Source organism: Achromobacter denitrificans NBRC 15125, from assembly GCF_001571365.1.
Classification (GTDB): Bacteria; Pseudomonadota; Gammaproteobacteria; order Burkholderiales; family Burkholderiaceae_B; genus Achromobacter; species Achromobacter denitrificans.
In genome coordinates this window covers 1-55,024 of the sequence record NZ_BCTQ01000010.1, presented here as the reverse complement: position 1 = coordinate 55,024, position 55,024 = coordinate 1, and the positions used below count along the sequence as shown (strand labels likewise).

Annotated in this window: 53 protein-coding genes and 1 pseudogene (1 of these 54 cut by a window edge); 20 read left to right on the top strand and 34 right to left on the bottom strand. The window is 68.6% G+C overall.

Going from position 1 to position 55,024, the window contains the following annotated elements:
- Together fdxH and fdnG are read right to left on the bottom strand one after the other, a co-directional pair.
- Positions 1-511 carry the 5' portion of a formate dehydrogenase subunit beta gene (gene fdxH, locus ADE01S_RS10705; protein ID WP_062681678.1) on the bottom strand. 389 nt of this gene lie to the left of the window's left edge, so only the first 511 of its 900 coding nucleotides appear in the window; the start codon lies at positions 509-511; the stop codon falls past the left edge of the window.
- A gap of 10 nt (positions 512-521) precedes the next feature.
- Positions 522-3,590 carry a formate dehydrogenase-N subunit alpha gene (gene fdnG / locus ADE01S_RS10700; RefSeq protein ID WP_147300302.1) on the bottom strand — a complete coding sequence of 1,023 codons (3,069 nt, stop codon included), beginning with the start codon at positions 3,588-3,590 and terminating at the stop codon, positions 522-524.
- A 319-nt stretch (positions 3,591-3,909) separates the two neighbouring features.
- Between fdnG and ADE01S_RS10690 the strand changes: the two genes are divergently transcribed.
- Together ADE01S_RS10690 and ADE01S_RS10685 are read left to right on the top strand one after the other, a co-directional pair.
- A complete protein-coding gene (locus ADE01S_RS10690; RefSeq protein WP_062681676.1) occupies positions 3,910-5,361 on the top strand; it encodes a DUF1254 domain-containing protein in 1,452 nt (483 codons plus the stop codon).
- 50 nt (positions 5,362-5,411) lie between these two features.
- Positions 5,412-5,921, top strand: coding sequence for an acyl-CoA thioesterase (locus ADE01S_RS10685; protein ID WP_062681675.1), 510 nt, complete (start codon positions 5,412-5,414; stop codon positions 5,919-5,921).
- A 22-nt stretch (positions 5,922-5,943) separates the two neighbouring features.
- On the opposite strand, the gene ADE01S_RS10680 is transcribed toward ADE01S_RS10685, so the two are convergent.
- Positions 5,944-6,909 (bottom strand): GlxA family transcriptional regulator, encoded by a 966-nt coding sequence (locus ADE01S_RS10680; protein ID WP_062681674.1) that lies wholly within the window; start codon positions 6,907-6,909, stop codon positions 5,944-5,946.
- Positions 6,910-7,029: 120 nt separating this feature from the next.
- Between ADE01S_RS10680 and ADE01S_RS10675 the strand changes: the two genes are divergently transcribed.
- Positions 7,030-7,671, top strand: coding sequence for an HD domain-containing protein (locus tag ADE01S_RS10675; protein WP_062681673.1), 642 nt, complete (start codon positions 7,030-7,032; stop codon positions 7,669-7,671).
- Between the two features lie 43 nt (positions 7,672-7,714).
- Here the strand turns inward: ADE01S_RS10675 and ADE01S_RS10670 are convergent, their stop codons facing one another.
- The 6 genes from ADE01S_RS10670 to ADE01S_RS10645 all read right to left on the bottom strand — a co-directional run bounded on the left by ADE01S_RS10670 (position 7,715) and on the right by ADE01S_RS10645 (position 13,378).
- Positions 7,715-8,722, bottom strand: coding sequence for a sterol desaturase family protein (locus ADE01S_RS10670; protein WP_062681672.1), 1,008 nt, complete (start codon positions 8,720-8,722; stop codon positions 7,715-7,717).
- A gap of 2 nt (positions 8,723-8,724) precedes the next feature.
- The gene (locus tag ADE01S_RS10665) at positions 8,725-9,579 is read right to left on the bottom strand and encodes a polysaccharide deacetylase family protein (protein WP_242663473.1); all 855 of its coding nucleotides are present in this window, start codon (positions 9,577-9,579) and stop codon (positions 8,725-8,727) included.
- Positions 9,563-10,543: a YVTN family beta-propeller repeat protein gene (locus ADE01S_RS10660; RefSeq protein ID WP_062681670.1), complete on the bottom strand. Its 981-nt coding sequence runs from the start codon at positions 10,541-10,543 to the stop codon at positions 9,563-9,565. The genes ADE01S_RS10665 and ADE01S_RS10660 overlap by 17 nt, the downstream gene beginning before the upstream one ends.
- Positions 10,544-10,716: 173 nt before the next feature.
- Positions 10,717-11,583 carry a DUF2950 family protein gene (locus tag ADE01S_RS10655; protein WP_062681669.1) on the bottom strand — a complete coding sequence of 289 codons (867 nt, stop codon included), beginning with the start codon at positions 11,581-11,583 and terminating at the stop codon, positions 10,717-10,719.
- A gap of 5 nt (positions 11,584-11,588) precedes the next feature.
- On the bottom strand, positions 11,589-13,037 hold the full coding sequence (locus ADE01S_RS10650) for a DUF3300 domain-containing protein (RefSeq protein ID WP_062681668.1): 1,449 nt from the start codon (positions 13,035-13,037) through the stop codon (positions 11,589-11,591).
- 125 nt (positions 13,038-13,162) lie between these two features.
- Positions 13,163-13,378 carry a TOBE domain-containing protein gene (locus ADE01S_RS10645; protein WP_006227327.1) on the bottom strand — a complete coding sequence of 72 codons (216 nt, stop codon included), beginning with the start codon at positions 13,376-13,378 and terminating at the stop codon, positions 13,163-13,165.
- Positions 13,379-13,603: 225 nt separating this feature from the next.
- Between ADE01S_RS10645 and ADE01S_RS10640 the strand changes: the two genes are divergently transcribed.
- Positions 13,604-14,041, top strand: a complete 438-nt coding sequence (locus tag ADE01S_RS10640; RefSeq protein ID WP_062681667.1) for a universal stress protein — start codon at positions 13,604-13,606, stop codon at positions 14,039-14,041.
- 28 nt (positions 14,042-14,069) lie between these two features.
- On the opposite strand, the gene ADE01S_RS10635 is transcribed toward ADE01S_RS10640, so the two are convergent.
- From ADE01S_RS10635 to ADE01S_RS10620, 4 genes are all read right to left on the bottom strand, one after another.
- Positions 14,070-15,080, bottom strand: a complete 1,011-nt coding sequence (locus tag ADE01S_RS10635; protein ID WP_062681666.1) for a 2Fe-2S iron-sulfur cluster-binding protein — start codon at positions 15,078-15,080, stop codon at positions 14,070-14,072.
- 13 nt (positions 15,081-15,093) lie between these two features.
- Positions 15,094-15,573, bottom strand: coding sequence for a GlcG/HbpS family heme-binding protein (locus tag ADE01S_RS10630; RefSeq protein WP_062681665.1), 480 nt, complete (start codon positions 15,571-15,573; stop codon positions 15,094-15,096).
- Positions 15,574-15,615: 42 nt separating this feature from the next.
- Positions 15,616-17,076: an aldehyde dehydrogenase family protein gene (locus ADE01S_RS10625; protein ID WP_062681664.1), complete on the bottom strand. Its 1,461-nt coding sequence runs from the start codon at positions 17,074-17,076 to the stop codon at positions 15,616-15,618.
- A 172-nt stretch (positions 17,077-17,248) separates the two neighbouring features.
- Positions 17,249-18,781 carry a hypothetical protein gene (locus ADE01S_RS10620; RefSeq protein ID WP_062681663.1) on the bottom strand — a complete coding sequence of 511 codons (1,533 nt, stop codon included), beginning with the start codon at positions 18,779-18,781 and terminating at the stop codon, positions 17,249-17,251.
- Between the two features lie 228 nt (positions 18,782-19,009).
- On the opposite strand from ADE01S_RS10620, the gene ADE01S_RS10615 reads away from it, so the two are divergent.
- Entirely contained in the window at positions 19,010-19,753 is a 744-nt protein-coding gene (locus ADE01S_RS10615; RefSeq protein WP_082775756.1) for a sulfite exporter TauE/SafE family protein, read from the top strand.
- A gap of 79 nt (positions 19,754-19,832) precedes the next feature.
- Positions 19,833-20,552: a GntR family transcriptional regulator gene (locus tag ADE01S_RS10610; RefSeq protein ID WP_062681662.1), complete on the top strand. Its 720-nt coding sequence runs from the start codon at positions 19,833-19,835 to the stop codon at positions 20,550-20,552.
- Between the two features lie 13 nt (positions 20,553-20,565).
- On the opposite strand, the gene ADE01S_RS10605 is transcribed toward ADE01S_RS10610, so the two are convergent.
- The 4 genes from ADE01S_RS10605 to ADE01S_RS10590 form a co-directional block, all read right to left on the bottom strand.
- Complete coding sequence (locus ADE01S_RS10605) at positions 20,566-20,916, bottom strand: 2Fe-2S iron-sulfur cluster-binding protein (RefSeq protein WP_062681661.1); 351 nt, start codon at positions 20,914-20,916, stop codon at positions 20,566-20,568.
- Positions 20,913-21,239, bottom strand: coding sequence for a hypothetical protein (locus ADE01S_RS10600; RefSeq protein ID WP_062681660.1), 327 nt, complete (start codon positions 21,237-21,239; stop codon positions 20,913-20,915). Before ADE01S_RS10600 ends, ADE01S_RS10605 begins: the two co-directional genes overlap by 4 nt.
- A gap of 5 nt (positions 21,240-21,244) precedes the next feature.
- Positions 21,245-21,544, bottom strand: a complete 300-nt coding sequence (locus tag ADE01S_RS10595; protein WP_062681659.1) for a 2Fe-2S iron-sulfur cluster-binding protein — start codon at positions 21,542-21,544, stop codon at positions 21,245-21,247.
- 119 nt (positions 21,545-21,663) lie between these two features.
- Complete coding sequence (locus ADE01S_RS10590; RefSeq protein WP_062681658.1) at positions 21,664-22,395, bottom strand: iron-containing redox enzyme family protein; 732 nt, start codon at positions 22,393-22,395, stop codon at positions 21,664-21,666.
- A 228-nt stretch (positions 22,396-22,623) separates the two neighbouring features.
- Here ADE01S_RS10590 and ADE01S_RS10585 point away from each other — a divergent pair, with 228 nt between their 5' ends.
- Positions 22,624-22,839 carry a hypothetical protein gene (locus tag ADE01S_RS10585; RefSeq protein WP_062681657.1) on the top strand — a complete coding sequence of 72 codons (216 nt, stop codon included), beginning with the start codon at positions 22,624-22,626 and terminating at the stop codon, positions 22,837-22,839.
- 36 nt (positions 22,840-22,875) lie between these two features.
- On the opposite strand, the gene ADE01S_RS10580 is transcribed toward ADE01S_RS10585, so the two are convergent.
- Complete coding sequence (locus ADE01S_RS10580) at positions 22,876-23,271, bottom strand: DUF2809 domain-containing protein (protein ID WP_062681782.1); 396 nt, start codon at positions 23,269-23,271, stop codon at positions 22,876-22,878.
- Between the two features lie 126 nt (positions 23,272-23,397).
- Between ADE01S_RS10580 and sorA the strand changes: the two genes are divergently transcribed.
- From sorA to ADE01S_RS10565, 3 genes are all read left to right on the top strand, one after another.
- Positions 23,398-24,633, top strand: coding sequence for a SorA family sulfite dehydrogenase catalytic subunit (sorA, locus tag ADE01S_RS10575; RefSeq protein ID WP_062681656.1), 1,236 nt, complete (start codon positions 23,398-23,400; stop codon positions 24,631-24,633).
- A 10-nt stretch (positions 24,634-24,643) separates the two neighbouring features.
- On the top strand, positions 24,644-24,982 hold the full coding sequence (gene sorB, locus ADE01S_RS10570) for a SorB family sulfite dehydrogenase c-type cytochrome subunit (protein WP_062681655.1): 339 nt from the start codon (positions 24,644-24,646) through the stop codon (positions 24,980-24,982).
- Positions 24,983-25,145: 163 nt separating this feature from the next.
- Positions 25,146-26,837, top strand: coding sequence for an MFS transporter (locus ADE01S_RS10565; protein ID WP_062681654.1), 1,692 nt, complete (start codon positions 25,146-25,148; stop codon positions 26,835-26,837).
- A gap of 7 nt (positions 26,838-26,844) precedes the next feature.
- On the opposite strand, the gene ADE01S_RS10560 is transcribed toward ADE01S_RS10565, so the two are convergent.
- Genes ADE01S_RS10560 through ADE01S_RS10550 form a run of 3 tightly spaced genes read right to left on the bottom strand, consistent with a single transcriptional unit; the run spans position 26,845 to position 29,786 of the window.
- Positions 26,845-27,576 carry a phosphoribosyltransferase gene (locus ADE01S_RS10560; protein WP_062681653.1) on the bottom strand — a complete coding sequence of 244 codons (732 nt, stop codon included), beginning with the start codon at positions 27,574-27,576 and terminating at the stop codon, positions 26,845-26,847.
- On the bottom strand, positions 27,573-28,781 hold the full coding sequence (locus ADE01S_RS10555) for a M20 aminoacylase family protein (RefSeq protein ID WP_062681652.1): 1,209 nt from the start codon (positions 28,779-28,781) through the stop codon (positions 27,573-27,575). Before ADE01S_RS10555 ends, ADE01S_RS10560 begins: the two co-directional genes overlap by 4 nt.
- Before the next feature lie 21 nt (positions 28,782-28,802).
- Complete coding sequence (locus ADE01S_RS10550) at positions 28,803-29,786, bottom strand: Bug family tripartite tricarboxylate transporter substrate binding protein (protein WP_062681651.1); 984 nt, start codon at positions 29,784-29,786, stop codon at positions 28,803-28,805.
- Positions 29,787-29,916: 130 nt separating this feature from the next.
- On the opposite strand from ADE01S_RS10550, the gene ADE01S_RS10545 reads away from it, so the two are divergent.
- On the top strand, positions 29,917-30,858 hold the full coding sequence (locus ADE01S_RS10545; RefSeq protein WP_062681650.1) for a LysR family transcriptional regulator: 942 nt from the start codon (positions 29,917-29,919) through the stop codon (positions 30,856-30,858).
- 97 nt (positions 30,859-30,955) lie between these two features.
- Positions 30,956-32,410: an MFS transporter gene (locus tag ADE01S_RS10540; RefSeq protein ID WP_062681649.1), complete on the top strand. Its 1,455-nt coding sequence runs from the start codon at positions 30,956-30,958 to the stop codon at positions 32,408-32,410.
- Here ADE01S_RS10540 and ADE01S_RS10535 read toward each other — a convergent pair.
- The 8 genes from ADE01S_RS10535 to hutC form a co-directional block, all read right to left on the bottom strand.
- Positions 32,395-33,165, bottom strand: coding sequence for a carbon-nitrogen hydrolase family protein (locus tag ADE01S_RS10535; protein ID WP_242663459.1), 771 nt, complete (start codon positions 33,163-33,165; stop codon positions 32,395-32,397). The genes ADE01S_RS10540 and ADE01S_RS10535 overlap by 16 nt on opposite strands.
- Before the next feature lie 112 nt (positions 33,166-33,277).
- Entirely contained in the window at positions 33,278-34,828 is a 1,551-nt protein-coding gene (locus ADE01S_RS10530; RefSeq protein ID WP_075873435.1) for a tetratricopeptide repeat protein, read from the bottom strand.
- Positions 34,829-34,916: 88 nt separating this feature from the next.
- Entirely contained in the window at positions 34,917-36,131 is a 1,215-nt protein-coding gene (hutI, locus tag ADE01S_RS10525; RefSeq protein WP_062681646.1) for an imidazolonepropionase, read from the bottom strand.
- Between the two features lie 13 nt (positions 36,132-36,144).
- Positions 36,145-37,674 (bottom strand): histidine ammonia-lyase, encoded by a 1,530-nt coding sequence (hutH, locus tag ADE01S_RS10520; RefSeq protein WP_062681645.1) that lies wholly within the window; start codon positions 37,672-37,674, stop codon positions 36,145-36,147.
- 10 nt (positions 37,675-37,684) lie between these two features.
- Positions 37,685-39,106, bottom strand: coding sequence for a purine-cytosine permease family protein (locus ADE01S_RS10515; RefSeq protein ID WP_062681644.1), 1,422 nt, complete (start codon positions 39,104-39,106; stop codon positions 37,685-37,687).
- Between the two features lie 69 nt (positions 39,107-39,175).
- Positions 39,176-40,855: a urocanate hydratase gene (gene hutU, locus ADE01S_RS10510; RefSeq protein ID WP_062681643.1), complete on the bottom strand. Its 1,680-nt coding sequence runs from the start codon at positions 40,853-40,855 to the stop codon at positions 39,176-39,178.
- A 171-nt stretch (positions 40,856-41,026) separates the two neighbouring features.
- Positions 41,027-41,629, bottom strand: a complete 603-nt coding sequence (locus ADE01S_RS10505; protein ID WP_062681642.1) for a HutD/Ves family protein — start codon at positions 41,627-41,629, stop codon at positions 41,027-41,029.
- Positions 41,626-42,369, bottom strand: a complete 744-nt coding sequence (gene hutC / locus ADE01S_RS10500; RefSeq protein ID WP_172600272.1) for a histidine utilization transcriptional repressor HutC — start codon at positions 42,367-42,369, stop codon at positions 41,626-41,628. The genes ADE01S_RS10505 and hutC overlap by 4 nt, the downstream gene beginning before the upstream one ends.
- A 136-nt stretch (positions 42,370-42,505) precedes the next feature.
- Here hutC and ADE01S_RS10495 point away from each other — a divergent pair, with 136 nt between their 5' ends.
- Together ADE01S_RS10495 and ADE01S_RS10490 are read left to right on the top strand one after the other, a co-directional pair.
- Positions 42,506-42,796, top strand: coding sequence for a metal-sensing transcriptional repressor (locus tag ADE01S_RS10495; protein ID WP_062681640.1), 291 nt, complete (start codon positions 42,506-42,508; stop codon positions 42,794-42,796).
- Between the two features lie 28 nt (positions 42,797-42,824).
- The gene (locus ADE01S_RS10490) at positions 42,825-43,934 is read left to right on the top strand and encodes an S-(hydroxymethyl)glutathione dehydrogenase/class III alcohol dehydrogenase (protein ID WP_062681639.1); all 1,110 of its coding nucleotides are present in this window, start codon (positions 42,825-42,827) and stop codon (positions 43,932-43,934) included.
- 82 nt (positions 43,935-44,016) lie between these two features.
- Here ADE01S_RS10490 and ADE01S_RS10485 read toward each other — a convergent pair whose 3' ends face one another.
- Both ADE01S_RS10485 and ADE01S_RS10480 read right to left on the bottom strand, forming a co-directional pair.
- Positions 44,017-45,162, bottom strand: a complete 1,146-nt coding sequence (locus ADE01S_RS10485; protein WP_062681638.1) for a glycosyltransferase family 4 protein — start codon at positions 45,160-45,162, stop codon at positions 44,017-44,019.
- Entirely contained in the window at positions 45,159-46,118 is a 960-nt protein-coding gene (locus ADE01S_RS10480; RefSeq protein ID WP_242663460.1) for a WaaZ-like lipopolysaccharide core biosynthesis protein, read from the bottom strand. Before ADE01S_RS10480 ends, ADE01S_RS10485 begins: the two co-directional genes overlap by 4 nt.
- A gap of 436 nt (positions 46,119-46,554) precedes the next feature.
- Here ADE01S_RS10480 and panB point away from each other — a divergent pair, with 436 nt between their 5' ends.
- The 3 genes from panB to ADE01S_RS10465 all read left to right on the top strand — a co-directional run bounded on the left by panB (position 46,555) and on the right by ADE01S_RS10465 (position 48,936).
- Entirely contained in the window at positions 46,555-47,406 is an 852-nt protein-coding gene (gene panB / locus ADE01S_RS10475; RefSeq protein WP_062681636.1) for a 3-methyl-2-oxobutanoate hydroxymethyltransferase, read from the top strand.
- Positions 47,407-47,481: 75 nt separating this feature from the next.
- Entirely contained in the window at positions 47,482-48,591 is a 1,110-nt protein-coding gene (locus tag ADE01S_RS10470) for a YcjF family protein (protein WP_062681635.1), read from the top strand.
- Between the two features lie 132 nt (positions 48,592-48,723).
- The gene (locus ADE01S_RS10465; RefSeq protein ID WP_062681634.1) at positions 48,724-48,936 is read left to right on the top strand and encodes a DUF1059 domain-containing protein; all 213 of its coding nucleotides are present in this window, start codon (positions 48,724-48,726) and stop codon (positions 48,934-48,936) included.
- A gap of 27 nt (positions 48,937-48,963) precedes the next feature.
- Here the strand turns inward: ADE01S_RS10465 and ADE01S_RS10460 are convergent, their stop codons facing one another.
- Both ADE01S_RS10460 and ocd read right to left on the bottom strand, forming a co-directional pair.
- Positions 48,964-50,847, bottom strand: coding sequence for a hypothetical protein (locus ADE01S_RS10460; RefSeq protein ID WP_062681633.1), 1,884 nt, complete (start codon positions 50,845-50,847; stop codon positions 48,964-48,966).
- A 72-nt stretch (positions 50,848-50,919) separates the two neighbouring features.
- Entirely contained in the window at positions 50,920-51,969 is a 1,050-nt protein-coding gene (gene ocd, locus ADE01S_RS10455; protein ID WP_062681632.1) for an ornithine cyclodeaminase, read from the bottom strand.
- 124 nt (positions 51,970-52,093) lie between these two features.
- Between ocd and ADE01S_RS10450 the strand changes: the two genes are divergently transcribed.
- The 3 genes from ADE01S_RS10450 to lhpI all read left to right on the top strand — a co-directional run bounded on the left by ADE01S_RS10450 (position 52,094) and on the right by lhpI (position 54,799).
- Complete coding sequence (locus ADE01S_RS10450; RefSeq protein WP_062681631.1) at positions 52,094-52,519, top strand: Lrp/AsnC family transcriptional regulator; 426 nt, start codon at positions 52,094-52,096, stop codon at positions 52,517-52,519.
- Positions 52,520-52,804: 285 nt separating this feature from the next.
- The gene (locus tag ADE01S_RS10445; protein ID WP_172600290.1) at positions 52,805-53,743 is read left to right on the top strand and encodes an N-carbamoyl-D-amino-acid hydrolase; all 939 of its coding nucleotides are present in this window, start codon (positions 52,805-52,807) and stop codon (positions 53,741-53,743) included.
- Between the two features lie 108 nt (positions 53,744-53,851).
- The gene (gene lhpI / locus ADE01S_RS10440) at positions 53,852-54,799 is read left to right on the top strand and encodes a bifunctional Delta(1)-pyrroline-2-carboxylate/Delta(1)-piperideine-2-carboxylate reductase (RefSeq protein WP_062681629.1); all 948 of its coding nucleotides are present in this window, start codon (positions 53,852-53,854) and stop codon (positions 54,797-54,799) included.
- Between the two features lie 3 nt (positions 54,800-54,802).
- On the opposite strand, the pseudogene ADE01S_RS31785 reads toward lhpI, so the two are convergent.
- Positions 54,803-55,024, bottom strand: a pseudogene (locus tag ADE01S_RS31785) (hypothetical protein); the annotation flags it as partial.

Sequence of the window (55,024 nt, the reverse complement as noted above, 5' to 3'; positions counted from 1 at the left end):
GGCCGACGGCCACGCGGTCGGAACACAGGGTGCACTTGTACGCCTTGTGATCCTTCTTGGAAATGCGCGGCACGTTGAACGGACAGCCGGTGATGCAGTAGCCGCAACCGATGCAGTTTTCCTCGTGGAAATCCACGATGCCGTTGGTGTACTGGATGATGGCGCCCGGCGAGGGACAGGCCTTCAGGCAGCCCGGATCCTCGCAGTGCATGCAGCCGTCCTTGCGGATCAGCCACTCCAGGTCGCCCTGCGGATTCTCGTATTCGGAGAAGCGCATGACGGTCCAGGAATGCTCGGTCAGGTCGGCCGGGTTGTCGTAGACGCCCACGTTGACGCCGATCTCGTCGCGCAGGTCGTTCCATTCCATGCACGCGCTCTGGCAGGCCTTGCAGCCGATGCACTTGGAAACGTCGATCAGCTTGGCCACGGAACCCGTGATGGGCTCGCGGATGCCGGGAGGCGGCGTGGTGGTGGCGGAGCGCCGCTTGATGTCTAGGGATTGCATGGACATGTCGGTCTCCTTAGGCCTTCTCGACCTGCACCAGGAACGACTTGAATTCCGGCGTCTGGGAATTCCCGTCGCCCACGAACGGCGTCAGGGTGTTGGTGAGGAAGCCGGGCTTGGCCAGGCCCACGAAGCCCCAGTGGATGGGGATGCCCACGTGGTGCACGGTCTTGCCCTCGACGGTCAGCGCGCGCAGGCGCTTGGTGACCAGCGCCACCGCCTTGATGTAGCCGCGGTTGGACGACACCTTCACCTTCGTGCCGTTGGCGATGCCCAGTTCCTTGGCCAGCGCCTCGCCGATTTCCACGAACTGCTCGGGCTGCAGGATGGAATTGATGCGGACGTGCTTGGTCCAGTAGTGGAAGTGCTCCGTCAGGCGATAGGTGGTGGCAACGTACGGGAACTTGTCCACCGTGCCCATCGCGACCAGGTCGTCCTTGAAGACGCGCGCGGCCGGGTTGCTGGTGACGCCCTTGGCCTTGGGATACAGGGGGTTGTAGCCCAGCGGCGTTTCGAAGGGTTCGTAGTGCTCGGGGAACGGCCCTTCGGCCATGCCCGCCCGCGCGAAGAAGCGCGCCACGCCTTCGGGGTTCATGATGAACGGCCCCATGCCGCCGTCGGGGTTCTCGTCGCCCTTGAAGTCGGGGATGTCGGCGCCGGTCCAGAACTTGCCGTTCCACGAAATCAGGCTACGGCGCGGATTGAAGGGCTTGCCCGACGGATCGCAGGAAGCGCGGTTGTACAGGATGCGGCGGTTGGCCGGCCACGCCCAGGCCCAGTTCAGGGTCTGGCCGATGCCGGTCGGATCGCTGTTGTCGCGCCGCGCCATCAGATTGCCGCCGGGGCCCCAGGCGCCGGCGAAGATCCAACAGCCGCTGATGGTGGAACCGTCGTCGCGCAGTTCCGCGAAACCGGCCAATTGCTCGCCGGCCTTGCGCGTCACCTTGGACGGATCCTTGGGGTCGGTCAGTTCCACCAGTGCGCGGCCCGTGTATTCCTTGGCCAGTTCCTCCGCGGTGGGATTCTGCGGATTGGCATAGGGCCACGACAGGTTGACGATGGGATCGGGATACTTGCCGCCTTCATCCTGGTACATCTTGCGCAGGCGCGTGAAGATCAGCGCCATGATCTCGATGTCGCTCTTGGCCTCGCCCGGAGGCTCGGCGCCCTTCCAGTGCCATTGCAGCCAGCGGCCGGAGTTCACCAGCGTGCCGTCCTCTTCGGCGAAACAGGTGGTCGGCAGGCGGAAGACCTCGGTCATGATCTTGGACGAATCCACGTCGTTGGCTTCGCCCGCGTTGCGCCAGAACTCCGAGGTCTCGGTGACCAGCGGATCCATGATGACCAGGTACTTCAGCTTGGCGAAGCCGGCGTTCAGCTTGGCCTTGTTGGGCGCCGCCGCCAGGGGGTTGAAACCCTGGGCGAGGTAGCCGTTCATCTTGCCCTGGTTCATCAGCTCGTAGACCTGCAGCATGTCGTAGAGCTTGTCCAGCTTGGGCAGGTAGTCGAACGCCCAGTTGTTCTCGGCCGTGGCGGACTTGCCCCACCAGGCCTTCATCAGGCTCACGTGGAACTTGCTGTAGTTCTGCCAGTAGCTCAGCTGGTTGGGCCGCAGAGGCTTCTGCGTGCGCGACTCGATGTACTTGCCGTAGTCCTGCTCGGGCTCGTTGGGCAAGGTCATGTAGCCGGGCAGCAGGTTCGACATCAGGCCCAGGTCGGTCAGGCCCTGGATGTTCGAGTGCCCGCGCAGCGCGTTCATGCCGCCGCCGGCGATGCCGATGTTGCCCAGCAGCAGCTGCACCATCGCGCCCGTGCGGATGATCTGCGACCCGATGGAGTGCTGCGTCCAGCCCAGCGCGTAGAGAATGGTCGCGGCGCGGTCCTTGGTGGCCGTGCTGGCCAGCATCTCGCAGACCTTCAGGAACTTGTCCTTGGGCGTGCCGCAGACGCGCTCGACCATGTCCTCGGTGTAGCGCGAGTAGTGCTTCTTCAGCAGCTGGTAGACCGTGCGGGGGTGCGCCAGCGTGGGGTCGGTCTTGACGTAGCCGTCCTCGCCGCGCTCGTAGTCCCAGCTCGCCTTGTCGTACGTCCGCTTCTCGGCGTCGTAGCCCGAATACAGGCCCGCGTCGAACGCGAAATCCTCGCGCACGATGAAGGAGAAGTCCGTGTAGTTGCGCACGTACTCGTGCTGGATCTGGTCCTTGTCCAGCAGGTACTTGATGACGCCACCCAGGAAGATGATGTCGGTGCCGGTTCGTATGGGCGCGTAGAAGTCCGCCACGGATGCCGAGCGCGTGAAGCGCGGATCCACGACGATCAGCTTCGCCTTGTTATGGGCTTTCGCTTCCGTGACCCATTTGAACCCGCAAGGGTGGGCCTCGGCGGCATTGCCGCCCATGATCAGTACTACGTCCGCGTTCTTGATGTCGACCCAATGGTTCGTCATCGCTCCACGGCCAAACGTCGGGGCAAGACCTGCCACCGTCGGGCCATGTCAGACACGGGCTTGGTTGTCGAACGCCAGTATCCCCATGCTGCGCACGGTCTTGTGCGTGATGTAGCCGACCTCGTTGCTGCTTGCGGAGGCGGCCAGCATGCCGGTGGTCAGCCACCGGTTGACGGTCTTTCCGTCCGCGGTCTTCTCGACGAAGTTCGCGTCGCGGTCGGCCTTCATGAGCTTGGTGATGCGCGTCAGGGCGTCGTCCCACGACATCCGCACCCACTTGTCCGAGCCCGGCGCCCGGTATTCCGGGTACTTCAGGCGATTGGGACTGTGGATGAAGTCGATCAGGGCCGCGCCCTTGGGACAGAGCGTTCCGCGGTTGACGGGGTGATCGGGGTCTCCCTCGATGTGCATGATGCTGGCGCGGGCGTTCTTGGAGCCGTCGCCCAGCCCGTACATCAGCAAGCCACAGGCAACCGAACAGTAGGGACAGGTGTTGCGCGTTTCAGTCATGCGCGCAAGTTTGTACTGGCGAACTTCGGCCATGGCCGTGCCGGGGGCTGCCCCCAGCAAAGCCAGGCTGGAGCCAGCCAGCGTCGCACCGGTCACCTTGAAGAACTGGCGGCGATTCATGTTGACCATGAAGCACTCCTCTCCTGGTGAATGAAGAAAGCCGCGAGCCTGCCGAAGCGAAAAAGCCCTACGGCCTCCAAGGACATGGATTCGAGTATAGGCCTTGCGCGGCGGACGCGCCATGCCCATCCGGCCCCCTGACATATCGTCCGTATGGCTGGAATTTGGCGGCGAATTCTCGTTATTTCGCAGATTTTGAAGCCCTGCCGGGCTGCTACGATGGCCGGCAGCCTCGGGAAGCCGGTCGCGCCGCGATTCCGGGGACGCCGCGGCAACGGCGCCGCCGCCCGATTTCCCCCGTTTTTTCCGTTAGCCCGTAGGAGCGCCGATGCGCCGCCTTGCCGCCCTGGCCCTGTCTTTCGCCGCCCTGCTGGCGCCCGCCGCCCCCGGCGCGGCGCCCGCCACCCCGACTCCGGCCGCCGCCGCCACCGAGGCGGCCCGCCAGGCGGCCATGGAGGGCTACCTCTATTTCTATCCCCTGGTGACGATGGACCTGATCCGCCGCCAGGCCACCCATCCGTCCCGCGGCGCGCAAGGCGCGCCGGCCAATGCCTTCCTGCACGCGCGGGCCTTGCCCGCGCCGGGGGCCGCCATCCCCTGGGCCAACCCCGACATGCTGCGCAGCCTCGCCTGGCTGGACCTGACGGCCGGGCCGGTGGTGCTGTCCACGCCCGACGCGCAGGGCCGGCTGTACGCGCTGACGCTGTTGGACATGTGGACGGACGCCTTCGCCGCGCTGGGCAAGCGCAGCACCGGCACGGCCAAGGGCAATACCGCCATCGTGCCGCCCGGCTGGACGGGCCCCCTGCCTTCGGGCATGACGCGGATCGACGCGCCCACCCCCTACGTGTGGGCCAGGAACCTGATACTTGCCAACGGCCCGGCCGACTACCCCGCAGTCCATGCATTACAGGACGGTTTCACCCTGACGCCGCTTGCGCAATGGAATCTGCCGGCGCAGGCGCAAGGGGTGCGCGCCGATCCGTCCCTGGACCTCGCCACGCCGGTGCGCGTACAGGTGGAGTCCATGCCGACGGACGCCTTCTTCACCTACGCGGCCGAGCTGCTGCGCAAGAACCCGCCGCACCCGACGGACCAGCCGGTGCTGGCGCAGTTGCGCCGCGTCGGCCTGATCGCCGGCCGGCCGTTCGATTTCGACAAGCTGGACCACCCCGCCAAGCAGGGCATGCGCCAGGGAGTGCGGGCCGCGCGCGAGCGCATGGCGGCCGCGGCCGGCGCCACCGTGCGCGGGGTCAATGGCTGGCAGCGGGAAACGGCCAGCATCGGCGTGTACGGCAGCGCCTACCTGCGGCGCGCGCTCGCCGCCCAGGCGCAGCCGGGCGCGGGCCTGCCCGAAGACCTCGCCGTGCTGCTGCTCGCCACCGACGGCGCGGGCGAGCCGCTCGACGGGGCGCAGGGTTATCTGCTGCGCTTCGAAAGCGGCCAGCTTCCCCCAGCCGGCGCGCTGTGGTCGCTTGCGGCCTATGACGGGGACGGCATGCCCGCCGCCAATCCCATCGGCCGCCATGCGCTCGGCAGCCGCGATCCGCTGCGCTACAACGCCGACGGTTCGCTGGACCTGCGCGTGAGCCACGCGGCGCCTGCGCCCGAGGAACAGTCCAACTGGCTGCCGCTGCCGCCCGCCGGTCCGGTGAGCGTGCTGCTGCGCGCCTACGCGCCGCAGCCGGCGCTGCTGGACGGTTTGTGGACGCCGCCGGCCGCCTTGCGCGACGCGCCGCCGGAAGAAGCCCCGGAGAACGCCGAAAAGACGGAGCCATGACGTCCGGCTCCCGCTACCATAGGCGTTTTATCCGAGATTGAACGCCCGCCATGGACGACGCCTTTAGCCACCAACTGTCGATGACCATCCTGATGACGCCTGACATGGCGAATTTTTCAGGAAACGTGCACGGCGGAACCATCCTCAAGTACCTGGACCAGGTGGCCTACGCCTGTGCCAGCCGCTATGCCGGCCAGTATGTCGTGACCCTGTCCGTGGACCAGGTCGTTTTCCGCGAGCCCATCCACGTGGGCGAGATGGTGACCTTCCTGGCGGCCGTGAACTATACGGGCCGCACCTCTATGGAAATCGGGATCAAGGTCGTCACCGAAGACATCCGCAAGAAACTGGTGCGCCACACCAACAGCTGCTATTTCACGATGGTGGCGGTGGACGACCAGGGCGCCCCCACCGCGGTGCCGCCGCTGGAACCGCGCAACCTGGAAGAAAAGCAGCGCATGGAAGCGGCCAAGCTGCGCCGCGAACTGCGCCAGGAAATGGAACGCCGCCACGGCGAGATCAAGCGCGAAACCACGCACGACAGCCAGCCCCGCGGCTGACCCGCGGGCAGGCGGCCCGCCTTCAGGCCGGGCCGCCGCCATGATGCCGCCGGTACATGGCCGGCGACACCCCCACGTGCTTGACGAAGGCCCGCCGCAAGGTATCCGCATTCGCGAATCCGCACTGCGCCGCGACCTGCTTGGGCGTGGCCGCCCCGCCCTCCAGCAGGGCCCGCGCGGCCGCAATGCGCGTCATCTCCACCCAGGCCGCCGGCGTCACGCCGACCTCCGCATGGAACAACCGCGCAAAGTGCCGCGGGCTCAGGCCCGCATGCCTGGCGAGGGCCTCCACCGATAGGGGCAGCTGCGGGTGCGCCGCCACCCAGCGCTGCACCTCCTGCAGCACCGACCGGCCGACCGGCCCCGCCTGCCCCTGGCGGCTGAACTGCAACTGCCCGCCGGGGCGCTTGAAGAACATCACCAGCTGCGACGCCACCTTCACCGCCACCTCACGCCCCAGGTCTTCTTCCACCAGGGACAGCGCCAGGTCCAGCCCGGCCGTCACGCCCGCGGCGGTGCGCAGCTTGCCGTCGCGCACGTGCAGCGCGTCTTCCTCGACCTCCACGCGCGGATAGGCCCGCCGCAACTCGCCGGCCGCGCTCCAGTGCGTCGTCACCCGCCGCCCGTCCAGCAGGCCGGCGGCGGCCAGCATGAAGGCGCCGGTGCAGACCGACCCGTAGCGTTTGGCATCCCTGGCGGTGGCGCGGAGCCATCGCAGCGCCGGCTCGCTGAGCACGGCGCCCGAGGCATGCGGCGTGCCGGCGACCAGCAGGGTGTTCAGACGCGGCAGCGCGTCGCCCACCACGGCGTCGGGCAGCAGGCGCACGCCCGAGGAACTGCGCACCGGGCCGGGTTCGTACGCCACTAGGCGCAGCGCGTAGTACGGCCGCCCCAACTCGGCATTGGCCTGGGCGAAGACATCGAGCGGACCCGATACGTCCAGCATCTGCACGCCCGGCAGGGCCAGCACGGCTATGGTTTTGGTCATGGCAGCGGATCGCGGTATTTGGCAGGAATCGGCGTATTACGCCTATTGAGGCCATTGTAGTCCGGCCGCAGAATGGACCGAATACCCCGACCGCATCCCCTTTACCCCGGAGGCCCCGCCATGAACTTCACCCTCGACGACGTCAAGATCCCCGACAGCCAGCTGGCGCGCGACATCACCGAAATGGTGCGCGACACCGAATCGCCGCTGCTGTTCCACCATTCAAGCCGCGTCTACTACTTCGGCGCGCTGGCCGGCAAACAGCGCGGCCTGAAATTCGACCCCGAGCTGCTTTACTGCGGCTGCATGTTCCACGACATGGGGCTGACCCGGCAGCACAGCAGCAACTGCTGCCGCTTCGAAGTGGACGGCGCCAACGCGGCGCGGGATTTCCTGCAAAGCCGAGGCATCGCGCCCCGGGACGTCGAGCTCGTCTGGACGGCAATCGCGTTGCACACCACGCCGGGCATTCCCGAGTTCATGGATCCCGTGGTGGCGCTGGTGACGGCGGGCGTGGAGATGGACGTGCTGGGCCTGACCTACGGCGAATACAGCGACGCGCAGCGCGAGGCCGTGGTGGCGGCCCACCCGCGCGGGCCGCGCTTCAAGGAGGAAATCATCCAGGCCTTCTACGACGGCATCAAGCACAAGCCGCAGACGACCTTCGGCAACGTCAAGGCCGACGTGATCGCCGACAAGGAGCCGGCCTTCCGGCCCGGCAATTTCTGCAGCGTCATCCGCAATTCCCGCTGGGCGGGATGAGCCGCGCAAGAAAGGCCGGGGCTGCCGCCCCGCCCTTCGCGCGTCAGGCGCGCTCGGCGGCCGGCGGCGGATCGGCCGGCACGGGCGCGGGCTCGCGGTCGCGGCCCGTCAGGCGCTTGAGCCCCAGCCACTGCTGCGACCAGAAGCCGCGGCCGTAATCCCGCCCGCCGGCTTCGGGCTGCTGGTCATGGATGCCGGTGGGCCCGTAGCCGACGCCGAAGCGCGCGGTGCGGAACAGCACGTCCCAGATGGGGAACAGCGCGCCGAAGTTGTAGCCGCCCGCCGGCCCGGGCGACGAGGCGTCGTAGGCGATGGAGTGGTGGTGGCGATGGAAGCGCGGGCTGACCAGCAGGCGTTCGCCCACCGCGCCGAAATGCAGGCGCAGGTTGGCATGCGACAGGCTTTGCGCCAGCTGGGTGATGGCGACCACCATCACGAACTGCGCCGGCGGCACGCCCACCAGCTGCGACACGAACACCACCAGCACGTCGCGCAGCATGTCGTCCAGCAGGTGGTTGCGGTCATCGCTCCAGATCGTCATCTGGCGCTGGCTGTGGTGCACGGCATGCAGCGCCCAGAGCCAGCCGAAACGGTGTTGGGCCCGGTGGTAGAAATAATCCACCGCATCGAACAACAGCAGGTAGATGATCAGGCTGACCCAGGCCTTGTCCGTCACGCCGGGCCAGTACTGGTCCAGCTGGAAGCCGGCGTAGCCCCACACGTGCAGCTGGCCGAACACGCTGTCCCACAGCGGATCGATGGTGAAGAACAGCGCCAGCCGGAACGCGCCGAGCCGGTGGATCAGTGTGTACAGGACGTCCACGCCGATCTGGCGGCGGTCGGTGACGGGCTCGACCGGGCGCAGGCGCTGCAGCGGGCCGAACACCAGCACCAGCACCGCGATCTGCAACAGGCCGACCAGCAGCCACATCGTGGCGTCATAGCCGTCTTCGATGAAGTTGCTCAGGCCCAGATGAAACAGCGCGGGCTGAATCGCCGTCTCGAAGAGCCACTGCTGGCATGCTCCGAAAAATTGACTAAGCGTATCCATGATCAATGATGCGTGGCGATCCAGTCGCGATAGGACGGATGGGTGTTCAAGGTAGCGAAACAATAGCCCTTGCGCTGCAAACCTTCAATCAAGGGCTCCAGCACGGCCGGCGCCCAGGGATCCTGGCGCGACCAGATGCCCAGGTGGGCCAGCAGGATGTCGCCGGGCTTGATGGTGCGCAGCGCCTGGTCGAGCAGGCGGGCATTGGGGTATTTGTCGCTGGGCAGTTCGTCGCCCAGGAAGCCGGCGGGCGCCCAGCCCACCTGTTCGAAGCCGCAAGCCTTGGCGGCCTGCAGCAGCGCGGGCGAGGTCTTGCCGCCCGGCGCGCGATACAGGGGCAGCATGTCCTTGCCCGTCATCTGATGGAATCGGGTGACGGAGCGCTTGATCTCGGCGCAATACTGCTCGGCCGTCCATTCGGCGCGCTTGCCCGCGTCCGGCCCGGCGCTGGGCTTGACCCGGAACTTGCCGCCGGGCAGGTCGCCCTGCCAGTAGACGTGGTCGTAGGTATGCGAGCCGAAGGCATGGCCTTCCGCCGCGCGCGCCTTCCACCACGGCGCCCATGCGTCGTCCAGGCTGGAGCCGCCGGTCAGCGTGCGCTCGTTGGCCAGGAAGAACGTGACCTTGACCTGATGGCGGGCCAGCACTTCGGCCACCAGCGGAGCCACGCCCATGTGGCCGGTATCGAACGTCAGGTACACCGGCTTGTCGCAGACGGCCTGCCCGGCCGCGCCGACCGCGGGTGCGGCCAGCGCCAGGCACGCCGCCAAGGCGACTCCGCGAACCGCCGCCGGGGCTCTGCTTGCCGCCCCTGGGGTTGCCCGCGAGGCCCGGGGGCCGTTATCTCGTTGGCGCATGGTTCAGCGTCCAGACGCCGTGGGGCGACTTGCCCACCGTCACCTGGTTGGCGACCTTCTTCTGCTCCAGGTCCACCACGGTCAGCTTGCGCGCCCAGCGCGACGTGACCAGCAGCGTCTTGCCATCGGCCAGCACGTCCATGCAGTCGGGGCCGCCGGGCACCGCGAAGGTGTCGGTCACGGCCAGCGTCTGCATGTCGATGCGGCTGATGGAATTGGCCGTGCGGTTGCTCACGAACAGATGGCGCTGGTCGCCCTGCGCGCGGAAGGCGTGCGCGCCGGCGGCGGTCTTGATGCGCGTCACCAGCTTGGCCGGGCCGTTGCTGACGTCATAGGCTTCGACGTAGGAGTCGCCCGTCAGGGCGACCAGCAGCGTCTTCTGGTCGGGCGTCAGGAACACGTCGGCCGGCGTCTTGCCTACCGGCACCGTCCATTTCGGCGTCTGCGTGGCCAGGTCGATGGCGATCAGCTGATCGCTGTCCTGCAGCGTCACGTAGGCCGTGGTGCTGTTCTTGTCGATCATGATGTGGCTGGGCGTCTTGCCCGCCTGGATGCGCTTGACCAGCGTCAGGTCGAAGCCCTTTTCCAGCGGCTTCCAGGCGTAGATGTCGATGTGGTCCAGGCGGTTGGCCGCGGTCACGAACCACTTCATGTCGGGCGAGAACTGAAGCTGGTAGGGATCGACGATGCCCGTGAGCGTGCGCTGGACCTCGCCCGTCTTGGGGTCCATCAGCGTGATCGAATCGCCGGTGGCATTGGCCACCATGAGCGACTTCTCGTCGGGCGTGAGATACAGGTGATGCGGCTCCTTGCCCGTGGGCACGCGCCGCAATTCCTTGTAGGTGACCGGATCGATGATGCTGACGTTGGCGTCCAGGGAGTTCAGGACGAAGATCGGGGCCGAAGCCGCCGCTGCGCTAAGCGCCATCCCTACGCCGAACAAGGCGTAGCGGACAAAATGCATGGGGTTCAATTTCTAGGTCCGGCAAAGGGAAAACGGGCAGGGTCCCGGTGCTCGCCATTGTAGGCAAAGCGACCTGACAAAAGCGCGTCGGCCCACCGTTACGCGACAAACGCACACGCCTGTTGCGACCCAGCAACAGGCGTGTTCCGTCCCTGCCTTTCAAACCGGAAAAATCATTTGGCGCCAACGGGTTGCGCGTCCGCGTCGACCCAGTGTCCGGCACGGATATCGCGCTCGCGCAAGGCCGCCGCGCGCGTCGCGGTGGCGGGTCCGAGATCGGCCTCCAGCACACGCCCTTCGGGCCCCACGACGAACGATCCGATGCCGGTCTGGCCGTAGCGGGCGGGCCAGGCGACGATGCGGTACGAATTGTCTCCGGCGCCCGGGATCACCTTGTAGCGATAGCCGTAATAGGCGTCGTCCTGCGGCACGTCCGGCCCCATGGTCAGGGCATCGGGCCCGAAGGCCTGCTGGGGCGCGCCCGGCAGCTCGGGCCAGTACAGGCCGTCGCGCTCGCCGGGGCGGCTGACCAGGCGGGTCGCGTAGCGCCCCTGGCCCACGCCGTCCTTGTAGCGAGCCTGGGCTGCCTGCAGCTGCTGCAGGGTTTCGATGGCGGTGAGTTCGTTGCGGCCGATGGCGCGGCGGCGGATTTCCGCCGTGCCCGCCGCCGGGTCGAACCGCCATCCATGCCCGGCGCGCACGATGGGCACCGGCAGGGTCCAGCCGGAATCGCCGACCGCCAGCCAGGAACGGCCGCCGTCGGCGACGATCTCGTGCTTGCGCGACCAGGCCGCCAGGAACCGGTAGATATCTTCCTGTGCCACGCCGCCGGGCACGATCTGCTGATGGTTCGGCCCCAGCACCTTGGCCAGGCCGTCGAGGTCGCCGGTGGCCATGGCATCGACGAAAGCGTCCGCGGCCGCCTGCGGACTCGGGTACAGGCTTTGGGCCGCCGCGGGCGCCGACAGGCCGAGCGCCAGCGCCGACGCGGCGCACAGCGCGCGCAAACGGGCAAAAGTCATGAAAGCGTTGTTTTCCATGGTGCTTATCTCCGGCCGCCGAAATGTCCGCCACCGCCACCACCGCGTCCTCCGCCGTGTCCGCCGCCGCCGCGCTGGACGCCGCCTCCGCCGCCGCGGCTCATCTCGCCGCGGTGGCTCTGCTGCCGCATGCGCTCGCCGTTGCCGGCATCGCTCAGCGCATTGGTGCTATTGGATGCGCGGCCCCGGTCGCGCGCGGCGGATTCGTCGGCGCGTTGGCGCTGGGCGGCCGCCTGTCGGTCCTGCGTGGACATGCCCGCGCGGTCGTGCTGCGCCGCCCCGGCGCCGCCCTGCGGCCGCTCGCGCGCGCCCTGGCCGCCTTGAGGGCCCTGGCCCTGTCCGCGTCCTCCGGCGGCTTCGCCCCGGCCCGCGCCGCCCTGGCCGCGCCCGCCGGCCGCCTCGCCTCGGCCGGCCGCGCCCTGGCCTCGTCCGGCGCCTTGCTGGCCATGGCCGGGAATCGCCTGGCCGGTGCGTCCTTCGAACGATTGCGCCGCGCGGCTGCGGGCGGCATCGCGGGAACTCGGCGCCGCGCCCGGCGCGCGCCCGGCCTGGCCCTGGCGCTGCTGGGCGCGATTCTGCACGCCGGCCTGGCGCTGGCTGTCGAAACGCTGGCGGCTGCCCTGATCGGCATACGGCGTGTTGCCGCGGTTGGCCGGATTGTGCTGCCAGCCGACCTTGTTGTTATTGACGTTGTTCCGGTCGATGCGCTGGTTGACGTTGATGTTGTTGTAGCGGTTGACGTCGATATCGACGTCGCCATGCCCCCAGTCGAAGCCGCCCCACATGGAGTTGACGGCGGCGACGCCCAGGCCGAAGCCGATGCCGGCCACCAGCGACGTGGCGAACACCGAGCCCGGCGGCGGCGGATAGTAATAGGGAGGATAGGACGGGTACGCCCAGGCGCCGTAGACCACGGTGGGGTTGTAGCTGGGCACGTAGACCACCTGCGGGTCGGCCGGTTCGATCACCACGACCGTCTTGTCGTTGGTGGTGTTGGACGTGACCTTCTGCTGCGGCGTGCTCTTCAGGTTGCCGGCCTTCTGGGCCTGGACGCGCAACCGCTGGACCGAATCCATGACCGCGTCGGGCTGGGCGAGGAAGGCGTCGCCCACGGATTTCACCCAATCGGGCTGCCTGCCCATCATGTCCATGACAGAGGGGAAGGCCACCAGGGATTTGACGCTGGGGTCCCAGGCCTCGCCCTCGACCGCCTTGACGGCCTGGTCGCCGGATTCGGAAGTGTGCGCGGCCGACCATTTCGCGGCCGCCGCCACGTCCTCGGGATACGTGGCCCCCATGAGTATCTGTGACAGCAGCGAATCCGGATAAAGCGCCACCGGCGCCATCAGCTGATCCAGTTGCGCGTTGTCCAGCTTGGTCTGCGCCGCGGCGGGAAGGCAGGCCGCCAACCCCAGGCATAACCAGCCGATGAACCACCGTTGCAGTCGACGCATTTTCCGTTCTCCGTGAATCGCAAAGCATGACGCCACAAGCCAGGAGGGAACTGCCGGATATCGCGCTGACAATATATGCCTAACGGCGGCGCAGGGGAAGCGCCGCCGCCGGGCGGACGCCAACATTACAGTTTGGCGACGGACACCTCGGTGGCCTTCACGAAGGCCAGCACCTCGGTGCCGACCTGCAGGTCCAGTTCCTTCACCGAGCGCGTGGTGATCACGGACGTCACGATGCCCGCGGGCGTGTCCACGTCGACCTCGGACACCACCGGTCCCAGGATGATTTCCTTGATCTTGCCGCGGAACTGGTTGCGGGCGTTGATGGATTGAATGCTCATGGTCGGCTCCTGATTGGCTAGCGGGTACGGCAAGCCTACAGGCCGGGCGCGGCGCGGGGAAGGACGGATTCCAAATGCGGATATGCGGAATCGGCATATGGCCGGGCGGCGGCTTCCCCGGCCAGCCTCGTCCTTAAGCGGGACTGGCCTGCCGCCGGACGCGAGCCTATACTGGATTCGCGGTTGCTCGGTATTCCTTTTCCTTTTTCCCGAAGGAGAGGCAACATGTACAAGCACTTGCTCATCGCCGTGGACGGCTCGCTACTGTCCGAATCGGCTTTCAAGCGCGCCCTGGTTTTCGCCAAGGAAATGGGAGCCACGGTCACGCTGCTGCGCGCCATCCCGGAAGACCATCTGCTGATCTACCAGGCCGAGATGCTCGGCACCACGCAAACGCAGCATACCGACCAGGCGCGCAAGAACGCGCAGTCCTACCTGGACGGCCTGGAGACGGAAGCGCGCCACGCCCTGGTGCCCTGCAACGCCATCGTCACGGTCAACGACCATCCCCACGAAGCCATCGTCGAGACGGCGCAAAGCCAGGGCTGCGACCTGATCATCATGGGCTCGCACGGCCGGCACGGCATGACCGGCTTCCTGCTGGGCAGCGAAACCCAGCGCGTGCTGGCGCATACCCGCCTGCCGGTGCTGGTGTTCCGCTAGCGCCCGGCCGGCCCGCGCGCCGCCCCGCTCAGCCGGCGGCGGCCAGCGCGTGCTGGAAGGTGAAGCTGTCGGCGTACATGTGGTCGAGGCTGGCGCCGCGCGCGGCCAGCAGGCGCTTGGCGTCCTGGATCATTTCCGGCGCCCCGCAAAGGTAGATGGCGTGCTCGGACAGGTCCGCATGGTCTTCCACGACGGCCTGCTGCACGTGGCCGCGCCGCCCCTGCCAGTCCGCCCCGGCGCGCGACAGCACCGGCACGAAATTGAATTCGTAGAGGCGCCCCGCCCAGCCCTCGATCTGCTCGCGCAGGTACAGGTCGGCCTCGGTGCGCATGCCCCAATACAGCGTCACGGGCGGACAATCCTCGTTGTCCAGCAGGGATTCCAGGATGGCCTTGATCGGCGCGATGCCGGTGCCGGTGGCCATCATGATGAGCGGCCGCCAGTCTTCCTCGTGGAAGCTGAACGTTCCCAGCGGCGCCTCGATGTCCACGCCGGCGCCGGCCTGCGCCTGTCCCAGCCAGCGGTCGGTGTAGCGGCCGCCGGGAATGCGACGCACGTGGAAATCCACCAGGTTGCCGGCCGGCACCGAGGCCATGGAAAAGCTGCGCGTCTCGCCGTCGGGCAGCACCACGTTCATGTACTGGCCGGGCACGTAGTCCAGGCCCGGCTCGGGCAGCGCCAGCGTCAGGTGGATGACGTCGTCGCTGTAGCGTTCGAGACGGTGGATGGTTGCCGGCAGGCGGCGCGGCTCGGGAAACGACTGGCGGCTGCTGGGCACGCTGATGCACAGGTCGCCCAGCGGCCGCGCCTGGCAGGCCAGCGCATAGCCTTCGGCCGCCTCTTCCGGCGTCAGCGCCATCGGGAACTCGTCGTACGCGACGGCGCCGGACTCCAGCTTCACGCGGCAGGTGCCGCAGCCGCCGAAAGTGCATTCGTGCGGCAGCCTGACCGCCGAACGTTCGGCGGCCTGCAGGACGGATTCGCCCTCTTCGACGTGGAACGCCTCGTCGGTTTCCAGGATGTGCACGCGGTATGCCATGGCCGGCCTCGCCTTATTTCTTGATGTCCGCCTCGACCAGCACCTTCATGCCGCGCGGCTCCAGCAGCGTCGCCAGCGCGGCCAGCGCCGCCAGGCCGGCCTTGGTGTCCTGCTCGCCGTTGCCGCCGCTCAGGCCCACCCCGCCGATCACCTCGCCGTTGACCACGATGGGAAAGCCGCCGACGAATACCGCGAATTTGCCGTCGAAGCTCCATTGGATGCCGAAGGCCTCGTTGCCCGGCAGCGCGGGCCCGTTGGGCGGCGTGTTGAACAGATGCGTGGAGCGCTTGTGCCCCGCGGCGGTGAAGGCCTTGTTCCAGGCGATCTGGGGCCCGGTGATGCGGGCCCCGTCCATGCGCTCCAGCGCGATGGGATAGCCGCCGTCGTCCACGATGCAGACGGATTCCAGCACGCCGATCTCTTCCGATTTGGCGATGGCGGCGCGAACCATGACGCGCGCTTCTTCAAGTTCCAGGCGGTAGACCTGCTTCATGTCGATATCCTTTTCCGGTTGCGAAGTGGCGACCGCGGGGTTTCAGCCCGCGCGGTAGACGGTCTTTATCTGCGTATAGAACTCCAGTCCCGCGCGCCCCGATTCGCGGAACGTGGACGTGCTGGAATGCTTGAGCCCGCCGAACGGCGCGTTGATCAGGTTGCCGGTGGTGGTGCGGTTGATCTTCACCGTGCCCGCCTGGATGTCGCGGGCGAAGCGGTGCGCATAGCGCGCGTCGGAGGTGGCGATGGCGGCAGCCAGGCCGTATTCGGTATCGTTGGCCTTCGCGATCGCGTCGTCATAGCCGTCGACCTCGATCAGCGCGATCACCGGCCCGAAAATCTCTTCCCGCGCGATCCGCATCTGCTGCGTGACGCCGGTGAACAGCGCGGGAGAGACGTAGTAGCCGCGGTCGAACCCCTCTCCCGACAGACGGTCTCCGCCGTACAGGTGGGTGGCCTCTTGCTTGCCCAGGGCCACGTAGCCCAGCACGCTGTCCAGTTGCTTGGCCGTGGCCAGCGGGCCCAGGTCGAAATTGCCGTCCATGCCGTTGCCGATGGTCAGCGCCTTCATCCGGGCCAGCAGCCGGTCGGTGAAATCCTGGCGCACGCGCTTGTCCACCAGGACCCGGCTGGTGCCGGTGCACGCCTGGCCGCTGAGCGAAAAACCGCCCTTCACGGCCAGATCCACCGCGCGATCCAGGTCAGCGTCCGCCAGGACGATCAGCGGGTTCTTCCCGCCCAGCTCCATCTGCGTGCGCGTGGTCAGCCCGGCGGTCCGGTGGATCTGCTCGCCCGCGGCGGTGGAACCGGTGAACGAAATCGCGCGCACCGCGGGCGCGCCGGTGATCGCTTCGCCGACGGCGCCCGCCGGCCCGGTCAGGAAATTCAGCACGCCGGCGGGCAGGCCGGCCTCGATGAAGGCTTCGGTCAGGCGATAGCCCGACAGGGGCGCGTCCGAGGACGGCTTGAACACCACGGTATTGCCGGCGATCAACGCCGGGGCGATCTTGCGGGCCGGGATGGAAATGGGGAAGTTCCAGGGCGAAATCACCGTCACCACACCCAGCGGCTCGCGCTGGCTGTAGACCACCATGTCCGGATCGTCGTTGGGATAGGTTTCGCCCGTAAAGGACTGGCCTTCCACGGCGTAGAAGCGGATCGTCTGCGCGGAACGCAGCACTTCGTCCTTGGCCAGGCTCAGGTTCTTGCCTTCCTCGCGCGTCAGTTCGCGCGCGATGTCGCCCGCGCGGTCTTCCAGGTATTGGGCGGCCCGGAACAGGATGGCGGCGCGCTTGGAAATCGGGGTATCGCGCCAGCTGGCGAAGGCGGCCTGCGCCGCGTCCACGGCCTGGCGCGCATCGGCGGCGTCAGACACCTGGAAGCGGCCGACGATGTCCGCGGTGTCCGCGGGATTGACGTTGGGCGCTGTCTTGCCGGTGGCGCTGGGCACCCAGCTGCCGCCGATGCGGTTCAGGAATGTTTGCTGCGAGAGATCGTCCACGGGAGCGCTTCCTTTGGCTATGCCAGGCGTGCCGCCCTGGAGGCGACGGGTCGGCTTATGAACATTGTATACTTTAATCAATATGGAGCGATACGTAAAAACCCCCGGTCGCCCCGCAAGCGCGAAGGGCCCCCGCAGGGACCCTTCGCGGCGGCGGCAGGGCCCGCCGGGCTCAGCTCCAGATCAGCACGGCGCAGATCGTCGAGATGAACAGCGCCAGCAATACCGGCAGCAGCAGGGCGCGCACCAGGGACAGCACGTTGACCCGGGCGAAGCCGGCCACCGCGATCAGCGAAGACCAGGCGATCAGCGTGCCGCCGCCCGTCCACACCGCGCCCATCTGCCCGACGGCCGCCAGCGTCGCCGGATCCACGCCCACCACCGGGCCCAGGGCGCCGGACAGGGTGCCGGTCAACGGCAGGCCGGCGAAGCCCGAGCCGTCGATGCCGGTGATCATGCCCACCAGCAGCACGCCGAAGGCCACCAGGAAATGGTTTTCCGGGATCAGGTGCTGTCCGGCCGAAATCACCTCGAACAGCAGCCCCGGCGCCTGCGCCTGCGGCACGCCCAGGATCTGCGCGGCGGTCTCGTTGGCGCCCACGAAGAAGAAGCCCGCGATCGGCAGCACCGAGCCCATGGCCTTGAAAGCGAACACGAACCCGTCGGTGACGTGCTCCGGACAGACGTCCAGCATCTTGCGGGGCCCTTCCGCCGCCAGCGTGACCAGCATCATCACGACGAAAGCCACCCCGCCCACCAGCGCCGCCGCGTCGCCGCCGCGCAGGGCCGGCAGGGACGGGAACAGGCGCGGCAGCACCATCACGGCGATCACGCCCAGGAAGGCCAGCGGCGTCACGACGGCGAAGGTCTTGGACCAGCGCACGCGGCGCCGCTCCTCCTCGCTCAGTTCCGGTTCGCGCGGCAGGGCCGGATCGGCGCCCATGGTGCCGCGGGCCAGTTCCGCCTTGTCGAAGGATCCGGATTGCTCGATGCGGGCCAGGCTGCCGTCCTGCGCGCGCGCCTGCCAGGCGGACAGCAGCGCCGGATCGGCGGACACGATGTGCTTGCGGACCAGCAGATAGGCGACCACCAGCGCCACGCCGCCGGTGATCAGCGACAGCACGAGGGCGCGGTCGGCCACGACGGCGGCGCTGACCGCCGCCCCCGCCGCCTTGGCGCTGATGCTGGGCGCCACCCCGATCACGTAGTCCGAGGACAGGGCCATGCCCTGGCCGGCGATGGCGATGGCCATGGCGCCCGCCAGCGGCGGCAGGCCGGCGGCGATGGCCGCCGGCAGCAGGATGGCGGACACCAGCGGCACCGCCGGGGTGGGCCAGAAGAACAAGGAGATCACGTAGGTACAGAGGGCGATGATCGCGAAGGAGGAATGCCCGCCCCGCATCACGCGGCGAAAGGGCTGCACCATGCGCACGTCCGCCTGCAGCGTCTTGAGCGCGTTGAGCAGCGCCGTCATGAACGTGATCACCAGGAAGATATTGAAGAGCTCCTTGGCGGCCACGAAGCTGGCCGAGAAGATGCCTATCAGCGCGCTGACCGGGTTGCCGGTGATGGCGAACACCACCAGGAAGGTGCCGATGACCGATGGCACCACCACGTTGGCCCGCAGGATCATCGTCAGGATGATGGCGGCCACGCTGAACAGGTACATCCAATGAGCGGCGTTGAGCACTACGTCCGATTGCATGCGTGATTCCCCTTGTATGCGTGGCTGTTGGATCGCCACACTCGGTATACTATATTTCGTTTCACGCCATACCAATCAAAATATGCACCGCCTAGGGAAACCGATAATTCTGAAAAATCCTTGAATAATGTCAAAAAATCAGGGGATTACCCTAGATTTTCAAGGGTACTGGCAAAATCTGCCGAATCATGGATAGACTACCGTATACATAAAAAGCATGATCCAGGCATGACATCCTCCCTGCCGTACCCCGACCTTCTGCAGTACGCCACCATGGCCGTCGTCGTATTCGGCGCCGCGATCGCGCAGGGCGTGGGCGGCGTGGGCTTCGCCATGTTCGCCGCGCCGGTGGCCGCCATGTTCTTCCCGCAGCTGGCGCCCGGCCCCCTGTTGACGCTGGGCGGCTGCATCTCCCTGCTGACCGCGCTGCGCGAGCGTGCCGCCATCGACTGGCCGGCCGTGTCCTACGCCCTGGCCGGGCGCGCCCTGGGCACGCTGATCGCCATCTATGCCATGACGCGTTTCGCCCCGCAGGCGCTGGGCGTGCTGTTCGCCTGCCTGATCCTGGCGGCCGTCGGGATTAGCGCCGCCGGCCTGCGTTTTTCCGCGACGCCGGGGCGCGTGTCGGGCGCCGGCGTGGCCTCGGGCATCATGGGCACCATGACCTCCGTCGGCGCGCCGCCGATCGCCATCGTGATGCAGCACGCCGCGCCGCCGCGGCTGCGCGCCACGCTGGGCATGGTGCTGTTCCTGGGATCCATTTTTTCGCTCGCCATGCTGGCGCTGGCGAATCGCTATACGGCGTACCACGCCGGGCTGGCCCTCAGCCTGGCGCCGTTCCTGCTGGCCGGTTTCGCGGTCTCCAACCGGCTGCGCCATCGGCTGCCTCCGCGCGCAGTGCGCGGCGTGCTGCTGGCGGTTTGCGCCCTGGGCGCGCTGGGTGTGCTGGCCAAGGCGTTCTGGGGCGGCTGATGCCAGCCGCCCCGGCCGGCATTCGGCTACACCCGGTAATACAATGGAGACTGTATCCATTACGCCAAACGTGCTCGCCATGACCACTACTCCCGTCAGCCCGCAAGCTGTAGCCACGCAGCATTCCGCTTCGCTGAAGATCGGCGAGCAGCACCCGCAGTTGTTTGCCGTGATCCGCGACAAGCTGCGCGAACGCATCCTGAGCGGCGAATTCACGCCCGGCGACCGCCTGGTCGAAGGGCGCCTGTCCGAGGAAATGGGCGTGTCGCGCATTCCGGTGCGCGAGGCGCTGCGCGCGCTGGCCGCGGAAGGGCTGGTCACCATCGAGCCCCGGCGCGGCGCATCGGTATCGGTGCTTTCCGACGCGGTCGCCTACGACATGGTCGAGGTGCGCGCCACCCTGGAAGGGCTGAATGCCAAGCTCGCGGCGCAGCGCCGCGACGAGAAAACGGTGGAACGCCTGCAGGCCTTCCTGCGCGAAGGCACGGAGGCCGCCCGCAGCGAGCAGCTGGACAAATTCCTCGCCCTGAACTCGCAGTTCCACGAGATGCTCGCCACCATCGGCGGCAACGTGGTGCTGACCGACCTGATGCGTTCGCTGCGCGACCGCACGGCGCTGCTGTTCGCGCCCAGCAATATGCGCCGCGCCAAGCAGAATTGGGACGAGCACTCGCAGATCCTGAACGCCGTCATCGCCGGCAACGGCGACCTGGCCGCCCTGCTGGCCAGCCAGCACGTGCACAACGCCGCCAAGGCCTACACCGAAGCGCAACAGGCGCAGCACGCCTCCGTGGCGTGATCCGGCGCGGCCTTCAGGTTCCGGCCTGCACGGGGTCGGCGGGCTCGCCCACCACCACGCCCTTGCCGTTGCGGACCACCCACGACACCTTGATGTCGCCGTTCACGAAGGTCTGGCAGGCCATGCGGTAGCCGGCCTCGAAATCCTCGGGACGCAGGTGCTTGCGCTCCTTGGGCTTGATGGCATCGGTGTTTTCCAGCCCCTCTTCGATGCGGCACTTGCAGGTTCCGCACAGGCCGCCCCCGCACTTGAACGGGATCCCGCCCTTTTCCTTGAGCGACACGCGCAGCAGGTTGCTGTTCTCGGGCGCGGTGGCGACCATGCCGCCGTTGGAGATGAATGTGATCTGGACCATGGTGTTCAGTGCTCCGCGGCGCCGGCGCCGGGGCGCAGCGTCAAGGTCGATTCCATGCTGCCGAAGCGCGTGAGGTGGGCAAGCTCCTTGCGCGCCGCCTCGACCGAGTCGAACTTCTCCAGGAATTTGGACGGCACGCGGTTCACCACGTACGGCGGGGTCTCTTCGGTGACGATCAGCCGGGTCTCGCCGTGCAGCCGGGCGATGCGGTATTCCGCCAGCGCGCGGCCGTAGAACACGTAGTCGTAGGTTTCGATGATATCGACCCCTTCGCCGGTTTCCGTGCGGAACACGCCGGGCTTGGTGGTCAGGATGACATATACCGGGTCCATCGCCGCTACGCCTCCACGTCCTGGGTCAACTCGATATCGCTGTTGAGCCACAGCTGGCAGGCCAGCCGGTAGCCCTGGTCGACGCGGTCGCCCAGCTGCTTCTTTTCCTTCCAGTTCACCGGAGGCAGGTGCTCGGCCCCCGCCAGCACGCGGCAGGCGCACTTGGCGCACTTGCCCATGCCGCACTCGTAGCGCAGATGCGGATACGGGAACTGCTTGATGCCGGCCCGCACCACCAGGTTGGTGTTGTCCTTCACCACGTCGGTGTAGGTCTGGCCGCCTTTATGAAACACAACGGTAGGCATGGTTCTACAGGGCCTGTCGATACGGAATAAAGCCTCGCAGAGGCCGGCAAGCGGCGATCTGGCCAGGCGCGGTCGTCGTTGCGGCCGTCCGGCGGGCTGCCGGGCGGCCGCGCCGGGAATCAGGCGGCGAGGCCCAGTTCGGGCAGCGCGATGTCGTTCTGCACGTAGTCGGTATAGAGCGCCGTGGTGTAGAGCAGGCGCATCTGCGCGCCGATTTCGCAGATCTTCAGGCAGCGCTGCTGCAGGTCCACCGTGTCGGCGTGTTCCAGCACGATCTGGTAGCCGCGTTCGCCGTGGATCTCGTCGGACACGATGTGCAGATCGAAAAACTCCACTTCCTCGTCGGTGAAGCCGTACTTGTCGCGCAGCGTCGGCGTCTGCTTGCGGTAAATGGAGGGCACTTGCGATTCCAGGCCGACCACCAGCCCGGCCACGGCCACGATGGGATCTTCGCGCATGGCCACCGCGTAGCACCAGCTCTGCAGGGCGCGCGTGGTGGGCGACATATTGTCGGGATTGACCACCCGCTCGCGCGTGGTGCCGCAGGCCTCGGCAAAGCGGATCAGCAGGTCGGTGTGGCGGTCGCCGCCGATTTCCTCTTCATACATATTGGCCAGCAGGAAGTCCTTGGCCTCGGTATAGGTATCGGGCGTACGGGCATACAGGTAGCCGAGATAGTCGGCGAAGGGGCCGACGTAGTGGTAGTGGTTCTCGGCCCAGCGCTGCAGATGCTGGCGGCTGAGCTTGCCTTCTGCCCAGGCAATCGAAAAAGGCGAGGCATTGGCGCTCTTGCCCTTGATCGCGTTTTCCAACGCGGTGCGGAATTCATCTCGGTTCATCAGTTCAGCCATGGCGCGCTCCAGGTCCGGTAGGGAGGATTCCAGGCTTGTCTTAGCCCGGGCATGATGCACATTGTATACCGTCTACTCTTTTGGACTGCTAGGGCAATCCCGGAGAAAGCATCGATAAACAGGGACAGTCTCATACAGATCAAGCACTTGGCGCGTATAGGGAGGCACTGGCACCTGGGGGCTAACGCTGGTACACTGAATACACTTTCAATGCAATACGGAAATACCATGAACACCCGCCACCCCCTTGGAGATGCCCCGATCGGCCAGCAGCTGTTGACGCATTACGCCCGCCGCGACGCCGTGCGCCACGCCACCCCTTTGTTCCCGTCGTCGTGGTCCGAGTGTTTCGCGCCGTTCCGCAACGCGCGGCTCCAGCCCCTGCGCGCGACGACGCCGGTCGCGCCGCAGCGCGATGACGCGGCGGTCTGCCAGGCAGGCTGAATCCCGGATGGCGGCCGGGCCGGGATCGATGCGCGCCTAGGCGGCGCGCGCGACCGGGCGCCGCCGCCGGTTCCAGGCGGCCAGCGCCAACACCAGCCCGAACCCCAGGGTGTAGGCCAGCATGTCCCACCAGTCGGGCACGCTGCCCAGCACGATGCGCAGCAGCGGCTGCTCCAGCCGCCAGCCGAAATGCCGGGCCAGGTATTGGCCCAGTTCCACCGCATACCCCGTCAGCAGCGCCGCGACCGCCAGCGGCAGCACGTCCGCGCGGATGACGCTGCGGTAGGCCAGGTACGCCCACCCCACCGCCACCACATCGCCTACGAATCCCCGCAACAGGGGATAGGGCGCGCCCAGGGTGGCGATCAGCGCTTCCAGCGCGGTTACGGCCAGCAGCGCGGCAAAGGCGCGTGGATCGAAGCTCAGGGTCATCGTGACGGAAAACGCGGATATTGGAACGGCCAGCGCGGACATTAACGCATTTGTCAGGCCCAGGCGCTTAGCCTCGTCTCCATACGCCGCGAGCACGGCCCGCGATAAGAAAGAGGAGACACGAGGATGAGCACATTCGACACGAATGGGCGCCGGCGCTTCCTGCGCCAGGCCTGTACCCTCGGCGCGACCGGCACGCTGGCCGGCCACGCGCTGACGAGCCTGGCGGCGCCCGCCACCGTTACGCTGCCCTTCGCGAACGGCGAGCGCGACCTGATCGCCTACCCGCAAAAGCGGGCCATGATCCGGCAGACCTCCCGCCCGCCGCAGCTGGAAACCCCGTTCCAGGTCTTCAACGACGACGTCATCACGCCCAACGACGCCTTCTTCGTGCGCTATCACCTGGGCAACATCCCCACCTCGATCGACCTGAACGCCTACCGCATCCGCGTGAGCGGACTGGTGGACAAGCCGCTGGAACTCTCGCTGTCCGACCTGAAGCAGCAGTTCGGCAAGCCGGTGGAGCTGGTGGCCGTCACCCAATGCTCGGGCAACAGCCGCGGCTTCTTCCTGCCGCGCGTGGGCGGCGGGCAATCGGGCAACGGCGCCATGGGCAACGCCCGCTGGGTCGGCATCCCGCTCAAACGCATCCTGGAGCGGGCCGGCATCGGCGCCGGCGCGCGGCAGGTGACTTTCGAAGGCATGGACCGCCCGGTGCTTCCGGGCACGCCGGAGTTCGTCAAGGCGCTGGACACCGCCCACGCGATGGATGGCGAGGTCATGCTGGCCTACGCCATGAACGGCGCCGACCTGCCCATGCTCAACGGCTACCCGGTCCGCCTGGTCGTCCCCGGGTACTACGGCACCTACTGGGTCAAGCACCTGGCCGACATCAAGGTGCTGGACAAGGAATTCGACGGCTTCTGGATGCAGAAAGCCTATCGCATCCCGGACAACGATTGCGCCTGCACCCCTCCGGGCAAGGCGCCGGAAAAAACGCGCCCCATCGGCCGCTACAACGTGCGCAGCTTCATCACCAGCCTGACCGAAGGCGCGCGGGTCGCCCGGGGCAGCCGCGTGGAAGTGCGCGGCATCGCATTCGACGGCGGCAAGGGCATCCGCGACGTCCAGTTCTCGTCCGACGGCGGCAAGACCTGGCACGCGGCCGCCCTGGGCAAGGACCTGGGCCGCTATTCGTTCCGCGAATGGCATGCCGAGTTCACGCCGAAGAATGCCGGCGACTACGAGCTGAAAGTCCGCGCCACCAATATGGCGGGCGACACCCAGCCGCTGGAGCCGCTGTGGAATCCGGCCGGCTATATGCGCAACGTGGTCGAAACCATCCGCGTCACCGCCGCCTGAGGAGCCCGCCATGATCCGCCACATTCGTCGTTGGGCGCCGGCGCTCGCGCTGGCCGCCGCCGGCCTGGCCCCCGCGGCCCAGGCCCTGGAAATCACGCTTCCCCAGGAAACCGCCAAGCTGCGCGCCGGCCCTGGCGCGCAGGCCGCATCCCTGTGCCTGATGTGCCATTCGGTGGACTACGTGTCATCGCAGCCGCCGATGCCGCCGGGCTTCTGGGATGCGGAAGTGAAGAAAATGGTGGGCACCTACGGCGCCCCCATTCCGGCAGAGCAGATCCCGCTGATCGTGGAATACCTGAACCACGCCTATCCGCCCGCGCCGCCCGCTGCCAGCGCCGCCAAGCCCTAGCGCGGCGCGGGCTCCAAACCGCCCCGGCCGCGACCTTCCGCCCCTGCCGCGCCGGGGCGCATCCGCGCCTGCGCGAGGCGCCCACCTTACCCCCGCTTAGGCGTACCATTACCCGACCCAGACTGCCCGCCGGGGCGCCACCGGGCGCCTTGCCCCCATCCCCATGCTGCAACCCGTTTCGGCCACGAACGATCTGCCCCCGGACGCGCCGGCCGCCCCCGCTCCCGTCCTGCAGGTGAGCACGCTTTCCCCCTTTGCCTTTCCCGCGTTCCGCATCATCTGGATCGCGAACCTGTTCGCCAACCTGGGCACCTGGGCGCAATCCGTGGCCGCGGCCTGGATCATCACCACCGAGCAAAGCAGCCCGCTGATGGTCGCCATGATCCAGGTGGCCGCCGCCTTTCCGCTGGTGGCGCTGTCCATCCTGACGGGCGTGCTGGCCGACAATTACGACCGGCGCAAGGTGATGCTGACCGGCATGCTGCTGGAGCTGACGGGCGGCGTGTTCATCACCGTGCTCGCCTTCGCGGGCCTGCTCCATCCCATTACGCTGATCGCCTCGGTTTTCTGCATCGCCATCGGCAGCGCCATCGTCACGCCCGCCTGGCAGGCCGCCGTGGGCGAACAGGTGCCGCGCGCCCACGTGGGCAGCGCGGTGCTGCTCAACAGCGTCAACTTCAACGTGGCGCGCGCCGTCGGGCCGGCCATCGGCGGCCTGCTGCTGGGCGCGATGGGCGCGCCCTGGGTCTTCCTGCTGAACTGCTTCTGCTACGGCAGCCTGATCTGGGCGATCTGGCGCTGGAATCGCGACCTGCCCGTGCGCCGGCTGCCGCCCGAAGGCATCTTCGAAGGAGTGGTGGCGGCGCTGCGCTATACGCAGCACTCCACCGTGACCCGCGTCGTGATGCTGCGGTCCTTCGCCTTCGGCCTGTCGGCCAGCGCGCTCTGGGCGCTGCTGCCGCTCCTGGCCCACGAGCACGAAGGGGGCAGCGCGCTGCTGTACGGCTACATGCTGGGCGCGCTGGGCCTGGGCGCCATTCTCGGCAGCGCCGTGGTGCGGCGGGTGCAGGCGGCCTGGGGCGCCAGCGGCCTGGTGAGCGTGGCCGCGGGCCTGCTGGCCGCCTGCCTGCTGGCGCTGGGCCTGGCCGATTCGCTGTGGGACGCGTTTCCGGCCCTGCTGCTGTCGGGCAGCTGCTGGATCGGCGTGCTGGCCACCTACAACACCACCGTCCAGATGCTGGTGCCGGACTGGGTCAAGGCGCGCGCGCTGGCGCTGTACCAGACGGCCATTTTCGGCGGCCTGGCGGCGGGCTCGTTCATGTGGGGCCATTTCGCCGAAACCATGGGCGTCTCCGGCGCGCTGGCCGCCGCCGGCATCATGCTGGGCATTACCGTGGCCCTCCTGTACCGGTCGCGCCTGCCCGAACACGTGGACGCGCAATCCCTCGCTCGCGCCGACAGCGCCGAGCCGGCGCTGGCCGACGCCGGCTTCAATACCCAGCACGGCGCCGTGCTGGTCGCGGTGGAATACCAGATCGAACGCGACAAGCTGGCCGCGCTGATCCATGCCGCGCGCCCCCTGCGCCTGCTGCGGCTGCGCAACGGCGCGCAGCAATGGCAGCTGTTCCGCGACCTGGAGCGCGAGGGAATCTGGCGCGAGGTATTCCTGGTGGAAAGCTGGATGCAGTACCTGCGGATGATCGACCGCATGACGCTGGCCGACAAAATGGTGCTGGACAAGGTGCGCGCGCTGCACGCCGGCGACAAGCCGCCCGTGGTGTCGCGCAACGTCAGCTACCTCGCGATGAACGAGGCGCAGGGCTTTTCGCTGCGCCGGGACCCCGAGTCCCTGTAGCCGCCGGCTATTCCTCCGGCGCCCAGCCGCCCGGCACGCGTCGCATGCGCGGAGACTCGAACGCGCAGGCCACCGGTATGGGCTCGCCTTGCGCGTCCACCAGGCGCGAGCGCCAGCGGTCTCCCTGGCACATGGCGACGACGATGCCCGCCACCTCGGCCCCGCAGCGGGCCAGCAGTTCCAGCGCCGACACCATCGTCTGCCCCGTGCTGACGGCGTCGTCCACCACCAGCACCCGGCGGCCGGCGAGGCTGCCCGCCAGGTTGGGATCCACGTACAGCAGCTTGCCGGCATCCGGCGTGGTCAGCGAACGCACCGGCACGGCCAGCTTCTCGTCGTACCAATATTTGCGCGAATAGCCGAAAGGCACATAGCGCGTGAATCCCAGGCCACGCGCCACCATCGGCGCGAAAGCCAGGCCCAGCGTGGGCAGGCCCACCACCATCTCGGCGCCAAAGGGGCGCGCCCGCTGGGCCATGAAGCCCGCCAGCGCGTCGACCACGTCCAGGCCGGCATGGTTGGCGATCAGCGACGCCACGCAGCGCTGCGCATCGCCCGGCACGCCGCGCAGCGGCAGCACCAGGTAGCGGCCGTCCGGCAGCCTTGCCGGGTAGCCGCGGGAATAGGGCGGGTCCAGCGGCACCGACAGCGCGCCGGCGTCGACGATCTCCTGCCAGTAGCCGGTGGTGGCGTCGAAGGCCGGAGCGTCGGCGGGGATCGGATCGTGAGAAGCGGTCATGCGTCGCGCGTGGAACGGTCGCCGGCGGCGAGGTAGGCCTCCGCCAGCGTCACCCAGTAGCTGGCCGTGACCGGAAGAATGCCGTCGTTGAAATCGTAGTCGGGGTTGTGCACCATGCAACCGCCTTCCCCCTCGCCATTGCCGACGATGAAGTAGCTGCCCGGCACCGCCTCCAGCATGAAGGCGAAATCGTCGCTGGCCTGCAGCGGTTCGAGATCGGGGATGAGCAGGTCCGCGCCCAGCCAGCCGCGCGCCACGTCCGCCGCGAACGCCGTCGCGGCGCGGTCGTTCACCACCGGCGGATAGCGCCAGCGGTAATCCACCTCGACGGTGGCGCGATGCACCGCCGCCTGCGCGGTGGCGATCGCCGTGATGCGCTCGCGCAGCAGCGCGCGCGTCTCGGGGCGGCGCGCGCGCACCGTGAGGCGCAGTTCCACCGACTTCGGGATCACGTTGGGCGCGTCGCCCCCGTGGATGGCGCCGATGGTCACCACCGCCATGTCGTTGGGATCGATCTCGCGCGACACGATGGTCTGCAAGGCCAGCACGATGCTGGCCGCGGCCACGATGGGATCCACCGCCACGTGCGGCATGGCGCCATGGCCGCCGACGCCGCTGACCGTCAGCACCACCGTATCGGACGAGCTGTACATCACGCCGCCGCGGAAACCGAAATGGCCGGCCGGATAGCCGGGCTCGTTGTGGAAAGCGTAGACCGCATCGCAGGGGAAGCGCTCGAACAGGCCGTCGGCGATCATCTTCTGCGCGCCGCCGTGGCCTTCCTCGGCGGGCTGGAAAATCAGGTGCAGCGTGCCGTCGAAGCGGCCGCGCTCGGCCAGGGCGCGGGCGGCGGCCAGCAGGGTGGCGGTGTGTCCGTCGTGGCCGCAGGCGTGCATCTTCCCGGGATTGCGGCTGGCGTAGGACAGGCCGGTGGTTTCGTGGATGGGCAGGGCATCCATGTCGGCCCGCAGCCCCAGCCGGCGCGCGCCGGCGCCGCGCCGCAACGTGCCGACCACGCCGGTCGTGCCCAGGCCGCGGTGCACCTCGTAGCCCCACGCGGCCAGCTGCTGCGCCACCAGGTCGCCGGTGGCGACTTCCTCGTAGGCCAGTTCGGGGTTGGCGTGGATGCGATGGCGCAAGGCCACCATTTCATCCTGGATGGCCTGGATTTCGGGCAGCACGGGGCCGAGTGCGGACAGCTTCATGGCGGGATCCTCCTGGTCTTCCTATTCCTGCTGGATGTTGGCGCTCTTCACGATGTGGGCGTACAGGGCCTTTTCCTTCTTCAGGAAAGCGGCGAAATCGCGCGGCGCGCCCTGGCCGGCGATGGCGCCGCCTTCGGCCAGGCGCTTTTGCACTTCGTCCATCTTCAGCACCGCGTTCAATTCCTGGTTCAGGCGCGCCACCACGGCGGGGTCGGTGCCCGCCGGGGCGAACACGCCGGTCCAGGTATTCAGTTCGAAGCCCTTGAGCGCCGGCGTCTCGGCGAACGCCTGCACGTCCGGCAAGGTATCGACGCGCGCGGCCGAGGTCACGCCCAGCGCATGCAGCTTCTTCTGCTGCACCAGCGGCGTGGCGCTGGTGGTCACGAGCAGGCCCAGGTCCACCTGGCCGCCCATGACGTCGTTGGTGATCTGGGCGCCGCCCCGGTAGGGCACGTGCACCAGCTTGACCTTGGCCTGGTCCTGCATCACTTCCATCGCCAGGTGCAGCACGGTGCCCACGCCCGAGGAGGCATAGGTCAGCGTGTCGGGTTTTTCGCGGGCCAGCGCGATGAGCTCGCCCATGTCCTTGACCGGCAGGCCGGGACGGGCCAGCAGCACAACGGGCGCGGTGGTCACCAGGGCGACCGGGACCAGGTCGGTCTCGGCGTCGTACTTCACCGCGGAATTGATCAGCCGCGCCACGCTGATGGGGCCGTCGAACCCCATCACCAGCGTGTAGCCGTCCGGCTTGGCATGCGCGGCCTTGGCCACGCCCAGCACGCCGCCGGCGCCGGCCACGTTGTCCACGATGACCGACTGCTTGAGCCGATCCGCCAGTTTCTGCGCCACCAGCCGGGCGGTGGTGTCGACGTTGCCGCCCGGGCTGAACGGCACGATCAGGGTCAGGGGCTTGGCCTCGGGCCAGGCGGCGTCGGCGGCGGTGGCCGGGGCGACGCACAGCGCGGCCGCCAGCGCGGAGACGGACAGGAACAGGCGTTTGAACATGGCGGGAACGGTCGGAACGGACGGACGCGCGCGCCGGGCAGGCGGCGCGGAGGAGGGCGACGGCGCCATCCTACTCAGATCCCGGTAATAACTGAAATGTTATATTTTTATAGATTCATCAGGTAAATCTATGACCAAGCCTTCCCCGCCGGACGCCCCGCCCGCCCCGGCGCGCCAGCCCACGCTGCGGCAGCTGCGCGGCTTCAAGGAAGTGGCGCGCCATGCCAGCTTCAGCCGCGCCGCCCAGGCGCTGGCGCTGAGCCAGCCCGCGCTGTCGGCCGCCATCCGCGAGCTGGAAGCGCTGATGGGCGTGGCGCTGTTCGAGCGCAGCACGCACCACGTGCGGCTGACGCCCGCCGGCCTGGCGGCCCGCGCCCAGATCGAGTGGCTGCTCAACAGCTATACCCAGGGCGCCGACGACCTGAGGCGCCTGCTCGACACCCAGGCCGCCACCGTGCGCGTCGGCTGCATCCCGTCCACCATGCACCTGCTCGCCCCCGTGGTGGCCCAGTGGCGCCTGCGCAATCCCGATATCGCCCTCATCCTCAGCGACCACCTCAATGACGAATTGATGGCCGCGCTGGGCAACGGCGAACTGGATGTCGGCCTGGGCCTGGACTTCGGCCTGACGCCCGGCCTGGCCGCCGCCTTCGTGGCCGAGGACGAACTGGTGGCGGTGCTGGCCGACAGCCACCGCCTGTCGCGGCGCCAGGCGCTCACCTGGCAGGACCTGAAGGCGGAACCGCTGGCCGTGCTGTCGCGCGGCAGCACCTACGAAATGATCGTATCCACGCTGCGCCAGCAAGGGTCGGACCTGGCCGCGACCGACACGCTGAACTACACCGATACGCTGTACAGCCTGGTGCGCGCGGGCCTGCGGGTGGGGCTGATCTCGCGCCTGTACACGCAGGGCCAGCGCCAGGAAGGGCTCGCCATCGTGCCGCTGCAGCGCCCGCGGCTCACGCGGCGCATCTGCCTGATGGCCCGCGCGCCGGAATCGCAGGCCCGCGCGGCGGTGCGGCGCTGCTATGCCGAACTGGCCGAACGGCTGCGAGTCCACAATGCGAGATAGACAGCCGGACCCGGCCGGACCGGGCTCCCGGGTGCCGTAGAATCGACGGTCACGACCCACGGTCCGCAATCCGGACGCCTCGCGGCGCGCCAGACTCATGTTCACGTTTTCGCGCAATACCGTTTACCCGGCCGGCGTCGGCCTGCCGGCATCGGAACGCCTGGGCGCGCTCCTGGCCGTCATGCTGGCCCTGTGCATGGCCAGCCTGGACACCGCCATCGCCAATACGGCGCTGCCCACCATCGCCCGCGACCTGGGAGCCAGCGACGCGCAGTCCATCTGGGTCATCAGCGGCTACCAGCTGGCCATGGTGGCGGCCCTGCTGCCGGCCGCCGCGCTGGGCGAGATCCTGGGCCACCGTCGCGTCTACATCGTGGGGCTGGCCATCTACACCGTGTCCTCGCTGACCAGCGGCCTGGCGCCATCGCTGCCCACCCTGGTCGCCTCGCGTATCCTCCAAGGCCTGGGCGCGGCCGGCCTCATGAGCGTCAACGGCGCCCTGCTGCGCTTCATCTATCCCTCGCACCTGCTGGGCCGCGGCCTGGGCCTGAACGCCATGGTGGTGGGCCTGTCCTTCGCGGCGGGGCCCACCGTCGCCTCGGCCATCCTTCTGTTTGGGAACTGGCACTGGCTGTTCCTGGTCAACGTGCCCGTCGGCATCGTATGCGCCGTATTGGCCCTGCGCGGCCTGCCCGAAACCACCCGGGCCCGGCACGGCTTCGACGGCCTGGCCGCGGTGCTGTGCGCCCTGACGCTGAGCATGTTCGTGCTGGGAACCAACGAACTCGCGCACAGCGCCCCGCTGCCGCGCGTGGCGCTGGAATGGGGCATCGCCGCGGCCAGCCTGTGCCTGCTGATGCGGCGGCAGGCGGGCCATCCCGCCCCCATCCTCGCGGTCGACCTGCTGCGCCGCCCCCTGTTCGCCCTGTCGGCGGCCACCGCCATCTGCGCATTCGCGGCCCAGGCCCTGGCGTTCGTCGCCCTGCCTTTCCTGCTGCAGACCACGTTGGGCTACACCCAGGTGGAGACCGGCTTCCTGATCACCCCCTGGCCGGTGGTGGTGGCGTTCATGGCGCCCATCGCGGGCCGTTTGTCCGACCGCTATCCGGCGGGCGCGCTGGGCGGCGTGGGCCTGGCGCTCATGGCGATCGGCATGGCGCTGCTGGCGCTGATGCCCGCCGATCCGCCCATCTGGGACATCGCCTGGCGCATGGCCGTGTGCGGCGCCGGGTTCGGCTTTTTCCAATCGCCCAACCTGCGCGCCATCATGATGTCGGCGCCGGCATCGCGCGCCGGCGGCGCCAGCGGCATGGTCGGCACCGTGCGGTTGCTGGGGCAGGCCTCGGGCGCGGCCCTGGTGGCCGCCTGTTTCAACGTGTCCGGCACGCAGGGCGCCGTCGCGGCCCTCTGGCTGGGCGGCCTGTGCGCCGCATTGGCCTGCCTCGCCAGCTTCTCGCGGCTGCGCTTCGATGCGTCCGACCCTGACGCCGAAGCTTGTCCGAAGGCTGGAAAAGGAAAGGGCGGCGACGCGGCGCGCTACTCGCGCACGTAGCAGGGATAGCAGGACTGCTGCGCGCGCGAGCGGGCGGGATCGACCTCGATCGTCACGATGGATTCGGTATCGCCGGTCCGCGCCAGCAGCTCGCCATCGGGCTGGAACGCGAACGCCGCGCCGCCGAAGACCTGCCCCGTCTGCGCGCGTCCGGCGCGATTGGAACTGACCACGTAGCACCCCGACACCAGCGCCGCCATGGCGCCGGCCGTCAGCCAGCGGCCCACGGACAAGGCGCTGGCGCGCGGCACCACGATCAGTTCGGCGCCGGCGCGCCCGTAGCGGCGCGAATGTTCGTTGAACATCAGCTCGGTGCACAGCTGCACGCCCAGGCGGATGCCGCCCACCTCGAACACCTCGAAGCCCTCGAACGCGGGGTGGAACCAGGTCGCCTCGAAGAAGCCCGGCTCTTCCGGGAAGTATTGCTTGTGATGCAACCGGGTGTAGCGCCCGTCCTGCAAGGCGAAGGCCTCGTTGGCCAGCCGTTCTCCAGCGGGAACCGGCCGCGACGACACGATGGCGGGCACGCCCAGCGCGGCCAGCGCGGCCAGGCCGGCTTCATGGAGCCGCACCGAGGCCGCGGCGCGCTCCGCGTCGTAGACCGGATCCGCCGCCAGCCATGGACCGAACGGCATTTCGTTGGTCACCAGCAAGTCCGGCGCAAGCTCGACGATACGCTCGGCCAGCCCCTCCCAGGTCGCGCCCGCGGGCTGCAGGTCCACCGGGCCTTCCATCATGCAAATCCGCATTTCCATCCTCCGTCACCGAGGCCGCAGGCGGCCGTTGAGCCCGGATCGTAGCCCGCCGCCAACGCGCGTAGCGGCCGCGGCGCGGAAGTCGTCCGTTTCGGACGCGCACTGGTCCGGATCAGGCTGCCGCGAGGTCCCGGGCCAGGCCTTCGAACACCGCCGCCCAGTCGCCGCGCGCCGCCTGCCGCCGCAGCGTCGCCGACGCATACCAGGGCGTATCGGCGCGATCCAGCCCCCAGCGCCAATCCGGCGTATGCGGCAGCAGCACCCAGGTCGGCACGCCCAGCGCGCCCGCCAGATGGGCGACCGCGGTATCGACCGTGATCACCAGGTCCAGCCTGCTCACCAGGGCCGCGGTCTCGGCGAAATCGGTCAGCAGCGGCCCCGCCTGGAAGACCTGGCCGGCGGCGTCCAGCGGCGCGCGGTCCGCTTCCCGCAGGTCGCGTTGCAACGAGACGAACGTGTGGGGCGTCGCCAGCACGCCGGCCCATTGCGTAAAGGCCGTGGACCGGTTCGCGTCGTCGGGATGCGCGGGATTGCCGGCCCAGGCCAGACCGATGCGCTTGCCCCGGGCCGCGCGCCCCGCCAGCGTCGCTTCCCAGCGGTTGGCCCGGTCCGGATCCGCGGCCAGATAGGGCGCGACCGAGCGGACGGCGGTTTCACGCAAGGCCAGCGGCAGGCTCAATAGCGGCACGTGGCGGTCGTACTCGGGGACGGGCGCGTCCGCGCCGATCACGGCCGCCGCGCCGGGCAGGTCCTTCAGCAAGGGGAGCAGCGCCGGCTGCACGCGCAGCACCACCCGCGCCCCGGCGCGCGACAGCGGCTCGATGTAGCGGACGAATTGCAGCGTATCGCCCAGCCCCTGCTCGCTGTGCACCAGCAGCGTCTTGCCCGCGAGGCCGGTTTCGCCCAGCCAGGGCTTGCCTGCGAAATCGTGGCGCTGCCCGCCGTCGCGCCAGCGCCATTCGTAGTCGCGCCAGCCATGCTCGAAATTGCCCAGCATCAGATTGGTCTGGGCGCGGTTATTGCGCGCGCCGGCGTGTTCCGGATCCAGCGCGATCGCCTTCTTGAAGCTGCGCAGCGCCTCGTCGAAGCGGCGCATGTCGCGCAGCGCCACCCCGAGGTTGACGTGGGCATCGACGAAATCCGGCTTGAGCGAAAGCGCGCGCTGATAGGCCTGCAACTCTTCGTCGAACCGGCCCGCCTGCCCCAGCAGCTTGCCGTGGGTGTAGTGCAGGGCCGGCGACGAGGGCGCCAGCTTCAGGGCATGGCGGATCAGGGCCACGGCCTGGTCGCCCTGGCCGAGGCGCGCCTGCAGATCCGCGATTTCGCCGTAATAGGCGAGTTGCTCGGGCGCCCGCTTCAGCGCCGCCTGGAAATGGGCCAGCGCGGCGGCCGGCCTGCCGGCATTCTTGCTGGCGATGCCCGCGTCGCGCAGCAGGTCCGGCGAGGCCGGGCCCGCCTTGACCGCGCGGTCGAACCAGTCCGCGGCCTGCGCGAAATCGTCCTGCCTCGCGGCCACGTAGGCCAGCCCTTCGAGCGCGCGGGCGCTGTCGGGGTCCGCCGCCAGCAGCTGTTCGAACAGGGAGCGGGCATCCTGCAGCCGGTTGTCGCGAAAGGCCGTCAACGCTTGCTGCTGCAAGTCTTGCAGGGAGGGGGTCGAGTTCATGGATCCGGGTAGAGGCAGAGGCTCGCCCGCGCGGCCCGGACGGGCAGGAGGCGGCCGGCTGCCATTCTACCGGCTGCGGCCGCCGCGCCTACCGCGCCGCCGTGACGTGCGCCAGCGCCGCATGCCGCACCACGCGCCGGGGCAGGTCGCCGCCGATCCAATAGGCCAGTTCCGCGGGATGCCCCACTTCCCACGCCACGAAATCCGCCACTTTCCCCGCCTCCAGCGATCCGTGGCTGGCCTGCAGGCCCAGCGCCCGCGCGGCATGCAGGGTGGCGCCGGCCAGCGCCTCTTCGGGCGTCAGGCGGAACAGCGTGCAGGCCATGCTCAGCATCAGCCGCAGCGACAGCGCGGGCGAAGTGCCGGGGTTCAGGTCGCTGGAGATGGCGATGGGCACGCCGTGCTGGCGCAGCAGGCCGACAGGCGGCAGCTGCGTCTCGCGCAAGGCATAGAAGGCGCCGGGAAGCAGCACCGCCACGGTGCCGGCCCGGGCCATGGCCAGGACATCGCTTTCGGTCAGGTATTCGAGGTGATCGGCCGACAGCGCGCCATAACGCGCCGCCAGCGTGGCGCCGTGCTGCGAGGACAATTGCTCGGCATGCAGCTTCACCGGCAGGCCGTATTGCCGGGCGGCGAGGAACACCCGCTCGACCTGCGCGGGCGAGAACGCCAGGTGCTCGCAGAAGGCGTCCACCGCGTCCACCAGCCCTTCGGCCGCCAGCACGGGCAGCATGCGGCAGACTTCGCCGACATAGTCGTCCGCCCGCCCTTCGTATTCGGGCGGCAGCGCGTGCGCGCCCAGGAAGGTGGCGCGCACGGTGAGCGGCAAGGCCTGCCCCAGGCGGCGGGCCACCCTGAGCATCTTGCGCTCGCTGGCCAGGTCCAGCCCATAGCCCGACTTCACCTCCAGCGTGGTCACGCCGTCGCGCAGCAGTTGCAGCGCCCGTCTTCGCGCGCCGTCGTAGAGTTCGTCCTCGCGGGCGGCGCGCGTGGCGCGCACGGTGCTGGCGATGCCGCCGCCCTGGGCCGCGATGCTGGCGTAGTCCACGCCTTGCAGCCGCTGCTCGAATTCCCGGCTGCGGTCGCCGCCGAACACCAGGTGCGTATGGCAGTCGATCAGGCCGGGCGTGACCCAGGCCCCGCCCAGGTCATGGACCGCGGCGCCGTCGGCATGCGGCAGCGCGTCCTCGGGGCCGATCCACTCGATGCGCTCGTCGCGCGTCAGGATGGCGGCGCGCTCGATCGCGGAATACCTGCCGCCCGCCATCGTGGCCGCGTGGCAATTGCGCCAGACCTGTCTCATGCGTTCCTCCGTCTCACGCGCTGGGCAGCAGCCCGGCCGGCATCAGCGCCGTCAGGCCGCGCGCCGCGATGAGTTCGCTGGCGGCGGCGATGTCGGGCGCGAAGAAGCGGTCCCGCTCATAGTGCGCCACCCGTCCGCGCAACAGCGCGCGGGCATGTTCCAGCTTGGGCGCCGTCTTCAGGCCCTCGCGGAAATCCAGGCCCTGGCAGGCGCCCAGCCACTCGATCGCGAGGATGTCGCGGACGTTCTCGGCCATGGGCCAGAGCCGCTTGCCGGCGTTGGGCGCCATGGAGACGTGGTCCTCCTGGTTGGCAGAGGTCGGCAGGCTGTCCACGCTGGCCGGATGCGCCAGCGCCTTGTTGTCGCTGGCCAGCGCCGCGGCCGTGACCTGGGCGATCATGAAGCCGGAATTCACGCCGCCGTTGCTCACCAGGAACGGCGGCAGCTGCGACATGTGCTTGTCCATCATGAGCGAAATGCGGCGCTCCGACAGCGCGCCGATCTCGGCCAGCGCCAATGCCAGGTTGTCGGCCGCCAGCGCCACCGGCTCCGCGTGGAAATTGCCGCCCGACACCACGTCGCCCTGTTCGGCGAACGCCAGCGGGTTGTCCGATACGGCGTTGGATTCGATTTCCAGCACTTGCGCCACCTGGCGGATCTGCGTCAGGCAGGCGCCCATCACCTGCGGCTGGCAGCGCAGGGAATAGGGGTCCTGCACCTTGCCGCAGTTCGCGTGCGAATGCCCGACCTCGCTGTCCTCGGTCAGCAGTTCGCGGTAGACGGCGGCCACGTCGATCTGGCCCGGCTGGCCGCGCGCCGCGTGGATGCGGGCATCGAACGGCGCGCGCGAGCCCAGCATGGCTTCCACGCTGAGGCTGCCGCAGACCAGCGCCGCGGCCAGCAGGTCCTCGGCCTCGAACAGGCCTCGCAGGGCGTAGGCCGTGGAGACCTGCGTGCCATTGAGCAGCGCCAGGCCTTCCTTGGCCGCCAGCGACAGCGGCGCCAGGCCCGCGCGCGCCAGCGCTTCCCGGGCGGGCAGCCATTCGCCCTGGCAGCGGGCGCGGCTTTCGCCCAGCAGCACCAGCGACATATGCGCCAGCGGCGCCAGGTCGCCCGACGCGCCGACCGAACCCTTCAAGGGAATATGCGGGTACACGCCCGCATTCACCAGCGCGATCAGGCGGTCGATCACGGCGCGGCGGATGCCGGAATAGCCGCGCGCCAGGCTGTTGATCTTCAGCACCATGATCAGCCGCACCATGGCGTCGTCCAGCGCCTCGCCCACGCCGGCGGCATGCGACAGCACCAGCGAGGTCTGCAGCGCCTCCAGGTCTTCGCGCGCGATCTTCGTCGAGGCCAGCAGGCCGAATCCGGTATTGATGCCGTACACCGTTCGGCCCTCGGCAATGATGCGTTCGACCGTCGCCACGCTGTCGTCGATGGGGCCCGCGGCGCTCGCGTCCAGCGTCAGGCGCACCGGCTCCTGGTACACGCGCCGCAGATCGGACAGCGTCAGGCGTCCGGGCTTGAGATGCAGATCCATTAGAGGTCTCCTAGGCCGGTTTCCCGGCACGATGCGCCGGCTCGCGGGCCGCGGGCCGCGCGTCGCGGCGGGCGAACAGGTAGTAGAGCACGGCGGGCACGACCAGTCCGATGATCCATGAAATATCCACCCCGCCCAGCCGTTCGACCATGGGGCCTGTGTAGAGCTTGGTCGAGATGAAGGGCATCTGCACCAGCACGCCGAACGCATAGACCAGGATGCCGGGCAGGTTCCACCGCCCATAGCGCCCGTCCGGATCCGACAGCGCGGGCACGTCGTAGCGTTCGCGGCTGATGCAGTAATAGTCCACCAGGTTGACCGCGCTCCAGGGGGTGAAAAACGCCAGCAGGAACAGGATGAAGGACTTGAAGGCGTTCAGGAACGAATGCTGGCCCAGCAAGGCCACGGCGGTCGCCATGCCCACGATCAGCACCACCGCCACCGTGCGCTGCCGGCGCGTGATCTCGACCGAGCCGCGAAAGCCGCTCACGACCGTGGCGATGCACATGAAGCTGCCGTAGGAATTCAGCGTGGAGATCGTGACTTTGCCGAACGCGATGCTGAAATACAGCAGCGCCGCCATCGTCCCCGTTCCGCCCAGGCCGACGATGTACGCCACCTCGCGTCCGGCGAACTGGCCGGCCGCCATGGCGGCGGCCAGCACCCCGAGCACCATCGCGATCTGCGCGCCGATGACCGACCCCAGTCCCACCGCCAGGAACGTCTTCACCGGCGACGTGGCGCTGGGCAGGTAGCGCGAATAGTCGGCCACATACGGGCCATAGGCGATCTGCCAGGATGCGGCCAGCGAAACCGCCAGCAGGAACGAGCTCCAGCTGAAATGCCGGATCTGCAGGAGCTGCCCCACGTCGCCCACCGCGATCACGCGGCTGAAGAGGTACACGAATGCGACGATGCCCAGCACCGTCGCCACCCGCCCGATGATGTGGATCACCCGGTAGCCGAACAGCGTGGCCGCGACGATGACAGCCGCGAAGATGAGGATGCCGGCGGTATCGCTGACGCCGAAGAGCTGGCCCAGCGCCTGGCCCGACAGCACCGCGCCCGTGGCCGTGAAGCCCAGGTACATCAGGCAGACGAGCACGATGGGAATCGCCGCGCCGTACACGCCGAACTGCACGCGGCTGGAGATCATTTGCGGCAGGCCCAGCCTGGGCCCTTGCGCCGCGTGCAGCGCCATTACGGCGCCGCCCAGCACCTGTCCGATGAACAGGCCGATCAGCGACCAGAACACGTCGCCGCCCAGCACCACGGCGAGGGCGCCGGTGACGATGGCGGTAATCTGCAGGTTGGCGCCCATCCAGAGCGTGAACTGGCTATAGAGCCTGCCGTGCCGCTCGGATTCAGGAATGTAGTCGATGGAACGCCGCTCCAGGAGCGGCGCGGGCCCTGTTTCATTGTCCAAAGCCATCGCATTGCCTCGAAATGGGCGTGGGGCCGAAGACCGCCCCACGCGGGTTGGCGGAATGAAGGCGCCGGCTCAGCGCGCGCCCGTGATCATCGGCAGGTTCAGGCCTTGCTCCCTGGCGCATTCGATGGCGATGTCGTAGCCGGCGTCCGCGTGACGCATGACACCCGTGCCCGGATCGTTGGTCAGCACGCGGGCGATGCGCGCGGCGGCTTCGTCCGTGCCGTCGCACACGATCACCATCCCCGAGTGCTGCGAGAAACCCATGCCCACGCCGCCGCCATGGTGCAGCGACACCCAGGTCGCGCCGCTGGCGGTGTTCAACAGCGCATTGAGCAGCGGCCAGTCGGACACGGCATCCGAGCCGTCGCGCATGGACTCGGTTTCGCGGTTGGGGCTGGCGACCGAGCCGGAATCCAGGTGGTCTCGGCCGATGACGATGGGCGCCGACAACTCGCCCGTGCGCACCATTTCGTTGAAGGCCAGTCCCAGCTTGGCGCGCGCGCCCAGGCCCACCCAGCAGATGCGCGCCGGCAGCCCCTGGAAGCTGATGCGCTCGCGCGCCATGCTCAGCCAGTGGTGCAGATGCGTGTCGTCCGGAATCAGTTCCTTGACCTTGGCGTCCGTCTTGTAGATGTCCTGCGGATCGCCGGACAGCGCGGCCCAGCGGAACGGCCCCACGCCGCGGCAGAACAGCGGGCGGATGTAGGCCGGCACGAAGCCCGGAAAATCGAACGCGTCGTCCACGCCTTCTTCCTTGGCCATCTGGCGGATGTTGTTGCCGTAGTCGAAGGTGGGCACGCCCTGGCGCTTGAAAGCCAGCATGGCCCGCACGTGGACCGCCATCGACTGCCGGGCGGCCTTGACGACGGCGGCGGGCTCGCGCTGCGCGCGGACGCGGTAGTCTTCCCAGGTCCAGCCGGCCGGCAGGTAGCCGTTCAGGGGATCGTGCGCGCTGGTCTGGTCGGTGACCAGGTCCGGCCTGACGCCGCGGCGCACCAGCTCGGGCAGGATGTCGGCCGCGTTGCCGCAAAGCGCGATGGAAACGGCGCGGCCTTCTTTCGTGTACCGGGCGATGCGCGCCAGCGCATCGTCCAGGTCCGCGGCCTGCTCGTCGACATAGCGGGTGCGCAGGCGGAAGTCGATGCGGCTCTGCTGGCATTCGATATTCAGGGACGAGGCGCCGGCCAGCGTGGCCGCCAGCGGCTGCGCGCCGCCCATGCCGCCCAGGCCCGCCGTCAGCACCCACCGGCCCTTGAGGTCGCCGCCATAGTGCTGGCGGCCCGCCTCGACGAAGGTCTCGTACGTGCCTTGCACGATGCCCTGGCTGCCGATGTAGATCCAGCTGCCCGCGGTCATCTGGCCGTACATCGCCAGGCCCTTGGCGTCCAGCTCGTTGAAGTGTTCCCAGTTGGCCCAGTTGGGCACCAGGTTGGAATTGGCGATCAGCACCCGCGGCGCGTTGGCGTGGGTCTTGAACACGCCCACCGGCTTGCCCGATTGCACCAGTAGGGTCTCGTCTTCGTTGAGCGCCTTGAGGGCCTCGACGATCTTGTCGTAGCACTCCCAATTGCGCGCGGCGCGGCCGATGCCGCCGTACACCACCAACTCCTGGGGATTCTCCGCGACGTCCGGATCCAGGTTGTTCATCAGCATGCGCAAGGGGGCTTCCGTGAGCCAGCTCTTGGCGGTCAGTTGATTGCCGCGCGGCGCGCGGATGACGCCATCGCGGTGTCGGGTCGGTTGGTCCAAGACGGTCTCCTCGTTCGGTTCATCCGCGGACGCTCGACATCCGCGCGGGGTCTGACCGAATCATAGGTCCCATATGCTTGTATATACAAGCTGGAAATACCGGTTTTCCGTCAGGGATTTCCCGTATGAAAACGAGTGTTTCCGGGGCCGGAACGGCCGCGGCAGGCAGGCTCAGTCCGCGCGGGAGGAAAGCTCGATGACGCAGGCGTCGAGCCCCCCCGCGCCGTCCAGCCGGTACTCGGCCAGGCCCGGCCGGCCTTCGACGTGCAGGCAGTCGTACCGCCCTGCCGCGGCGTGCTCGACGCCGTCGACCCGCAGCGACAAGGCGCCGCCCGCATTCAGGACCAGCACCGTGCGCGCGGCGCTGTGGAAGGTCCACGGCCCGGCCCCCGCCGCCCACTGGAACCGCGCGCGATAGCGCGCCGGCGCGTAGATCAGGTTGAAGTCCCGGATCGGACCATCCACCAGGCGGCAATGCACGGGCGCATCGCCGGAAAATGCGTACGCCTGGCGCGGTGCCAGCGGCGCCTGCTCGCATCCGTCCACGGTGAGCTGCATGCCCTTGCCTTCCAGCACGGTGATGATGCGCTGGTATCCGGAGAAGGTGGAAAACCCGCCTTCCTGGGCCACGTCCGCGATGGACAGCCGCCAATCGAACGCGGCCGTGCCGCCGCCGGGATTGCAGGCGACTTCCTGGGTGGTGCCGCCGCCGTTGCGCCAGGGCATGCGCGGGTAGTCGGCGGCGCGGTAGAGACGGACATCGGGGCGGTTCATTTGGAAAACTTGCCTTCCAGGCGGTGGCGCGAGCCGGGGTGGATCAGGCGGGCCAGCGTGACGACGCGCTCGCCGGACCAAGTGCGGCGGCGGATCAGCAGACAGGGCTCGGCGCGGTCGATCTGCAGGAGCTGGCATTCGCGCGGCTTGGCCAATATGGCCTCGACCACGTGCTCGCCCTCGGTCAGCGGCGCAACGCGCGTCAGGTATTCGTACGGCGTGCTCCGCGCGAAGTCCTGCTTGAGATAGTCGGGCGCCAGCTTTACGTTGACGTAGCGGTCTTCCAGCTGGATCGGCACGTCGTCCTCGAAATGGACGATGAGCGAATGGAACACCGGCTGCCCGGCGCGGATCTCCAGCGCCTGCGCCTGCTCGGCCCCCGCGGGCTCTTCGGCCAGGCGCACGACGCGGCTGTGGTGGCGGTGATTGCGCGCCGCGATCTCTTCGGCGATGTTGTTGACCGCGAACAGCGCCGAGCGCGCCTTGGGCTGGGCCACGAAAGTTCCCACGCCCTGCATGCGCACCAGCAAGCCTTCCGCGGTCAGTTCGCGCAGGGCCCGGTTGACGGTCATGCGGCTAAAGCCCAGTTCGTCCACCAGTTCGGCCTCCGACGGCACGCGGTAATGCGCGGGCCACGCGCCGCTGCGTATCTGTTGCGCAATCATCTGCTTGACCTGCGCGTAGAGCGGCGCGGGCAAGGCGTTCGCCTGTACCGGCAATCTGGGCGGGGAGGAGGCCACGGGTCGTCCTGTCTTGTACCGTTGAGCTGCGGGGAAATCCGGGGATAAAGTATAGACAGGTACAGACGAACCGTCGCGCCTGGACGCGGCTGGCCGCCGCGCGTATACTCCCCCCCTGTATTTATCGGAGCCCGCCGTGCCCCATTCCCCGGAAGAAAAGAAACGCGTCGTCACCCGCCTGCGCCGTATCCAGGGACAGGCGCTGGCGCTGGAGCGGGCCGTCAACGAAGGCACGGAATGCGGGGCGCTGCTGCAGCAGCTGGCCGCCCTGCGAGGCGCCGCCACCGGCCTGATGGCCGAGGTGCTGGAAAGCCACCTCCGGGAAACCTTCCTGCAGTCGGCCCAGGGCGCCCAGCGGGAGGCCAAGGTCGAGCCCGAAGCGGAAATCGACCTGTTGATGCGCCTCGTCCGTTCCTATTTGAAGTAACGCCACCTGACACTCGTGGAGCAAAGCTATGAAATCACGCGCAGCAGTCGCATTCGGACCCGGCAAGCCGCTGGAAATCGTTGAAATCGACGTCGCGCCCCCGCAGCGCGGCGAGGTGCTGGTGCAGATCACCCATACCGGCGTCTGCCACACGGATGCCTTCACCCTGAGCGGCGACGATCCGGAAGGCCTGTTCCCGGCGGTGCTGGGCCATGAAGGCGCCGGCGTCGTGGTCGAGGTCGGCGAAGGCGTGACCTCGCTGAAGCCCGGCGACCACGTCATCCCGCTCTACACGGCCGAATGCCGCGAATGCAAGTTCTGCCTGTCCGGCAAGACCAACCTGTGCCAGAAGGTGCGCGCCACGCAGGGCAAGGGCGTCATGCCCGACGGCACCTCGCGCTTCAGCTACGAAGGCAAGCCGCTGTACCACTACATGGGTTGCTCGACCTTCAGCGAATACACCGTGGTCAACGAAATCTCGCTGGCCAAGATCAACCCGGCCGCTCCGCACGAGAAGGTCTGCCTGCTGGGCTGCGGCGTCACGACCGGCCTGGGCGCCGTGCACAACACCGCCAAGGTCAAGGAAGGCGACACCGTCGCCGTGTTCGGCCTGGGCGGCATCGGCCTGGCCGTGATCCAGGGCGCGGTGCAGGCCAAGGCCGGCCGCATCATCGCCGTGGACACCAACCCCAACAAATTCGTGCTCGCCAGCGCCATGGGCGCCACCGACTGCGTCAATCCCAAGGATCACGACAAGCCGATCCAGGACGTCATCGTCGAAATGACCGACGGCGGCGTGGACTTCTCGTTCGAGTGCATCGGCAACGTGCACGTCATGCGCGCGGCGCTGGAATGCTGCCACAAGGGCTGGGGCGAGAGCATCATCATCGGCGTGGCCGGCGCCGGCCAGGAAATCAGCACCCGCCCGTTCCAGCTGGTCACGGGCCGCGTGTGGCGCGGTTCGGCCTTCGGCGGCGTCAAGGGCCGCACGCAGCTGCCGGGCATGGTGGAAGATGCCATGAGCGGCAAGATCGACCTGGATCCCTTCGTCACGCACACCCTGCCGCTGGAGCGCATCAACGAAGCCTTCGACCTGATGCACGAAGGCAAGTCGATCCGCACGGTGATCCACTACTGAACCGCGGCGCCCCGCTGAAACCCGGCGGTTCCACGGGCCCGGCGCATCGCGCCGGGCCCGTGGCGTTTCATGGCGGCCGCGCTCAGGAAGTCAGGCGCAGCCGGTAGGGTTGCTGCGCGCGCCCTTCGCGGTAGACGCTTTCGGTCTTGCCCACGAACGTCGCCAGCGAAAACTCTTTCAGCGCCGTGCTGCGCGCTTCCTCGCCCATCCTGTCCACGGCGGCGCGGTTGGCCAGGATCTGCGACAGGGCCTGCACCAGGCTGTCCACGGACGCGGGCGGCACCACCCAGCCGTCGCGGCCGTCGGTCACGTTCTCGGGCAGCCCGCCCACTTCGCTGACGATGACCGGCTTGCCCGCGGCCATCATCTCGCGGCAGGCGAAGGAAATCGTCTCCAGCTTGGACGACAGCACGAAGCCCACGTCCAGCGCCGACAGGAACGGCCGCACGTCGTCCAGCAAACCCGTGAACACGACCTGGTCGGCCATGCCCAGTTCCTCGACGCGGCGCATCTGCTCGGCGTCCGGCAGCTTGCCGGCGATCAGGATCACCACCTGCCTGCGCTGCGGCGCCGGCAGGCTGGACACGGCGGCGACCATGTCCAGCCAGTTCTTGTAGACGGCGGTGCCGGCGTTGCTGCCGATGACCAGCCTGCCCTGCATGCCGTCGGGCAGCAGGCTGTCGCGTGCCTGGGCCGCCTGCCGTTGCGTGGCGGGGCGGCATTTCTCGGTATCGACGCCGTTGTGCACCATCCGCAGGTCTTCGTTGCGGAACACGGATTGCTTCATTCGACGAAACGTGTGGCTGCATACGCAGATGACGCGATTGGTGCCCCACTTGGCGCGCACGCGCGCGCCCAGGCTGTTGGCGCTGCGGTCGGTGTGCTGGGTGTAGACGATGAAGGGGCGCCGGGCGCCCATCCCCATGGTCGCCAGCATGCACAGCCGGTGATCCGCCGAGCCGTTGACGTGCACCACGTCGAAGCGCTCGTCGCGCAGCAGGGTGCGCAGCCGGCGCAGCGCGCGCAACTGCTCCAGCGGCCGGCCCTTGAACTCCAGCGCGATGGTGCGCACGCCGGGCAGTTCGCGCGCTTCCGCCAGCAGGCGGCTGCTCGCCGGCGCGGCCACGGTCACTTCCGACTTGTGGCAGAGGATGCGGGCCAGCGACATCACGTAAGTCGTGTGGCCGCCGCCATCGCCTTGATGGAAATTGGTGTACAGGATTTTCATGGGTTCACATTCACTTGCGTGGGCACAGCCGCCTCCGGCGGCAGCAGGCAGGTCCAGTGGCGTTTTTCGAACACGTCGCTTCCCAGCCGGCTGGCGAGAGACAGGTTGTAGACCTTGATCCCGCGCGCGCTGAGCAGCCTGCCGGCTTGCCGGAACGCGGGTTCGATGTGCCCGGCGAACTGCCGGTCCAGCGCGGTCGGCAATTGCGCGGCCGCGTTTTCATAGAATCGGGGCCCCGCGGTGGCCGTCAGGTCCAGGCCGTGCAGGTAGAGAGTCTTCGCGCCCAGCCAGGCGAGCAGTTGCAGCGAGGTGTAGGCCACGGTGCCGCCGCCGAACAGGCCGCGCGTCGGATCCAGGCTGAAGCCGTGGGCGTGCATGGGATGGCGGGCGTCGAACAGCACCAGGCCGGGATCCTGGGCCAGCTCGGTTTCCAGTTCCTCGGGACGCGCCCGCGGCCGCGCGGCGCGCTGGTGCACTTCCTCGAACAGCGCGATGCGGCAACGCACCGCCTGGCCCTCGAACAGGAACGCGATCCAGCGATAGACTTCGGGCGTGACGAAGAGCGTCAGGTCCTGCGCCAGCACCTCCGCCACCAGATCGCGGCGGTGCCTGACGAAGCCGGCGTCCAGCATCGCGTAGTAGTCGAAACGCAGCGAGGGCCGCTGCCGGCGCAGCGCGATGGAGCCATTGACGCCCATCACCGCGCCCAGGCGGCAGCGCGCGTAGTCGATCTGCGCCACGGAAGGGCCGCTGAGGATCAGGTGGGCATCGCCCGCGATGGAGTGCGCCAGCTGTTGCAGCGGCGTGGTGGCCGGGCCGCGCACGCCGAGCAGCTCGCAGCCCTCCAGCTTGCCGTCGGCGTCGCGCCGCACCTTCACGAACGGCCACAGCGTTTCATTGTGCCGATACGCCCGGGGCCGCGTGTACCGATAGAAGTAGCGCAAGCCCTTGGTCAAGGGGCGTGAACGCAGGAGGCGGGGAACGAGCCCGGAACTAGGCATGGACAATGTTGCGCGTATGCCGCAAAAAACTTGACGAGCGGCAAATTCTACGCAGCCGGCCTCGCGCAAACGCGAGAGAAACCGTTGAGATGTAACGCTTTGGCGCGCCCGGCGCCGCGTCCCTCAATTCCGTGCCGGCGCGCGGGCGGCACGAGGGCCGCGCCGCGCGGCGAACGCGGCCCATAGCTTGCCGGCCACGGCAGCCAGTGCGTGCATACCGGGTCATTCGTATCGGACCCGCGCCGGGTGGCCGCCTGGCCGTCCCTACTTTCAATTACCTTTTGCCGCAAAGATTAGCCTTCGCCGCCGGCCGGCGGCGCTAGCGCGGGCGCCACGCGGGCGCCGGCGTTCCGGTACGATGGCCCCGCAACCCTGGAGAAAGAGGAAACCGATGTCTACGACCGCCACCTTGTCCGCCGCCGCGGCGACCGCCAGCACGCCCCGGATGAGCGTCCCCGCTTTCCGCGCCCGCAAGCGCCAGGAGCCGCTGGTGATGCTGACTGCCTACACGGCGCGCATGGCCGAGCTGCTGGACCCGCATTGCGATGCCCTGCTGGTGGGCGACAGCCTGGCGCAGACCATCTATGGCCTGCCTTCCACCGTGCCCGTCACGCTCGACATGATGATCGCGCACGGCGCCGCCGTGGTGCGCGGCTCGCGGCGGGCGCTGGTGGTCGTGGACATGCCCTTCGGCAGCTATGAGGAAAGCCCCGAGCAGGCGTTCCGGTCGGCGGCGCGCGTCATGAAGGAAACCGGCGCGGCCGCGGTCAAGCTGGAAGGCGGGCAGAGCATGGCGCCGACGGTCGCCTACCTGTCGGCCCGCGGCATCCCGGTGATGGGCCACGTGGGCCTGACCCCGCAGGCCGTGAACATCCTGGGCGGATACGGCGCGCGCGGCCGGGGCGAGGCGGAGTATGCCCGCATCGCCGCCGACGCCGCCGCCGTGGCGGAGGCCGGCGCGTTCTCCCTGGTGATCGAGGGCGTCGTCGAGCCGCTGGCCGCGTCGATCACCGACGCCGTCGCCTGCCCCACTATCGGCATCGGCGCGTCCGTCCGCTGCGACGGTCAGGTGCTGGTGGTGGACGACATGCTGGGCATGTTCGACCGCACCGCGCGCTTCGTGAAGCGCTACGACGACCTGGCCGCCCGCATCCAGCAGGCGGCGCAGGGCTATGCCGGGGAAGTCCGGGCGCGGACCTTCCCCGATTCGGCGCATCTGTACGGCGCGCCGGCCCAGGCCTGAAAGGCGCGCGGCCCGGCCTGGGCCGCGCGGTTTTCTGGCTAGAATCGTCCCCATGACTGTTCACGCCCCCATCCCATGAGCCTGCCCCGCAACGACCCTCCCCAGCTGCAAGATGCGATCGCGGATGCCATCAGCACCGCGACGCGCGGCGCGGGGCGCGTGAATATCCTGGTCGCGGGCAAGACCGGCGTGGGCAAGAGCACGCTGATCAACGCCGTGTTTCGCGGCGAGCTGGCCAAGACCGGCGCGGGCAAGCCCGTCACCCAATCCACCCAGGAATTCACCAAGGCCGGGCATCCGCTCACCATCATCGACACCCGCGGCCTGGAGGTCGCCGATTACGACCGCTCGCGCCGGGAGCTGGCCGACCTGATCCGGGAACGCTCCGCGTCCGACGACCAGGATCGGCACCTGCACGTCGCCTGGCTATGTATCCAGGACAGCAGCCATCGGGTCGAGGACGCGGAAATCGAGCTGTGCGGCATGCTGGCCGACGCCGGCATTCCGGTGGTGGCGGTGCTGACCAAGGCGCGCAAGAACAGCGCGTTCCTGGACGAGGCCCGCAAGCTGCTGCCGCGCGCCAGGGAGGCGGTGGCGGTGCGCGCGCTGCCGGAATGGATCGAGGAACTGGATGCGGAACTGCCCCCGATGGGCCTGGACAAGCTGATCGAAGTGACTGCGCTGCACATCCCCGAAGCGCAGCAGCGCGCTTACGCCAACGCCCTGTCGACCCGCAACAAGAAGGCCCTGGAAGTAAAAAAAAAGCGGGCTGAGATAGAGGTCAACGTGGCCGCCGGCCTGGCGGCCTCGGCCGCCGCCGCCCCCATCCCGTTCTCGGACGCCTTCGCGCTGGTGCCCATCCAGGTCGGCATGATCGCGAAGATCGGCATCACGTTCGGCATGGAGCTCGACACCGCCGCCATCACCACCCTGGTGACCTCCACGCTGGGCGCCTCCGCCGCCACGCTGATCGGGCGCTCGGTGGTGTCCGGCCTCCTGAAGTTCATCCCCGGCGCGGGCAGCGCGGTGGGCGGCACCATCGCCGCCACCACCGCCGGCGCCATCACCAAGCTGCTGGGCAACGCCTACGTGGCCGTGCTGCACGATTTCTGCCTGAAGAACCCCGGCAAGGACATCGACATCGCCATGATCGCGGCGGCCTTGAAACAGCGCGTCAGTTTCTGAGCGGCCCGGCCGGATCTATACTTTTCCCATCGCCCCGGCCGGTGCGACGCGCCACCGGCCAGGACGTCCCGCGCCGCGCGTCGGATGCCCTATTGCGCAAGCTCCAGCGAGCCTGCGCGCAAGGAGACGTTCATGACACGCAAATACATCGATTGCCGCGAGTACCCCAGCGAGATGAATTGCTCGGTGGCGCTGGCGGCGGATTCCGAAGGCGAACTGCTGGAAGCGGCCGTGCAGCACGCGACCACGGTGCACAAGCATACGGATACGCCGGAGCTGCGCACGCAGCTGAAATCGCTGTTCCACGAGGGCACGCCGCCGGTTGAAGCCCCGCGCCGCGCCTGACACGCCCGGCGCAAGCGCGGGCGCGGCTCACCAGGCCAGCGCTTGCGCCACCTGTTCGATGCGCGCGTTGCCGCCGCCGTCCGCGGCCAGCGGCGCGCGCAGGATGGACCGGCTGTCTCCCCGGTCCACGATCCAGAACACCATGCCGGCCGGCGCCAAGGCGCCGTTTTCGGCCTTGCCGTCCAGGCGCAGCGCGCGCCCGTCGCCCTGGCGGGGCGCCACCTCGAACACCCATTTCCGGCCGTGCAGCGAGCCCGTCGCGCCCTCCCGCAAGCGCGGCGCGAAGGCGACGGCCTGCACGCCGCCGGCCTCCAGCCCCAGCTGGTCGCGCATGAAGGAACGCATGGAACCTTCCAGCGCCTCGTCCCCGATGCCTGCCTTCTGCTCCACCGACAGGCCCAGCAACGTTCCGGTCCTGAGGTCCTCGTACTGAAATCGTTTCGGGCCGATCGGCTTGAGGCGGAAATCCCCGATGCGCAGGGGCAAGGCCTGGCCGGTGCGCGCGCTTCGGAGTTCGGGCCGGTCTTCGGCCAGGGCCCAGGCCCGGTCCCGGTCGCCCGTCCATTCGATATAGCGTTTGCTCAGCGCCACGGCCTCGTCCTCGCGGCCCTGGCGATAGGCGATGTCCGCGGCGCGATCCAGCGCGGTCTCGTACAGGACCTCGTCGTGATAGGCCTTGCCGGCATAAGCCCAGGCCGCCAGCCCGATGTCGTAGTGGCCGCGGGCCTCGTCCAGCGCGCCGCGTTCATGGGCGGCGGTGCCCATCACGGTATGCAGCCGCGCGATCTCCTGCGGGAAGGCGGCGTCGGGCAGCGCGGCCCGCGCCAGCTCGGCGGCCGCTTGCCAGTCTCCCGCCATGGCCCACTCGGCGTCGATGGCGCCGGCCTGGTCCGACATCGCCCGCTCGCGGAAGAGGCGCTGTTCCTGGTCCCAGGCGATGGCGCCGAGCAGCGCCTGCGCCTCTCGCCGCGCCTCGACCCCCGACTGCTCGGGATAGGATGCCTGCACCTGCAGGCGCCAATCGCCGCGCGCCGCCAACCACTCGGCTTCGATCACGCCCTGGCCTTCGGGGCCGGAACGCAGCGCGGACCTGGTCTGCGCCAGATTCTCGTAGGGCAGGCCGGGCATCGCCGCCACCGCGGCGGGCGCCGCGGCCTGCTCGCCGTACGGCTCGCTTCGGGTGCTTTCCAGCCAGGCCAGGCGCTGCGCGCCGTCCTGGCCGCGCAGCGTCTCCATATAGCCGATGCGCAGCTGCACCACGACGCGCCCGCCGCCATCCAGGCGCCGCGCATAGTCCAGCCGCGCCGCGTCGCCGCGCGCGCCGGCCGGTTCGAAACCCAGCAGGGCCCAACCCTCCTGCACCAGCGGCATCGACAGGCCCGCCGGCGCATAGCGCAGGCGCTGGCCGGATTCCACCTGCCAGAGCGCGGGATAGGGCCGGGCCCGCTCGATGAGGCCTGCCTGCAGCCGGGCGACCGCGGGCGCCTCTCCCGCCGCCATGGCGGCTTCGATCGCCCGCGACGACAGGATGGCCATCCCGTCGTCGTCGCCCAGGCCCCTGAAGTCCTCGATCCGCGCTTCGGCCACGGCGCGGGCTTCGGCGTGCAGGCCTTGCCGCTGCAGCAGGTTGAGCAGCAGCATCGCGGCGTCGAAGATTTCGTAGCGGTTGCGATTGAGCCGCGCCGCCTCCAGCGCGGCGCGCGCCGAATCGGTGGCGGCGGCCCAGGAGGCGTCGCGGATCCGGGCGCGGGCGTCCTCCATGTGCCGCATGAAGGGAGACAACGGCGCCTGCGCCTGGGCCGCCGCGGCGGCCGCCGTGTCCTGCGCGGAGGCCGGCACGCCGGCCCCCGACAACAGCGCTGCGGCCGCCAGGACCAGCCCGGCGCGCAGCGGACGAACAGCGGACGTCATCCAGCCCCCTTTGCTCTGCGTAGAAGAAGTGGGGCCAGTATACGGGCGGCCTGCGGCCCGCCCGCTGCGGCGCTAGCCGCGGGCGAGGGCGGGCTGGACGGCGCGCAAGGCGGGCAGGACGCCGAACAGGTTCTTCGGGTCGGCCATCCGCGGCGCCACCTCGATGCGGGTGCCCACGCCATGCCGGGCGGCGGCATCGCTCAGCCAGCGCAGCGCCGAGAAATCCTCCAGGGCGAACCCCACGGAGTCGAAGATGGTCACGTCTTCGGCGCGCGCGCGGCCGCCGCTCTGCCCCGTCAGCACGCGCCACAGTTCGGTCACGGCGAAATCGGCCGGCATCTGCTGCAGGTCGCCCTCGATCCGCGTTTGCGGCTCGTATTCCACGAACACCGGCCCGGCGCGCAGCACGTCCGCGTGCAGCTCGGTCTTGCCCGGGCAGTCGCCGCCCACGGCATTGATGTGCATGCCGGGTTCGATCATGTCGGCGGTCAGGATGGTGGCGTAGGCCTTGTCCGCGGTGACCGTGGTGACGATGTCCGTGCCCTTCACGGCGTCCGCCGTGCTGTCGAAGCGCACCACGCGCAAGCCGGGCACCGAGGCCAGATTGTTTTCAAGCTTGCGTGTGGCGCCTGCGTCCACGTCGAAGACGTGCAGGGTGTCGATGCCCAGGAGGTAATGGAAGGCGAGCGCCTGGAATTCGCTCTGGGCGCCGTTGCCGATCAGGGCCATCTTGCGCGAACCGGGCCGGGCCAACGCGCGCGCCGCCAGGGCCGAGGTTACCGCGGTGCGCAGCGCCGTCGTGAGGGTCAATTCGCTGATCAGCAGCGGCTCGCCCGTCTCGACCCGCGCCAGCGAGCCGAACGCCATCACGGTCGAGAGGCCGGCCTGCGGGTTGCCGGGGTGGCCGTTCACGTATTTGAAGCTGTAGAACTCGCTGTCGGCGGTCGGCATCAGCTCGATCACGCCGGTGGCGGAATGGCTGGCCACCCGCGCGCTCTTGTCGAATTCCTGCCATCGAAGAAAGTCCGACAGCACATAGTCCAGCAGACTGGAAAAAACCTGTTCCGAGCCTTGCAGGGCCACGATCTTCGCGACATCGGAAGTGGAAAGCAGCGTCGTCATTTATTTCTCCCCGAGTTATGGAACAGAAATTCTGGAGGAGGGGCAAACCAATTCCTAGTGACAAGAATCCACACAAAACGCTAAGATTCTGTCATTCTGACAGCGCTTGGTAGCACTTTTCACAATGGACACGCTAGATCAGAACCTGTTGGGCCTGTTGCGCGCCAATGCCCGCCTGTCCGTCGCCACGCTCGCGAAGAAACTGGACGTCTCGCGCGGCACCATCGACAACCGCATCCGGAAACTGGAGGAGCGGGGACTCATCCTCGGCTATACCGTGCGCCTGCGCCCGGATGTGGAAACCGAGGACATCGTCGCGTGGATGAGCATCGCCGTGGAAGGCCACGAAACGCGCAAGATCGTGAACCTGCTCATGGGCGAGCCCAGCGTGGCGGGCCTGCACGACACCAACGGCCGCTGGGACCTGCTGGCCGAATTGCGCGTGCCCACCATCGATGAGCTGTCCGAGGTGCTGGACCGGCTGCGCACCCTCAAGGGCATCGCGGCCACCGAGACCAGCATCCATCTCAAGACCTTCAAGGCGCTCTGAGCCCCGGGCTACGGGGAAACCCTATATAAAACTTTGCATGCCTCCCATGATCCTGCGTTATGCATGGCGCCGGGACGGCATCGCCTCGCCCGCGAAATCCCGCATGGAATCAAGGTTTTGCCGCCGCGCCCCGGCGCTTGTCCGGCGGGCGCCGGCCGGCCCGGACGCGGTATCGGATTTTCCCCCGCCCATGCATGCTTGCGCTTTCCGTCCTGCCCGCCGCCATCCGCGCGATAAGAACACCAGGAGATTTACATCGTGAGCCATGCAACCCCCTCCCGCAAAATGGGCCTGGCGGTCGCCCAGATGGGCGCCGTCAACCTCGCCGATACCCGCGCGGCCGTCGTCCGCCGGCTGGTCGAGATGATGCGCGAGGCCGCCTCCCGCAAGGCGGAGTTCGTCGTCTTTCCCGAGCTGGCGCTGACGACCTTCTTTCCGCGCTACTGGATGGAAGACGCCGAGGCGGTGGAGCGCTACTTCGAAAAAAGCATGCCCAACGCCGACGTGCAGCCGCTGTTCGACACGGCGCGCGAACTCGGCATCGGCTTTTACCTGGGTTATGCCGAGCTGACGCCCGAGGGCCGCCAGTTCAACACCGCCATCCTGGTCGACCGCAACGCGAAGATCATCGGCAAGTACCGCAAGATCCACCTGCCCGGCCATGCCGACCACAAGGTCGACGCGCCGTTCCAGCACCTGGAGAAGAAATTCTTCGAAGTGGGCGACCTGGGCTTCGGCGTCTGGGAAACCAACGACGTCAAGATCGGCATGTGCCTGTGCAACGACCGCCGCTGGCCCGAGACCTACCGCGTGATGTCGCTGCAAAGCGCCGAACTGATCGTGCTGGGCTACAACACGCCGTCGCTGAACATCCACTGGAACGAGCCCGCGCACCTGCGCACCACGACGCACGAAATCGTGCTGCAGGCCAGCGCCTACCAGAATGCGGTGTGGATCGGCGCGGCCGCCAAGTGCGGCCACGAAGACGGCCACCACATGATCGGCAGCTCGATGATCGTGGCGCCCTCGGGCGAGATCGTGGCGCGCGCCAGCGGCGAGGAAGACGAAGTGATCACCGCGAAGATCGACCTGGGCATGGGCCAGGCATTCCGCGACCACGTCTTCAACTTCGCCAAGCACCGCAGCCCGCAGCACTACCGTCTGATCGTCGAGCGCACCGGCGCGGGCGACCCGCTGCCCGTGGCGCAAATCGATCTGGCCTGACGGACCGCGGCCCGCGCCATCGCGGCCGAGTCCGGCCCGCGGCCAGGGCTGCGGGCGGCGTCCTGCTAGACTGCCCCCAGCCCTCTCAGACCGACGGACCCGGATCCCATGCGCTTCATCGACACAGACCAGACCCGCGACGCCCTGTCCTTCGACGCCGTCATTCCCGCCCTGCGCGACGCCTTCCGCGACGGCGCCACGGTGCCGCCGCGCCACGTCCATGCCATCCAGTCGGGCAATGCCCACGGCACGTCGCTGATCATGCCGGCCTGGAGCGATCGCGGCTATTTCGGCGTGAAGATCATCAACATCTTTCCCGAAAACACCCATCAGGGCCTGCCGGGCCTGCATGCCACGTACAACCTGTACAGCGCCACCACCGGCGTGCCGATCGCCCAGGTGGACGGCGACGTGGTCACGGCCTATCGCACGGCCGGCGCGGCCGCGCTGGGCGCGGACTACCTGGCCCGCGCCGACGCCGACACGCTGCTGATCGTGGGATCCGGCCGCATCGCCGGCCTGGTGGCCCAGGCCATGCGCAGCGTGCGGCCGATCCGGCGCGTGTTGGTCTGGAACGTCAGGGCTGCCGGCGCCGAAAAACTCGCCGGGCAATTGCGCGGGCAGGGCTTCGATGCCCAGGCCGCCGGCGACCTGGAGGACGCGACGCGTCAGGCCGACATCATCAGCTGCGCCACCCTGTCCACCGTTCCGCTGATCCAGGGCGCCTGGCTGCGCCCGGGCGCGCACCTGGACCTGATCGGCAGCTTCACGCCCGCCATGCGCGAAACCGATACGGCCTGCTTCGACGGCACCGCCGTCTACGTGGACACCGATGAGGCGCCCACCAAGTCCGGCGATCTGTTGTCGGCCTTCGACGCCGGCGTGCTCACGCCGGCCGGCATCCGCGGCAACCTGCACCAGCTTGCCGCGGGCCAGGTGCCGGGGCGCCGCGACGATGGCGAAATCACCGTGTTCAAGGCGGTAGGCAGCGCGCTGGAAGACCTGACGCTGGCGACGCTGGTGTACGAAGCGGTGAACGGGCAGGCGGATGCGTAGATTCTATGGTTTCACGCAAGCCTGGTTGGCGAGGAAGAGTTCTCGCTCGAAGGGTTTGCGTGATTTCCATACGCCGAAGGCGATGCGCAAGAGCTTTCTGGCAATGATGTTCAAGGCTTGGGTGGTTGCCCAGCCTTTGGCGAGCAATGCCTGATACATGGGTTTGAAGGTGATTGATCTGGCGGCGGCGGTGGCGGCGTTGTAGGCGAGGCTGCGCAGGATGCC

Bases quoted from the DNA above. Each gene is read 5' to 3' on its own strand.
- ADE01S_RS10595 (WP_062681659.1), bottom strand. From the start codon at position 21,544: ATGCCTACCGTTGTGTTTCATAAAGGCGGCCAGACCTACACCGACGTG.
- lhpI (WP_062681629.1), top strand. From the start codon at position 53,852: ATGCGCTTCATCGACACAGACCAGACCCGCGACGCCCTGTCCTTCGAC.
- ADE01S_RS10450 (WP_062681631.1), top strand. From the start codon at position 52,094: ATGGACACGCTAGATCAGAACCTGTTGGGCCTGTTGCGCGCCAATGCC.
- ADE01S_RS10610 (WP_062681662.1), top strand. From the start codon at position 19,833: ATGACCACTACTCCCGTCAGCCCGCAAGCTGTAGCCACGCAGCATTCC.
- ADE01S_RS10535 (WP_242663459.1), bottom strand. From the start codon at position 33,165: ATGGAAATGCGGATTTGCATGATGGAAGGCCCGGTGGACCTGCAGCCC.
- ADE01S_RS10515 (WP_062681644.1), bottom strand. From the start codon at position 39,106: ATGGCTTTGGACAATGAAACAGGGCCCGCGCCGCTCCTGGAGCGGCGT.
- ADE01S_RS10565 (WP_062681654.1), top strand. From the start codon at position 25,146: ATGCTGCAACCCGTTTCGGCCACGAACGATCTGCCCCCGGACGCGCCG.
- ADE01S_RS10665 (WP_242663473.1), bottom strand. From the start codon at position 9,579: ATGCGCCAACGAGATAACGGCCCCCGGGCCTCGCGGGCAACCCCAGGG.
- ADE01S_RS10650 (WP_062681668.1), bottom strand. From the start codon at position 13,037: ATGCGTCGACTGCAACGGTGGTTCATCGGCTGGTTATGCCTGGGGTTG.
- ADE01S_RS10540 (WP_062681649.1), top strand. From the start codon at position 30,956: ATGTTCACGTTTTCGCGCAATACCGTTTACCCGGCCGGCGTCGGCCTG.
- ADE01S_RS10690 (WP_062681676.1), top strand. From the start codon at position 3,910: ATGCGCCGCCTTGCCGCCCTGGCCCTGTCTTTCGCCGCCCTGCTGGCG.
- ADE01S_RS10545 (WP_062681650.1), top strand. From the start codon at position 29,917: ATGACCAAGCCTTCCCCGCCGGACGCCCCGCCCGCCCCGGCGCGCCAG.
- ADE01S_RS10630 (WP_062681665.1), bottom strand. From the start codon at position 15,573: ATGAAGCAGGTCTACCGCCTGGAACTTGAAGAAGCGCGCGTCATGGTT.
- ADE01S_RS10645 (WP_006227327.1), bottom strand. From the start codon at position 13,378: ATGAGCATTCAATCCATCAACGCCCGCAACCAGTTCCGCGGCAAGATC.
- ADE01S_RS10465 (WP_062681634.1), top strand. From the start codon at position 48,724: ATGACACGCAAATACATCGATTGCCGCGAGTACCCCAGCGAGATGAAT.
- ADE01S_RS10490 (WP_062681639.1), top strand. From the start codon at position 42,825: ATGAAATCACGCGCAGCAGTCGCATTCGGACCCGGCAAGCCGCTGGAA.
- ADE01S_RS10585 (WP_062681657.1), top strand. From the start codon at position 22,624: ATGAACACCCGCCACCCCCTTGGAGATGCCCCGATCGGCCAGCAGCTG.
- hutI (WP_062681646.1), bottom strand. From the start codon at position 36,131: ATGAGACAGGTCTGGCGCAATTGCCACGCGGCCACGATGGCGGGCGGC.
- ADE01S_RS10655 (WP_062681669.1), bottom strand. From the start codon at position 11,583: ATGGAAAACAACGCTTTCATGACTTTTGCCCGTTTGCGCGCGCTGTGC.
- hutH (WP_062681645.1), bottom strand. From the start codon at position 37,674: ATGGATCTGCATCTCAAGCCCGGACGCCTGACGCTGTCCGATCTGCGG.
- panB (WP_062681636.1), top strand. From the start codon at position 46,555: ATGTCTACGACCGCCACCTTGTCCGCCGCCGCGGCGACCGCCAGCACG.
- ADE01S_RS10560 (WP_062681653.1), bottom strand. From the start codon at position 27,576: ATGACCGCTTCTCACGATCCGATCCCCGCCGACGCTCCGGCCTTCGAC.
- ADE01S_RS10590 (WP_062681658.1), bottom strand. From the start codon at position 22,395: ATGGCTGAACTGATGAACCGAGATGAATTCCGCACCGCGTTGGAAAAC.
- ADE01S_RS10635 (WP_062681666.1), bottom strand. From the start codon at position 15,080: ATGGCATACCGCGTGCACATCCTGGAAACCGACGAGGCGTTCCACGTC.
- sorA (WP_062681656.1), top strand. From the start codon at position 23,398: ATGAGCACATTCGACACGAATGGGCGCCGGCGCTTCCTGCGCCAGGCC.
- ADE01S_RS10600 (WP_062681660.1), bottom strand. From the start codon at position 21,239: ATGGACCCGGTATATGTCATCCTGACCACCAAGCCCGGCGTGTTCCGC.
- ocd (WP_062681632.1), bottom strand. From the start codon at position 51,969: ATGACGACGCTGCTTTCCACTTCCGATGTCGCGAAGATCGTGGCCCTG.
- ADE01S_RS10445 (WP_172600290.1), top strand. From the start codon at position 52,805: ATGGGCCTGGCGGTCGCCCAGATGGGCGCCGTCAACCTCGCCGATACC.
- ADE01S_RS10660 (WP_062681670.1), bottom strand. From the start codon at position 10,543: ATGCATTTTGTCCGCTACGCCTTGTTCGGCGTAGGGATGGCGCTTAGC.
- ADE01S_RS10485 (WP_062681638.1), bottom strand. From the start codon at position 45,162: ATGAAAATCCTGTACACCAATTTCCATCAAGGCGATGGCGGCGGCCAC.
- ADE01S_RS10580 (WP_062681782.1), bottom strand. From the start codon at position 23,271: ATGACCCTGAGCTTCGATCCACGCGCCTTTGCCGCGCTGCTGGCCGTA.
- ADE01S_RS10505 (WP_062681642.1), bottom strand. From the start codon at position 41,629: ATGAACCGCCCCGATGTCCGTCTCTACCGCGCCGCCGACTACCCGCGC.
- ADE01S_RS10680 (WP_062681674.1), bottom strand. From the start codon at position 6,909: ATGACCAAAACCATAGCCGTGCTGGCCCTGCCGGGCGTGCAGATGCTG.
- ADE01S_RS10685 (WP_062681675.1), top strand. From the start codon at position 5,412: ATGGACGACGCCTTTAGCCACCAACTGTCGATGACCATCCTGATGACG.
- ADE01S_RS10620 (WP_062681663.1), bottom strand. From the start codon at position 18,781: ATGCAATCGGACGTAGTGCTCAACGCCGCTCATTGGATGTACCTGTTC.
- ADE01S_RS10640 (WP_062681667.1), top strand. From the start codon at position 13,604: ATGTACAAGCACTTGCTCATCGCCGTGGACGGCTCGCTACTGTCCGAA.
- ADE01S_RS10675 (WP_062681673.1), top strand. From the start codon at position 7,030: ATGAACTTCACCCTCGACGACGTCAAGATCCCCGACAGCCAGCTGGCG.
- ADE01S_RS10555 (WP_062681652.1), bottom strand. From the start codon at position 28,781: ATGAAGCTGTCCGCACTCGGCCCCGTGCTGCCCGAAATCCAGGCCATC.
- ADE01S_RS10460 (WP_062681633.1), bottom strand. From the start codon at position 50,847: ATGACGTCCGCTGTTCGTCCGCTGCGCGCCGGGCTGGTCCTGGCGGCC.
- sorB (WP_062681655.1), top strand. From the start codon at position 24,644: ATGATCCGCCACATTCGTCGTTGGGCGCCGGCGCTCGCGCTGGCCGCC.
- ADE01S_RS10615 (WP_082775756.1), top strand. From the start codon at position 19,010: ATGACATCCTCCCTGCCGTACCCCGACCTTCTGCAGTACGCCACCATG.
- ADE01S_RS10670 (WP_062681672.1), bottom strand. From the start codon at position 8,722: ATGGATACGCTTAGTCAATTTTTCGGAGCATGCCAGCAGTGGCTCTTC.
- ADE01S_RS10550 (WP_062681651.1), bottom strand. From the start codon at position 29,786: ATGTTCAAACGCCTGTTCCTGTCCGTCTCCGCGCTGGCGGCCGCGCTG.
- ADE01S_RS10470 (WP_062681635.1), top strand. From the start codon at position 47,482: ATGAGCCTGCCCCGCAACGACCCTCCCCAGCTGCAAGATGCGATCGCG.
- ADE01S_RS10530 (WP_075873435.1), bottom strand. From the start codon at position 34,828: ATGAACTCGACCCCCTCCCTGCAAGACTTGCAGCAGCAAGCGTTGACG.